At 63.3% G+C, this 55829-nt stretch carries 57 protein-coding genes (2 of these 57 only partly in view); 30 read left to right on the top strand and 27 right to left on the bottom strand.

Features of this window, described 5'->3' with window-relative positions; genetic code table 11:
- The 14 genes from COLINT_RS03275 to COLINT_RS03210 form a co-directional block, all read left to right on the top strand.
- Window positions 1-98: the final stretch of an HAD family hydrolase gene (locus tag COLINT_RS03275; RefSeq protein ID WP_006722927.1), read on the top strand. It extends 562 nt beyond the left edge of the window; 98 of the gene's 660 nt are visible here — the last part of the coding sequence; its start codon lies off the left edge, out of view; it ends in the stop codon at window positions 96-98.
- A 136-nt stretch (window positions 99-234) separates the two neighbouring features.
- A complete protein-coding gene (locus COLINT_RS03270) occupies window positions 235-1005 on the top strand; it encodes a GntR family transcriptional regulator (protein ID WP_039910301.1) in 771 nt (256 codons plus the stop codon).
- The gene (locus COLINT_RS03265; RefSeq protein WP_006722925.1) at window positions 990-1721 is read left to right on the top strand and encodes a GntR family transcriptional regulator; all 732 of its coding nucleotides are present in this window, start codon (window positions 990-992) and stop codon (window positions 1719-1721) included. Before COLINT_RS03270 ends, COLINT_RS03265 begins: the two co-directional genes overlap by 16 nt.
- 350 nt (window positions 1722-2071) lie before the next feature.
- Window positions 2072-3133: an SIS domain-containing protein gene (locus tag COLINT_RS03260; RefSeq protein WP_006722924.1), complete on the top strand. Its 1062-nt coding sequence runs from the start codon at window positions 2072-2074 to the stop codon at window positions 3131-3133.
- 104 nt (window positions 3134-3237) lie between these two features.
- The gene (locus tag COLINT_RS03255; protein ID WP_006722923.1) at window positions 3238-3714 is read left to right on the top strand and encodes a hypothetical protein; all 477 of its coding nucleotides are present in this window, start codon (window positions 3238-3240) and stop codon (window positions 3712-3714) included.
- Window positions 3707-4429 (top strand): GntR family transcriptional regulator, encoded by a 723-nt coding sequence (locus tag COLINT_RS03250; RefSeq protein WP_169302867.1) that lies wholly within the window; start codon window positions 3707-3709, stop codon window positions 4427-4429. Before COLINT_RS03255 ends, COLINT_RS03250 begins: the two co-directional genes overlap by 8 nt.
- Before the next feature lie 41 nt (window positions 4430-4470).
- The gene (locus COLINT_RS03245) at window positions 4471-5295 is read left to right on the top strand and encodes a GntR family transcriptional regulator (RefSeq protein WP_006722921.1); all 825 of its coding nucleotides are present in this window, start codon (window positions 4471-4473) and stop codon (window positions 5293-5295) included.
- Between the two features lie 220 nt (window positions 5296-5515).
- Window positions 5516-5986, top strand: a complete 471-nt coding sequence (locus COLINT_RS03240; protein ID WP_006722919.1) for a PTS sugar transporter subunit IIB — start codon at window positions 5516-5518, stop codon at window positions 5984-5986.
- A gap of 36 nt (window positions 5987-6022) precedes the next feature.
- Window positions 6023-6793: a PTS mannose/fructose/sorbose/N-acetylgalactosamine transporter subunit IIC gene (locus COLINT_RS03235; RefSeq protein WP_006722918.1), complete on the top strand. Its 771-nt coding sequence runs from the start codon at window positions 6023-6025 to the stop codon at window positions 6791-6793.
- A complete protein-coding gene (locus tag COLINT_RS03230; RefSeq protein WP_006722917.1) occupies window positions 6783-7631 on the top strand; it encodes a PTS system mannose/fructose/sorbose family transporter subunit IID in 849 nt (282 codons plus the stop codon). The genes COLINT_RS03235 and COLINT_RS03230 overlap by 11 nt, the downstream gene beginning before the upstream one ends.
- Before the next feature lie 252 nt (window positions 7632-7883).
- Entirely contained in the window at window positions 7884-8945 is a 1062-nt protein-coding gene (locus COLINT_RS03225) for an SIS domain-containing protein (protein ID WP_006722916.1), read from the top strand.
- A 38-nt stretch (window positions 8946-8983) separates the two neighbouring features.
- Window positions 8984-9403 (top strand): PTS sugar transporter subunit IIA, encoded by a 420-nt coding sequence (locus COLINT_RS03220; protein WP_006722915.1) that lies wholly within the window; start codon window positions 8984-8986, stop codon window positions 9401-9403.
- 227 nt (window positions 9404-9630) lie between these two features.
- Window positions 9631-10860, top strand: coding sequence for an MFS transporter (locus COLINT_RS03215; protein WP_006722913.1), 1230 nt, complete (start codon window positions 9631-9633; stop codon window positions 10858-10860).
- 13 nt (window positions 10861-10873) lie between these two features.
- Entirely contained in the window at window positions 10874-11563 is a 690-nt protein-coding gene (locus COLINT_RS03210; RefSeq protein ID WP_006722912.1) for an HAD family hydrolase, read from the top strand.
- A 189-nt stretch (window positions 11564-11752) separates the two neighbouring features.
- Here COLINT_RS03210 and COLINT_RS08710 read toward each other — a convergent pair whose 3' ends face one another.
- The 3 genes from COLINT_RS08710 to COLINT_RS03200 form a co-directional block, all read right to left on the bottom strand.
- Complete coding sequence (locus tag COLINT_RS08710; protein ID WP_211203985.1) at window positions 11753-11944, bottom strand: hypothetical protein; 192 nt, start codon at window positions 11942-11944, stop codon at window positions 11753-11755.
- Window positions 11945-12126: 182 nt separating this feature from the next.
- A complete protein-coding gene (locus COLINT_RS03205) occupies window positions 12127-12939 on the bottom strand; it encodes a TatD family hydrolase (protein ID WP_050750561.1) in 813 nt (270 codons plus the stop codon).
- Window positions 12940-13040: 101 nt separating this feature from the next.
- A complete protein-coding gene (locus COLINT_RS03200; protein ID WP_006722910.1) occupies window positions 13041-13859 on the bottom strand; it encodes a tRNA threonylcarbamoyladenosine dehydratase in 819 nt (272 codons plus the stop codon).
- A 311-nt stretch (window positions 13860-14170) separates the two neighbouring features.
- Here COLINT_RS03200 and ettA point away from each other — a divergent pair, with 311 nt between their 5' ends.
- Window positions 14171-15850 (top strand): energy-dependent translational throttle protein EttA, encoded by a 1680-nt coding sequence (ettA, locus tag COLINT_RS03195; RefSeq protein ID WP_039910299.1) that lies wholly within the window; start codon window positions 14171-14173, stop codon window positions 15848-15850.
- A gap of 124 nt (window positions 15851-15974) precedes the next feature.
- On the opposite strand, the gene COLINT_RS03190 is transcribed toward ettA, so the two are convergent.
- The 3 genes from COLINT_RS03190 to COLINT_RS03180 form a co-directional block, all read right to left on the bottom strand.
- Complete coding sequence (locus COLINT_RS03190) at window positions 15975-17114, bottom strand: hypothetical protein (protein WP_006722907.1); 1140 nt, start codon at window positions 17112-17114, stop codon at window positions 15975-15977.
- A 77-nt stretch (window positions 17115-17191) separates the two neighbouring features.
- Window positions 17192-18193, bottom strand: a complete 1002-nt coding sequence (locus COLINT_RS03185) for a hypothetical protein (RefSeq protein ID WP_050750536.1) — start codon at window positions 18191-18193, stop codon at window positions 17192-17194.
- A 198-nt stretch (window positions 18194-18391) separates the two neighbouring features.
- Entirely contained in the window at window positions 18392-19441 is a 1050-nt protein-coding gene (locus COLINT_RS03180; protein WP_233418327.1) for a glycosyltransferase, read from the bottom strand.
- A 103-nt stretch (window positions 19442-19544) separates the two neighbouring features.
- Here COLINT_RS03180 and COLINT_RS03175 point away from each other — a divergent pair, with 103 nt between their 5' ends.
- Window positions 19545-20495 carry a PfkB family carbohydrate kinase gene (locus COLINT_RS03175; RefSeq protein WP_006722904.1) on the top strand — a complete coding sequence of 317 codons (951 nt, stop codon included), beginning with the start codon at window positions 19545-19547 and terminating at the stop codon, window positions 20493-20495.
- Between the two features lie 169 nt (window positions 20496-20664).
- Here COLINT_RS03175 and COLINT_RS03170 read toward each other — a convergent pair whose 3' ends face one another.
- The 6 genes from COLINT_RS03170 to COLINT_RS03145 form a co-directional block, all read right to left on the bottom strand.
- A complete protein-coding gene (locus COLINT_RS03170) occupies window positions 20665-22056 on the bottom strand; it encodes an aminopeptidase (RefSeq protein WP_006722903.1) in 1392 nt (463 codons plus the stop codon).
- A gap of 139 nt (window positions 22057-22195) precedes the next feature.
- Window positions 22196-23233, bottom strand: a complete 1038-nt coding sequence (locus tag COLINT_RS03165) for a coiled-coil domain-containing protein (protein ID WP_211203984.1) — start codon at window positions 23231-23233, stop codon at window positions 22196-22198.
- Window positions 23234-23688: 455 nt separating this feature from the next.
- Complete coding sequence (locus COLINT_RS03160) at window positions 23689-24123, bottom strand: GtrA family protein (RefSeq protein ID WP_006722900.1); 435 nt, start codon at window positions 24121-24123, stop codon at window positions 23689-23691.
- 149 nt (window positions 24124-24272) lie between these two features.
- Window positions 24273-24668 (bottom strand): GtrA family protein, encoded by a 396-nt coding sequence (locus tag COLINT_RS03155; protein ID WP_006722899.1) that lies wholly within the window; start codon window positions 24666-24668, stop codon window positions 24273-24275.
- Between the two features lie 44 nt (window positions 24669-24712).
- The gene (locus COLINT_RS03150; RefSeq protein WP_006722898.1) at window positions 24713-25168 is read right to left on the bottom strand and encodes a YhcH/YjgK/YiaL family protein; all 456 of its coding nucleotides are present in this window, start codon (window positions 25166-25168) and stop codon (window positions 24713-24715) included.
- Between the two features lie 180 nt (window positions 25169-25348).
- Window positions 25349-26470 (bottom strand): beta/alpha barrel domain-containing protein, encoded by a 1122-nt coding sequence (locus COLINT_RS03145; RefSeq protein WP_039910298.1) that lies wholly within the window; start codon window positions 26468-26470, stop codon window positions 25349-25351.
- Between the two features lie 207 nt (window positions 26471-26677).
- On the opposite strand from COLINT_RS03145, the gene COLINT_RS08820 reads away from it, so the two are divergent.
- Entirely contained in the window at window positions 26678-26806 is a 129-nt protein-coding gene (locus tag COLINT_RS08820; RefSeq protein ID WP_267878531.1) for a hypothetical protein, read from the top strand.
- An 89-nt stretch (window positions 26807-26895) separates the two neighbouring features.
- Here the strand turns inward: COLINT_RS08820 and COLINT_RS03140 are convergent, their stop codons facing one another.
- The 5 genes from COLINT_RS03140 to COLINT_RS03120 all read right to left on the bottom strand — a co-directional run bounded on the left by COLINT_RS03140 (window position 26896) and on the right by COLINT_RS03120 (window position 32330).
- Window positions 26896-27867 carry an RsmB/NOP family class I SAM-dependent RNA methyltransferase gene (locus tag COLINT_RS03140; RefSeq protein ID WP_039910297.1) on the bottom strand — a complete coding sequence of 324 codons (972 nt, stop codon included), beginning with the start codon at window positions 27865-27867 and terminating at the stop codon, window positions 26896-26898.
- Between the two features lie 89 nt (window positions 27868-27956).
- Window positions 27957-28703, bottom strand: a complete 747-nt coding sequence (locus COLINT_RS03135; RefSeq protein WP_006722894.1) for an energy-coupling factor transporter transmembrane component T family protein — start codon at window positions 28701-28703, stop codon at window positions 27957-27959.
- Window positions 28696-30456, bottom strand: a complete 1761-nt coding sequence (locus COLINT_RS03130) for an ABC transporter ATP-binding protein (RefSeq protein WP_006722893.1) — start codon at window positions 30454-30456, stop codon at window positions 28696-28698. Before COLINT_RS03130 ends, COLINT_RS03135 begins: the two co-directional genes overlap by 8 nt.
- Window positions 30457-30515: 59 nt before the next feature.
- Window positions 30516-31091, bottom strand: a complete 576-nt coding sequence (locus tag COLINT_RS03125) for a hypothetical protein (RefSeq protein ID WP_006722892.1) — start codon at window positions 31089-31091, stop codon at window positions 30516-30518.
- 327 nt (window positions 31092-31418) lie between these two features.
- A complete protein-coding gene (locus COLINT_RS03120; protein ID WP_039910296.1) occupies window positions 31419-32330 on the bottom strand; it encodes a diacylglycerol/lipid kinase family protein in 912 nt (303 codons plus the stop codon).
- A 94-nt stretch (window positions 32331-32424) separates the two neighbouring features.
- On the opposite strand from COLINT_RS03120, the gene rnd reads away from it, so the two are divergent.
- Window positions 32425-33558, top strand: coding sequence for a ribonuclease D (gene rnd, locus COLINT_RS03115; protein ID WP_006722890.1), 1134 nt, complete (start codon window positions 32425-32427; stop codon window positions 33556-33558).
- Window positions 33559-33595: 37 nt separating this feature from the next.
- A complete protein-coding gene (locus COLINT_RS03110) occupies window positions 33596-34363 on the top strand; it encodes a Cof-type HAD-IIB family hydrolase (RefSeq protein ID WP_006722889.1) in 768 nt (255 codons plus the stop codon).
- Here the strand turns inward: COLINT_RS03110 and COLINT_RS03105 are convergent.
- From COLINT_RS03105 to COLINT_RS03085, 5 genes are all read right to left on the bottom strand, one after another.
- The gene (locus tag COLINT_RS03105; protein ID WP_006722888.1) at window positions 34360-34776 is read right to left on the bottom strand and encodes a Fur family transcriptional regulator; all 417 of its coding nucleotides are present in this window, start codon (window positions 34774-34776) and stop codon (window positions 34360-34362) included. The genes COLINT_RS03110 and COLINT_RS03105 overlap by 4 nt on opposite strands.
- Window positions 34777-34891: 115 nt before the next feature.
- Window positions 34892-35311, bottom strand: a complete 420-nt coding sequence (locus COLINT_RS03100; protein ID WP_006722887.1) for an acylphosphatase — start codon at window positions 35309-35311, stop codon at window positions 34892-34894.
- Between the two features lie 4 nt (window positions 35312-35315).
- Window positions 35316-36428, bottom strand: coding sequence for a Gfo/Idh/MocA family protein (locus COLINT_RS03095; protein ID WP_006722886.1), 1113 nt, complete (start codon window positions 36426-36428; stop codon window positions 35316-35318).
- A gap of 68 nt (window positions 36429-36496) precedes the next feature.
- Window positions 36497-36985 (bottom strand): ribonuclease HI, encoded by a 489-nt coding sequence (gene rnhA, locus COLINT_RS03090; RefSeq protein WP_006722885.1) that lies wholly within the window; start codon window positions 36983-36985, stop codon window positions 36497-36499.
- 64 nt (window positions 36986-37049) lie between these two features.
- Window positions 37050-37850: a serine hydrolase gene (locus tag COLINT_RS03085; RefSeq protein ID WP_006722884.1), complete on the bottom strand. Its 801-nt coding sequence runs from the start codon at window positions 37848-37850 to the stop codon at window positions 37050-37052.
- Between the two features lie 283 nt (window positions 37851-38133).
- Between COLINT_RS03085 and COLINT_RS03080 the strand changes: the two genes are divergently transcribed.
- The 4 genes from COLINT_RS03080 (at window position 38134) to COLINT_RS03065 (ending at window position 41499) form a co-directional block, all read left to right on the top strand.
- Complete coding sequence (locus tag COLINT_RS03080) at window positions 38134-39255, top strand: Gfo/Idh/MocA family protein (protein ID WP_006722883.1); 1122 nt, start codon at window positions 38134-38136, stop codon at window positions 39253-39255.
- The gene (locus COLINT_RS03075; RefSeq protein WP_006722882.1) at window positions 39242-39853 is read left to right on the top strand and encodes a pentapeptide repeat-containing protein; all 612 of its coding nucleotides are present in this window, start codon (window positions 39242-39244) and stop codon (window positions 39851-39853) included. Before COLINT_RS03080 ends, COLINT_RS03075 begins: the two co-directional genes overlap by 14 nt.
- 209 nt (window positions 39854-40062) lie before the next feature.
- Window positions 40063-40572, top strand: a complete 510-nt coding sequence (locus COLINT_RS03070; RefSeq protein WP_233418326.1) for a hypothetical protein — start codon at window positions 40063-40065, stop codon at window positions 40570-40572.
- 51 nt (window positions 40573-40623) lie between these two features.
- Window positions 40624-41499, top strand: a complete 876-nt coding sequence (locus COLINT_RS03065) for a deoxyribonuclease IV (RefSeq protein ID WP_039910542.1) — start codon at window positions 40624-40626, stop codon at window positions 41497-41499.
- Window positions 41500-41779: 280 nt separating this feature from the next.
- Here the strand turns inward: COLINT_RS03065 and COLINT_RS03060 are convergent, their stop codons facing one another.
- On the bottom strand, window positions 41780-43585 hold the full coding sequence (locus COLINT_RS03060; protein WP_006722879.1) for an ABC transporter ATP-binding protein: 1806 nt from the start codon (window positions 43583-43585) through the stop codon (window positions 41780-41782).
- Window positions 43586-43871: 286 nt separating this feature from the next.
- Between COLINT_RS03060 and COLINT_RS03055 the strand changes: the two genes are divergently transcribed.
- The 6 genes from COLINT_RS03055 to COLINT_RS03030 all read left to right on the top strand — a co-directional run bounded on the left by COLINT_RS03055 (window position 43872) and on the right by COLINT_RS03030 (window position 51512).
- Entirely contained in the window at window positions 43872-44810 is a 939-nt protein-coding gene (locus COLINT_RS03055; protein ID WP_006722877.1) for a helix-turn-helix domain-containing protein, read from the top strand.
- Window positions 44811-44924: 114 nt separating this feature from the next.
- Window positions 44925-46949 (top strand): voltage-gated chloride channel family protein, encoded by a 2025-nt coding sequence (locus COLINT_RS03050; protein ID WP_006722876.1) that lies wholly within the window; start codon window positions 44925-44927, stop codon window positions 46947-46949.
- Between the two features lie 434 nt (window positions 46950-47383).
- Complete coding sequence (locus tag COLINT_RS03045; protein WP_006722874.1) at window positions 47384-48214, top strand: ABC transporter substrate-binding protein; 831 nt, start codon at window positions 47384-47386, stop codon at window positions 48212-48214.
- A 142-nt stretch (window positions 48215-48356) separates the two neighbouring features.
- On the top strand, window positions 48357-49748 hold the full coding sequence (locus COLINT_RS03040) for an amino acid ABC transporter permease (RefSeq protein WP_006722873.1): 1392 nt from the start codon (window positions 48357-48359) through the stop codon (window positions 49746-49748).
- Between the two features lie 12 nt (window positions 49749-49760).
- Entirely contained in the window at window positions 49761-50597 is an 837-nt protein-coding gene (locus COLINT_RS03035; protein ID WP_006722872.1) for an amino acid ABC transporter ATP-binding protein, read from the top strand.
- Between the two features lie 87 nt (window positions 50598-50684).
- Entirely contained in the window at window positions 50685-51512 is an 828-nt protein-coding gene (locus COLINT_RS03030) for a YaaA family protein (RefSeq protein WP_006722871.1), read from the top strand.
- A gap of 112 nt (window positions 51513-51624) precedes the next feature.
- Here the strand turns inward: COLINT_RS03030 and COLINT_RS03025 are convergent, their stop codons facing one another.
- The 4 genes from COLINT_RS03025 to COLINT_RS03010 all read right to left on the bottom strand — a co-directional run bounded on the left by COLINT_RS03025 (window position 51625) and on the right by COLINT_RS03010 (window position 55533).
- Window positions 51625-52866 carry an iron-containing alcohol dehydrogenase gene (locus COLINT_RS03025; RefSeq protein ID WP_006722870.1) on the bottom strand — a complete coding sequence of 414 codons (1242 nt, stop codon included), beginning with the start codon at window positions 52864-52866 and terminating at the stop codon, window positions 51625-51627.
- Between the two features lie 39 nt (window positions 52867-52905).
- Window positions 52906-53544, bottom strand: coding sequence for a lactate utilization protein (locus tag COLINT_RS03020; protein WP_006722869.1), 639 nt, complete (start codon window positions 53542-53544; stop codon window positions 52906-52908).
- 113 nt (window positions 53545-53657) lie between these two features.
- Window positions 53658-54011, bottom strand: a complete 354-nt coding sequence (locus COLINT_RS03015; protein ID WP_050750559.1) for a YolD-like family protein — start codon at window positions 54009-54011, stop codon at window positions 53658-53660.
- 4 nt (window positions 54012-54015) lie between these two features.
- Window positions 54016-55533, bottom strand: a complete 1518-nt coding sequence (locus COLINT_RS03010; protein ID WP_006722867.1) for a Y-family DNA polymerase — start codon at window positions 55531-55533, stop codon at window positions 54016-54018.
- A 187-nt stretch (window positions 55534-55720) separates the two neighbouring features.
- Here COLINT_RS03010 and COLINT_RS03005 point away from each other — a divergent pair, with 187 nt between their 5' ends.
- Window positions 55721-55829, top strand: partial view of a phosphatase PAP2 family protein gene (locus tag COLINT_RS03005; RefSeq protein ID WP_169302866.1) — the 5' portion only. It continues 599 nt past the right edge of the window; only the first 109 of its 708 coding nucleotides appear in the window; the start codon lies at window positions 55721-55723; its stop codon lies off the right edge, out of view.

The raw sequence follows: 55829 nt of genomic DNA, 5'->3' as shown, positions 1-55829 counted from the left end.
GCCTTACGGTGGTTGCCAAGCGCGAGGAGCGCTTCGGCTTCTCTCAGGATGCAGCTGATGTGATTATCGACTCAATCCCCGATATCCTGGGGCTGTGACGCCTCGATCGGGGTGGACCGGGGCGAGGACCCCTCGGCTGAAACCGGGGCCCTTGGCCGGAACTCGGTCCTCCATTAACCTCTAGTATCGGTTGGTTTTCCGTGCGCATCGGCCGATGAGCGAAAGGCGGGCGGCGTGTCTGTTTCGAGTTCGGGGATACCCCCTAAGGATCGCGCCCAAGAGGGAATCTTGTGGCACATCAAAAGCGAGGGCCTCAAGGGCGGTGACCGCTTGATGCCCGAGCGCGAGCTCGCCGAGAGGCTCGGTGTGTCCCGTACCGCCTTGCGGGCCGCCATCACGCAGCTCGTCTCCACTCACGTGCTGGAGAGCAGACAGGGGTCGGGCACGTACGTGCTCCCTCCTAAGCCCATCAACATCTTTCAGGAGATTTACAACTTCTCCGATGCCGTCCGCCGAGCCGGTCGAGAGCCCGGATCGCATCTCGTGTACGCCCGTCTGATCGAGGCGGATGAGGACCTCGCCGAGCGAATCCAGCTTCCCGTGGGTGCGCGCCTGTTCGAGATGCGCCGCATCCGCTTCGCTGATGACGAGCCCGTCGCGATCGAGACCGCCTATGTCAATTACTCGATCTGCCCCGGTATTGAGACGCATGATTTCGAGACTGAGAGCCTCTACGACGTTCTCGGCGAGAGCTACGACGTCCATGTTGGCCATGGGCAGGAGCGCATCAGCATCGCCCGCGCCACCGCTGAGGAGGCCCTGCTCTTGCAGGTTGAGGAAGGTTCTCCTGTCTTTTTCGAGCGCGCTCTCGAACGTCAGGCGGACGGCGTGCCCGTCGAGTACCTAAAGGCAGTCATCCTTCCGAGCCGCTATCGCTTCGCCAGCAACGGCTGCGAGAACGGCTCCAGGCCCAAGGGGGTGAAGAGTTCATGGCTCACCTGGTAAAAGATTGCGCTTCCGGCGGCTCTGAGCCCCGTTACCTCGCGATCAGGTCGATCATCCGGAACCGCATCGTGGACGGCACGTACGCCGCTGGCACCGCGATCCCCTCCGAGCATGAGCTTTCGACGGAGTTCGACACGACGCGTCTGACGGTGCGCAACGCCATAGACGGGCTCGTCACCCAGGGGCTGATCAGACGCGTGCAGGGCAAGGGCGCCTATGTGTCCCGCGTCGGCCAGGGCCAGCACGCGCACGCTACGGGATTTCGCGCGTGGGTCAAGGCAGATGAGAGTGCGCCGTCCGTACGCCAGCTCTCCAAGACCAAGCGCGCCGCGGGGCCGTGGTACGCCGACCTCTTCGACATCGACGAGGACGACGAGCTCTATTCGATCCGCCGCCTGAACAGCATCGACGGCGTTCCCGTCTCACTCGAACAGACGCTCATCCCTGTGAAGTTTTTCCCGGGGATCGAGGACGTGGACGTCTCGGTGTTTAGCCTGTATGAGACGTACGCGATGTGCGGACGCAAGGTGGCGCTCGCGCAGGAAAAGCTCGATGTCGTCGCGCTGTCCATGCGCGATGCGGGCTTGCTGCAGGTCGAGCCCGGAAGCCTTGCGCTCTCCCTCGAGTGCCTGAGCTTCGATGAGCAGGGGCGTCCCGTCGAGCATGCCTACGCGCTCAACACGGGTCGCAGGAGCGGGTACACCTACGAGTATTGATCAATTGGGGGCAGGTACAAATTACGCAGCTTGTTCCAGGGGGTTTCGTGGGGCGTCGGCAATCGGACCGGCGCTCCGTTTTGACCTGTGTCCCGACTCCATATGGGTGTAAGTGAAGTATCGGCGCCATACGGCCTTCCATGTGGGCGGGAGTCTTCGCGGAATATTCGCAACTTATATTAGTTTCTATGAATTTAAAATCAATTACCGTCCAGAATCGACCGCTCAGCGGAAGGAAGGTCGCGCTCCTCATAATTGGTATCAAAAAGTGTATAACTGAGATAACGCAAGTGGTGTCAAAATGACGCGACTTGATAAGTGGATTCAGATCCAAGGCGAAGGGAGCATCCATGAAGGAGACCGAGAAGATCGAGATCATGAACTTCGACCAGGAGGGCTACCTCGAGGACGGCAAGGCCCTGTATGAGACGGGCAAGCTCATGACGGCCATGGCCGACCGCGTGGCCGACGAGGGCTATGACGCCGTGTTCCTGATGGGCGTCGGCGGCACCTGGGACGAGCTCATGCAGCTCGAGTACCTCATGAACAAGTTCGGTGACAAGGACCTCGAGGTCTACCTCATCCACGCCGCCGAGTGGAACGTGATGGGCCATAAGCGCATGACCGAGAAGTCTGTCGTGCTCACCGCCTCCGAGTCCGGCACCACCTCTGAGGTTCTCGAGGCCTGCAAGAAGATGAAGGAGATGGGCATCCGCGTCTTTGCCATGACCAAGCCCGGGGGCCTCATCGGCCAGGCAGTGGGCGCCGAGAACTGCGTCGCCATGGCCAGCGACCACGGCTCCGGTGGCTGCGAGAAGGGCTACTACCTCGCCGACTGCTTCGGCCTGCGCCTGCTCAACCGCCGCGGCTGCTTCCCCAAGTTCGACCTGTTCATCGAGCAGACCAAGGACATATGGAAGGACATGCTCGACATCCGCAAGCGCTTCGAGCCCAAGGCCGAGGAGCTCGCCCGCAAGTACGCGCTGGCTCCCTACACCATGTTCATCGGCTCCGGCGCGCTGTGGGGCGAGACCATCCTCTACTCCATGTGCATCCTCGAGGAGATGCAGTGGAAGCGCACCCGCTCTATCACCTCCCATGACTTCTTCCACGGCACGCTCGAGCTCCTCGAGCCCGGTGTCCCCGTGTTCCTGTTCAAGGGCGAGGACGAGTGCCGCGCGCTCGACAACCGCGTCGAGGCCTTCCTGCGCTCCGGTGTGACCGGTGACGAGGACTACGTCATCATCGACACCGCCGAGTACGCCATTCCCGGCCTGGACGACGACTTCCGCGTCATCGTCTCCCCGTGGATCCTCACGGTTCTCGCCACGGACCGCATGGCCCGTCACTACGAGACCGTCACCAAGCACAACCTGAAGTACCGTCGTTACTACCATCAGTTCGACTACTAGGGCGTGAGATGCGCCCAGGTGGGCGCGATGCGATAAGGCATAGGGGGGCGGCCGAGGCTACTCGGTCGCCTTTTTCAAATTTACGAGTATGAGATGAGCGACGTATGAGCGAGATCTCGAACAATGGCGGCATCAGGACCATCCTTCTTCCCTCGGCACCCTTTGGGATCCCCGAAGTGACCGCCAACGATGCCGACGGCACGTGGTCCCTTCGCAAACTCGGCAATCCCCAGCCGGATGTGTACGCCATGGCCGATGTGGCGGGATGCGCGGTTAAGGAGCTCGAGTGCGAGGGGACCGCTGGCCCCGCCGTCGGCGAGGCCCAGGGTATGGCCATGCTGGGGGAGGTCCTCAAGAACCCGGGCAAGGTCGCTCGAGCGAACAGGTACAAGAGCGGCGCATACTGCGCGGGCGTTTACCTCGAAGTGACCCTGCGCGACCCGGCGGCCGAGAAGTTGGTTATTCCCCTATGGGGCCGTGAGCTCAAACGCGGGTCGATGGCGTATCGGCAGGTGATGGAGAGCGCCGGGACGGTTAAGGCGGCATTCGACGAGATGATCGAAGGTGTTCGGCGTGGCTAAGCGCGTCGAGGTCTCGTCTTACGACAAGGCCGTCGAGGGAATCTTGAACCATATCGTCACCTGCGACATGCGGCCGGGGGATGCCTTCCCGCCCGAGCGGGAGCTTTGCGACGAGATCGGGGTGTCGCGCACGACGCTGCGCAGCGCTCTCACGCACCTTGCCTCGACCCATGTCGTCGAGAGGCGCCAGGGTTCGGGCAATTACCTGTGCCAGAGCCGTCCGACGGTTCAGCTGGATGACCTGTCCGGCTTTTCCGAGATCGTGCGATCGATCGGGGGTGAGCCCTCCTCCCACGTGCTGACCCGCGACATCATCCCCGCCGGCGCGCGCGTCGCAAGCCATCTGTACCTCCCGGAGGATGGGCCGGTCTTCCATCTCGCGCGCCTGCGCCTGATCGGGGGCACGCCGGCCATGCTCGAGACCTCGTATCTCTCCCTTGCGAGGTTCCCCGGCATCGACAGGTTCGATTTCGAGGACGTCTCGCTGTCGCGCGTGCTTGCGGACGAGTACGGCGCCGAGGCGGTTCACGTGACGCTTCGCGTGACCGTTGCCCGCGCGACCGAGCGGGAGGCGAGCCTGATGGGTATCGAGCCCGGTGACCTGATCTTCCTCGAGTTCGGCACGCGCATGGGGTCCGACACGAACCCCATCGAGTACTACCGTACCCGATATAGTCCCAGCCATTTCAGGATTTCGTGCAAGACGGTCATGTAAACCGGGTGCGGCGAGTTAGGGTTTCGAAGAGGAGGCGACGCATGAAGGGCGCACGTTACCACGTCCCCGACCGGGGCGCGATCGAGGGGGTCCCGGATGTGAGGGCCCGTATCGAAGATGTCGACACGGTCTGCCCCGACGCCGTGCATGAGGTCACGGATGAGGCTGATCTGCCCCTGTACCTCGATATTCGCCGCGATCTGCACATGCGCCTCGCCATGGGGGAGTACACCACTGGCGCGGCGATCCCCTCGGAGGCCAAGCTCGCGGAGCAATACGGCACGACCAAGGTCACGGTCCGCAACGCCCTCGACGGACTGGAAGAGGAGGGGCTCATCGTCCGCGTCCAAGGGAAGGGCACGTTCGCCACGCATGGGCTCGAGGGCTCCGTCACGCATAATCCGCGGGGCTTCCGCGACTCGCATCGCCATTATCAGCGCACGCCGAGTGTCCGCGTGCTGGAGGCGACGGTGCGCGAGGCGGGCGAGTTCTACGCTCGGTTCTTCGGCGTCGCCCCCGATAGCGACCTGTTCTACGTCCGTCGCCTCAACTGCATCGACGGCGTTCCCTTCACCATCGAGCGGACGCTCATACCCTGCGAGCTCTTTCCGGGCATCGAAAACGTCGACGTGTCGATATTCAGCCTGTACGCCCTGTACGAGCTGCGTGGGCATCCCGTGGCCTGGGCGGTCGAGGAGCTCGAGGCGCAGGAGCTCAAGGCGCGCGATGCGCGTCTGTTGCGCGTGGATGCCAACGATCCGGCACTTGGCCTGACATGTGTGAGCTACGACGCCGATGGGCTGCCGTTGGAGTTCGTCAGGTCCGTCTCGGTGGGGGAGAGCGCGAGCTATCTCGTGCGCAAATAGCCCATATGGGCATATGACAGGGTAAAACGTTGTTTCGGACCTCGTGTCGTCTGATTCGCGTCCGATATGCACCGCTCGGCGAGATATTCATACCACTTGGCCGATGCGCTCTGAACGAGGACGATTGGTATTAAAAACATGCTATCTTATTATTGTTTTTGGTATGAAAAACATCCAAAAACATATAGAACTCTGTTCACGTTGAATAAGGAGGAGGAGCATGATTCTGCTAACGCGCGTCGATCACCGACTGCTGCATGGGCAGGTCGCGACGTCTTGGGTCAACGGCCTGGGATCCGATTGCATCTTCTGCGTCGGTGACAAGGTCGCGAACGACCCGGTGTGGAAGACCACGCTCAAGATGGGCAAGCCGACCGGCTGCAAGCTGGTGATCAAGGACATGGCCCACGCCATCGAGGCCATAAACAGCGGTGTGACCGACAAGTACCGCATGATCATCTGCGTGCGTTCGATCGAGGACGCCAAGCTGCTCATCGATGGGTGCCCCCAGATCAAGAGCCTGAACCTCGGCAACACGCTCGAGTCCCCCACCACCAAGCAGATCTCCCGTCAGATCTTCCTCGAGCCCGAGGAGGCCGAGATGCTCAAGGAGCTCGGCGAGCGCGGTGTCGAGGTGGAGATTCGCGCCCTCGCCGACGACAAGAAGGAAAACGCCCTCGCGCTTCTCTAAGGAGCCCGTATTGTCTGCCCTGACAGGAGGTACGACATGCTTGTCCAATCATTGATCTGTGCCGCATTCTACGTATTCGTCAAGTTCTTCGATTGCCAGCTCGGCACGCTGTATGCCTTCCGCCCCATCGTGGTCTGCCCGCTGCTTGGTCTCATCCTCGGTGACCTGCAGACCGGTCTCGCCCTGGGCGCCAGCATCGAGGCCCTGTTCATGGGCTCCGTCTCCATCGGCGCCTATATTCCGCCGGATGCCACGTCCGCCGGTGTCCTGTGCACCGCCTACGTGATCCTGCTCGGCTTGGACACCGAGGTCGCCGTCGGCCTGGCCATGCCCATTGGCACGCTGGTCCTCGCCCTCAGCAACCTGTTCCAGCCCATCACCAACTGGCTGCTGTCCTTCGTCCCGAAGTTCGCCGCCGAGGGCAACGGCGCCAAGCTCACCGCCCTGCACTTCTTCATCGCCCTCTACGTGGCGCCCGTCTACTTCGCGGTCATCTTCTTCGCCGTCTACCTCGGTTCCGACGCCGTGGCCTGGATCACCAACACGGTTCCCGAGTTCGTGCTGAACGGTTTTGCCGCCGCTGCCAATATCCTGCCGGTCATGGGCTTCGCGATGCTGCTGCGCCTCATCTACCGCAAGGAGCTTCTGCCCTTCCTGTTCCTGGGCTTCCTGATGACCTCCTACATGGGCGTGCCGGTGCTCGGCGTCTCCCTGATCGCTATCATCATCGCTGTTCTTATGCTGGGTATCTTTGACAACAAGCCTGCCGCTGCGCAGATCGAGGGGGCTGACGACGATGACTTCTAATGAGAGCAAGAGCGTCTACAAGACCGGCGAGCACGCCATCACCAAAGACGACCTCGTCAAGTCCGCGCTGAACATCGGCGCCCTGGGCATGGAGTTCTCTTGGACCTACGTGAACCAGATGGGCCTCGCCTTCGGCCTCATGGTCAAGAAGATGCTCAAGAAGATCTGGCACGACGATCCGGCCGGTTACGCCGCTGCCCTCGAGCGTCACACCGCATTCTTCAACATCACGGTCGCCCTCGCCCCGTTCGTCGGCGGTATCGCGATGTCCATGGAGGAGCGCATCAAGGCCGGCGAGCTGCCGCCCGAGTCCGTCAACGACGTCAAGGCAGCCCTCATGGGCCCGCTGTCCGGCGTCGGCGACGCTATCTTCCTGACGACCATCCGCGTGGTCGCCGCCGGCATCGCCGTCTCCATGGCCGCCGAGGGCAACCCGCTCGGCCCGATCCTGTTCCTGTTGATCTTCAACGTTCCTCAGTACATCCTGCGTGTCTGGGGTATCGTGAAGGGCTATGAGCTGGGTGTCGGCCTACTCGACGCCGCCTCCGAGTCCGGCATCATGGACAAGCTCATCAAGGGCGCCGGCATCGTCGGTATGATGGTCGTCGGTTCCATGACCTGCTCGATGTTCTGGGCAACCCTCGCCGTGTCCTTCGGCTCCGGCGAAGAGGCCACCATGCTCCAGGACGTTCTCGACGGCATCATGCCCGGTATGCTCGGCCTGGGCTGCATGGGCATCTACTACTGGCTGCTCGGCAAGAAGATCCATCCGTCCTTCCTGATCCTGGGCACCATGCTCGTTGGCGTGATCGGCGTCTATCTGGGCATCCTCGCCTAACAACGCATCTGACGCTTTTGGTGGGCACAGGGCGGCGACCTCCGTGGTCGTCGCCCTTCTCATTCGTTAAGACATCGCGATCTCTGCTGGACCCGAGCCCTCGCGCCGTTCACGGCGCCAAACCTACCGCCGGCGGAAACACGAGGATGCCGCTCATAGTGGTATTAAATAACGATAAGATGTATTGCAGTAAGTGGTATTAAAAACTCTCAAGTTGATATGAGAGACCACCGATCCGAAAGGGGAGCGGCAATGCAGGAGACCGAGAAGATCGAGATCATGAACTTCGACCAGGAGGGCTATCTCGCCGACGGCAAGGCGGCCGTAGAGGCGGGCAAGAAGATGGCCCAGATCGCCGACCGCGTGGCCGACGAGGGCTACGACGCCGTGTTCCTGATGGGCGTCGGCGGCACCTGGGACGAGCTCATGCAGCTCGAGTACCTCATGAACAAGTTCGGCGACAAGGACCTGGAAGTGTATCTGGTCCACGCCGCCGAGTGGAACGTGATGGGCCACAAGCGCATGACCGAGCGCTCCGTCGTGCTCACCGCCTCCGAGTCCGGCACCACCCCCGAGGTCCTCGAGGCCGTGAAGAAGCTCAAGCAGATGGGCGTGCGCACCTTCGCCATGACCAAGCCCGAGGGCCCGATCGGCCAGGCCGTGGGCGCCGAGAACTGCATCCGCATGGCGTCCAACCACGGCGCGGGCGGCTGCGAGATGGGCTACTACCTCGCCGACTGCTTCGGCCTGCGCCTGCTCAACCGCCGCGGCTGCTTCCCCAAGTTCGACCTGTTCGTCGAGCAGACCGAGAACGTCTGGGCGGAGCTTCTGGACATGCGCAAGCGCTTCGAGCCCAAGGCCGAGGAGTTCGCCCGCAAGTACGGCCTGGCTCCCTACACCATGTTCATCGGCTCCGGCGCGCTGTGGGGCGAGACGATCCTGTTCTCCATGTGCATCCTCGAGGAGATGCAGTGGAAGCGCACCCGCTACATCACCAGCCACGACTTCTTCCACGGCACGCTCGAGCTCCTCGAGCCCGGCGTCCCGGTGGTGCTCTTCAAGGGCGAGGACGAGTGCCGCGCGCTCGACAACCGCGTCGAGGCCTTCCTGCGCTCCGGCAAGACGGGCGATGAGGACTACCTCATCGTCGACACCGCCGAGTACGCCATCCCCGGCCTGGACGACGACTTCCGCGTCATCGTCTCCCCGTGGATCCTGTCCTCCCTCGTCACCGACCGCATGGCGGCGTATTACGAGACCGTGACCAAGCACAACCTTAAGTACCGTCGCTATTATCACCAGTTCGATTACTAAGAAGTCTTTTTAGCCCCACGTGTAAGGAGCAGCTCATCATGAGGCAGTTCATCATCGCTTCCCACGCGCATTTCGCAGCCGGCATTAACGAGAGCGTCTCGCTGCTGTCCGGGGAGCGCGACAACGTCCGCACGCTTTCGATGTACGTCGACGGCAACAACGACCTTGCCGCCGCTGCGGCCAAGATGCTCGACGAGACCCCCGAGGGTGACGACCTGGTTGTGTGCACCGACCTGTTCGGCGGTAGCGTGAACAACGAGTTCACCTCCATCGTCCAGCGCCGTCCCAACACCTATCTGGTCACCAACATGAACCTCCCTCTGCTCATCCAGCTGCTCTTCGCCGAGGAGGGGCGCGACACCGCCGAGGTCATCCGCGAGATCTGCGCCGCAGACGACACTCGTGTCAAGTTCGTCAACGACCTGATCGAGGACACCGGGGACGACGAGGAGTTCTAGCATGGTGTCGGGCAGGCGTTGCAAGCGTCCCTGCTCGTTGGCTCCATGAAGCTCGAATCGGTCATGAGAAACGCGCAGGCGACGTTTTTGCTCGCTTGCGCGTTTTGTTTACCGCGGTCGCGCGGGGCGGGCCAATCGGGGACGGTCGATCGGGAATAGGCGCGAATCGATTTGCCCCGTTCCGCGCTCGCGTGCGGTCGCACGGATTTCATTTGGGATGTGGGAACATGGGCGGAACCACCCATGAGAAAAACAAGCTCAGCATCGCGGAGAAGCGCCTGATCGGCATCGAGTCTCTCCAGTGGTGCGCGAACAACGCCGTGTACTTCCTCGGACTGATCGGCGCGGCGACCTACGATCTTGCCGGCACCGCCTTCCTGGTGGCGGTGATCACGCTCGTCCGAAACCTCGCGACCTCGATCGGCAACGTGGCGGCGGGCTCGGTCATCGACTCGATCGGCCCGCGTAAGACGACGGTGGCGGTATGCGCCTTCTCCGCCGTCACAAGTCTCTTGATCGGCTTGGGGCCCATCACCGAGGCGTCTCTCATGATTGCCGCCGCCGCGCTCGGCGTATCGGGCGGCTTCATCAACACCTGTACCCATGCGTACCCGGGCTATCTCATCGCGACGCTCACGGGGCGCCAGCGCCTGAACGGCCTGATGGTGTTCTACAGCAATATCGCGTTCACGCTCGGTCCCATCTTCGGCGGCGCGTTGGTGTCGACGTTCTCCACGCAGTCGGTGTATCTGTTCATGGCGGCGACGATGGCGGCGGCGGGTGTCTTGGCCCTCGGTTGCCACGAGGTGCTGCAGCCCGAGCGGGAGGAGGATGCGAAGACGGGCATTCTTTCCGGCATGGCCGACGGCGCGCGCATGACGCTCCAAAACCACGATTTGAGGCTCATCTTCATCTCCGGCTTCCTCGGCTTCTTCGCCTTCGGCGCCTTCGATTCCCTCGAGTCGCTATTCTACCGCGACGTGCTCGAGGTTGATGTCGTGTGGCTCGGTTGGCTGTCCTCGGTGGTGGGGTTCACCTCCTCGATCGGCGCGTGGCTGCTTACCAAGTTGCCCGACCGCATGGCCAACCTCACGCTGCTTTTGGGTTCCCTGTTCGGCGTGGGCCTGGCGTCCATGATCTACGTGGGAACCGATATCCTCGCGGTAGCGATCGTCGGCCAGTCCATCAACGGCCTCGCGTGGGGTTTTTTGGAGCCCCTGCAGATGATTCTCGTGCAGGAGAAGGCCCCCATCGCATATCTGGGCCGCATCATGGGTTTCGTGCGTTTCGGCCTCATGAGCGCAGGTGTGCTGCCGCTGCTCGCAGCGCCCGCGCTTGCCGAGGCGTTCGGTGTGCAGGCGGTGCTCTTCGCGGCGTCGTGCATCATCGCGCTGGTAGGGGCCGTGTTTCTTTTTTGGTCAGGTCAAGCGTGCCCGCTCGCGGGCGGCGCAGTCTGAGTGATGGGGAGATATGGGAATGTGCAAGGATTGGAAGGGCGGCGGGGCGCCCGGGGCGTTCCCCTTCAAGGCCGTCATCTTTGATATGGATGGGGTGCTCGTCGACACCGAGGTGTACTACCTCGACTGTCGCGGGCAGTTCCTCGCGGAATCGGGCGTGGAGGTGTCCCATGAGGAGCTGCTCCAACTCGTGGGCGCCTCGGTGAAGCAGGATCGGGCGAACATGCTCAAATGGTTCACCCGCTCTGGGATATCCATCGACGCCGAGGGCATCGAGATGCTCGAGGGCGCCTGGTGGCAGGGGCGCGACATCGACTATGCCACGCTGCTGAACCCCGGCGTCAAGGAGACGCTCGTCGAATTGAAGCGCCGGGGCGTGCGCCTGGCACTCGCCTCATCTTCCTCGCATCGTAATATCGCGCAGGTGCTCTCGGATTGCGGCTTGGGTGGGTTTTTCGAGGTGATCACCAGCGGCGAGCAGTTCCACGAGAGCAAACCGAACCCCGAGATCTACCTGCACACGCTGGAGAGCCTGGGCTTGTCCGCGGGCGATTGCTGCTGCGTGGAGGATTCGATTCCCGGCATCGCGGCCGGCAGGGCCGCCGGCCTCACGGTCATCGCCAAACGCGAGGAGCGCTTCGGCTTCACCCAAGATGCCGCTAACGCGATCATCGATTCGATTTCCGACGTTCTGGATCTATAGGATTCTGGTTACGGGTGAATGTCGACCTGCCATTTTCAGGTGATTTGTCGTGCTGCTGCCGCGAACTGCCGATTTGCGGCCAGCTGGCCGCTGCCACGAACTGTTGATATGTGGACAGCTGGCCGCTGCTTATCTCTGAGACTTGTTGCTTTTCAAAGTATGGCTTGGAACGGCGTCCCGATAGATCGCTCAGTGGGTGTTCGATGCCCGGTTTTGCGCTATTGCATAAAACCGGGCGATTTTCGGCTGCGCTTGTATGAGTAAAAGCGTGTTTTGCTTTCTCTCCCATTCGGTTTCTCCGATGTGGTCAAAATACCCTGATTGTGCGGCGATAGGTTTAGGATGATTTGGCAAAACCGCAGGATTGGAGATGCTGTCCAATCCGCTAATGGCGACGGGCGATCGCGTCTCGGGATTTCAGATGATAAAACCGCAGGAAATGCGCTTGCAAACAATTATGCATGTCGTATTTTGTTGTTATTTCAGCGCACAATCAGAGTATTTTGACCAACATCGGAGATTTGTATGTTGCGCTGCCGTCAAGGGACAGGCCGCAGTTCGCTTCACTGGTTGTCGGACTGATGCGACGGACGGGGTTGTAGCCCGAAAAGCCCCGAACTCGTCTTTGCAATATGAGCGGAAAGCACGTGCTCGTCGGTGCCGCGTATGCGGGCGAGCTCGTGCAGCGCGCGCATGAGTGAGGATTCGATTTGGCCTGCAGAGTAGGGAGTGTCCAATGGATCGGGGACGTCGGTTTCCAGCAGGAGTCGATCAAGGGGGATTTGCCGTGCGTATTCGCGCCCTCGTTTGGTTGCGAGCATGCGCTCACTCACCGAGAAGAAACATCCGGCGTCGAGTGCCCGTGTAAGTTGGTCGCTTGTGCCCGAAAACCAATGGAATATGCAATGGGCGATCGCGGTGAGTCCGTGGCGTTCGAAGACGTCGAGCGCCTCGCCCGCTGACCGGACGGCGTGGATGGACAGCACGCGGCCCTCGACGGGGTGTCCGGCGCATGCGCGGGCGATGGCTTCAAGGGCATCCAGTTGTCTTTGGGCGTTTGCGGCGTAGCGGGGACCGAAATCGAGCCCCATCTCGCCAATGAAGCGGCTGGCGGCTGCGAGTTGCGCGGCCTGCTCGATCTCGATCTCGCCGCATCTCCCGTCTGTGATCCACCACGGATGGAGTCCCACGCCCACACGAATGTTGGGCATGGTGCCGAAGCGGGCTTGCGCGGCGAGCGTGTCGGTGGGGGAGACGGTAGTGCAGAACAGGGCTATGCCATCCGCCGCCGCCTCGCGCGCGACCTCATCTGCGTTGGTCATGCGGTCGAGATGGCAGTGCATGTCGAACAAGCGCCAACGGTGTTCGAGCCCCATCGTTTCGATGCCCATTTTCGAGGTGGTTTCGACGCTTGGGCTCACGGGCGGCGTCGCTTCCTCGCGCCCGCTTCGCCACGCGCCCGCGCCCATGTTTCCGTTCACGCGCGCCCGCCCCGCTTGCCCGCTAGCTGCCCTTTTTGCGCCGCATCGTGCATGGCGAGTGCGGCGGAGACATCGTCGCCCTCTCCCAGGCCGGAGATGTGGCGCAGGACCTCGCCTGCGATTATTTGGCCCATGATGGGCGGCATGAAGCTCGCGGTGCCCAGGTCGGTGCGTTCGGACCGAGCGGCCCCCGGGGCGGCGGCGATGCGCACGGGCTCTTCGCAGGAGTAGAGGACACGCAGATGGCGGATGCCGCGCTTGCGGCATTCCTTGCGCATGATGCGTGCAAGGGAGCAGTTGACCGTCTTGTGCACGTCGGCGATGCGCAGGCACTCGGGGTGGATCTTCTTGGCGCCACCCATGGAGCTGATGAGCTCAAAGTCGCGCTCTTGGGCTAGGGCGGCGAGGGCGAGCTTGGTGGAAACGGTGTCGATGGCATCGACCACGTAGTCGATGTGGCCACCCGCCTCCTCGAGACAGGCCTCGTACAGTTCTACGAGGTTCTCGGCGAGCACGAAGGCGTCGTGCGCGAAGACACGGCAGCTCGGGTTGATGTCGGCGATCATGGCGGCCATGACGTCGACCTTGCGTTTGCCCACGGTGCTCTCGAATGCGATGGCCTGACGATTGATGTTGGAGGGGGCGACCACGTCCTTGTCCACGATGACGAGCGTCCCGATGCCGCCGCGCGCGAGCGCCTCGATGCAGCTCGAGCCTACGCCGCCGCAGCCGAATACGAGCACACGGGCGTCTTCGAGACGGGAGAGCCGTTCGTCGCCGAGCATGACGCGCAGGCGGTCCTTCATCGTTTCCATGGGTGCTCCTCGTGAGTGATTGGGTGCGTTCTCGGCAGGTATTGTAGCAACCTGCCCGGCGTCGACCTGCCTGCGACGGCTTCTTTCGCCCGTCATTCGAGATGCAACCGAAGTCACGATTTTGGTATGTGGATCGTGACTTCGGTTGCATCTCGTTGGGAAGCGATGCAATTTTCGATGGAATTCGGCGCCGGTGGCGAATAGCCGAGCGGACGTGCGCCTCGACAATTCATCGAGAATTCCTGCAGCGGCTGGATTCATGCGACAATAGAAACGTTAGACCAGTTAGACCCCCAGAAATGGAGTCGTTAATGGCAGAGTTCATCTACCAGATGTATCAGGCGCGCAAGGCGCATGGCGACAAGGTCATCCTCGACGACGTGACCCTGTCTTTCTATCCCGGTGCCAAGATCGGCGTCGTGGGCCCCAACGGCATGGGCAAGTCCACGCTGCTCAAGATCATGGCCGGCCTCGAGGAGGTCTCCAACGGCGATGCCCGTCTCACCCCTGGTTACACGGTGGGCATCCTGCAGCAGGAGCCGCCGCTGGATGAGGACAAGACCGTCATCGAGAACGTCCGCCTCGCTTTTGCCGACATGATCGCCAAGGTCGAGCGCTTCAACCAGATCTCGGTGGAGATGTGCGACCCCGATTGCGATATGGACGCCCTCATGGCCGAGATGGGCCGCCTGCAGGACGAGATCGACGCCGCCGATGGCTGGGATATCGACTCCAAGCTCGGCCAGGCCATGGATGCCCTTCAGCTGCCCGATTCCGATATGCCGGTGAACGTGCTCTCCGGCGGTGAGCGCCGCCGCGTGGCCCTGTGCAAGCTGCTGCTCGAGGCCCCCGACCTGCTGTTGCTCGACGAGCCCACCAACCACCTGGACGCCGAGTCCATCTTGTGGCTTGAGCACTTCCTCAAGAACTACCCCGGCGCCGTGCTCGCCGTCACGCATGACCGCTACTTCCTCGATCATGTGGCCGAGTGGATCTGCGAGGTCGACCGCGGTCACCTCTACCCCTATAAGGGCAACTACTCCACCTATCTCGAGACCAAGGCCGCTCGCGCCGCCGCTCAGGGTCAGCGCGAGGAGCGCCTGGCCAAGCGCATCGCCGCCGAGCTCGACTGGGTGCGTTCCTCCCCGAAGGCACGCCAGGCCAAGAACAAGGCGCGTCTGGCCCGTTACGAGGAGATGGAGGCCGAGGCTCGCGCCAGCCAGAAGGTCGACTATACCGATATCCGCATCCCCGTGGGTCCGCGCTTGGGCTCCAAGGTCCTGGTGGCCGAGCACCTGCACAAGGAGTTCGACGGCCGCGTCCTCATCGACGACCTCTCCTTCACCCTGCCGCGCAACGGCATCGTGGGCGTGATCGGCCCCAACGGCGTGGGTAAAACCACCCTGTTCAAGACCATTGTGGGCCTGGAGCCGCTCACCAGCGGCAACCTGGAGATCGGTGAGACCGTCAAGATTTCCTACGTGGACCAGATGCGCGGCGGCATCGACCCCGACAAGACCCTGTGGGAGGTCGTGTCCGACGGTCTGGACATCATGCAGGTCGCCGAGAACGAGGTCCCGAGCCGCGCCTACGTGGCGAGCTTCGGCTTTAAGGGTCAGGACCAGCAGAAGCGCGCCGGCGTGCTGTCCGGCGGCGAGCGCAACCGCCTGAACCTCGCGCTCACCCTGAAGCAGGGCGGCAACCTGCTGCTGCTCGACGAGCCCACCAACGACCTTGACGTCGAGACCCTCTCCGCGCTCGAGTCCGCGCTGCTGGAGTTCCCCGGCTGCTCCGTGGTCATTTCCCACGACCGCATGTTCCTCGACCGCGTGGCCACTCACATCCTGGCGTGGGAGGGCACCGACGAGAACCCCGGCAACTGGTATTGGTTCGAGGGCAACTTCGAGCAGTATCAGGAGAACCGCGTCGCTCGCCTGGGCGAGGACGCCGCCAAGCCGCATCGCGTCCACCGCAAGCTCACGCGCGATTAGTCAAAGCGCTGTCGCACACTGGGTTCCCGCATGAGAAGCGCCCCGCATCCGATGTCAGTCCGGATGCGGGGCGCTTTTGCGTGGATGGGCGGGGCTCGATGAGGACGCCTGGGATAAGACGCGTCTATTCGACTGCGGACAGCTCCCATTGGAGGCCAGTGCCCCCGCGCTTCTTGAGGGTGACGCGGATCGGCTCGATTGAGTCGGCGTGCTGGATGCGCAGGGGGAAGGTCGCGCGTGCCCGCGTGCCGGAGATAAGTTCGAGGGTGCGGGCGCGTGCGTAGTCCTCGGCGAGGAGCGTGAAGACGTCCGTGCCGTAGGGGAGCAGCTCGCACAGGTCGGCGATGAGTTCGCTGGCGAGGTAGACCTCGGTTGAGAAGTCGGTGGGATACGTGGCGAGAACTGCGGGTGACAGGGACGCGGGCGCCACGGAGAGGGACGTCGGGTTCGTGGCGAGCTGCGATGGGGCACATGTGGGCTCCAGAGGCGCCTGATCGGGCTTGGGCGAGATGGGGTGGGACTCGAGCTTCGTCTCGCGATCAATGCCGCTGTACGGGTCGTAGGTGACCGTGAGAGAGACGGCGGGGGAGGGCTGGGGGCCTCCCTCAACGCAGGCGCATGCATCGTCGGGCTCCGTGAGGGATGCCTTTTCATGTATGCCGGTCGTTTCGACAACCTCGACAGTCTCGACAGCCTCGACGGCCTCAGCAGTCTCGGTTGCCGGAGCGTCTTCTGGGATGTTCACAGCATCTGCGTTCGTGTTCTCAGAAGTGGCCTCTGTTTCCTCGGCGCGGGTCTGCGCGGCTGCGGCAGGGAGGGCGGGTGACTCGACTGCCTCAGTTTTTGCAATCGGCTCCGGCTCCGGTGCGGGCTCGGGCCGCTTCACGCGCTTGGGCCTCACTGGCTTGAGAGCCTTGTCGGCCTTCTTGCGTTTCCAGGGCTTGTTCGACGGGCCACCCGCGTCCTTGGCTTTGCCGGTTTCGAGCGCCGCGAGGGCCTCGTCCCAGGCGGGCTGGGCCATAACGGTGGCGTAGATGCGACCGCCCTTGAAGACGGTCAGCTTGACGAACTCCTCAAGCGCTTCGAGCAGGGCGCGGGTCGATTCGAATCCGAGATCGTCGGAGGTCATGCGGTCGCGCGCGAGCGCTTCCTCGACGGCGGGCATGAAGGTCTGCTTGCCGCATCCCAGCTCTCGTGAAAGCAGCTGGTAGAGGTAGATGCGGTTGTTGGGGGTGAGCTGTGGTGCTTGGACTTTGGTTGCCATGGGTGTCTCTTTCGTAGTTGTTCGCTACCCATGGTACCATCCCGCGCGGATGGCTCGTCTGCCAACGACGAGCATGCCTAGCGGGTTTGATGAATCGCGGGCGCGGAGGTGTCGCCTGTGTCCTCCCCGGCGGCGTCGGTCTCATCCGGGGCGGATTCGCCCGAGCCGGCGTCTGATCCATTTTGCTGGGTAGTGCCGCCCTCGCTGGGTGCTCCATCCGTCGTGCCGCCCGTGGTGCCCTCGGCGCCCGTTCCCGCGGCTCCGTCGGGGGCTGCGCCATTTTCGGGTTTTGCGGGTTCAGCGCTGGGAGTATCGGGATTTGCCTGCGTCGTCGGGTTCTCGGCGGGGTCGTCGACGGCCATATCCGTTTTCGGCGCGGGCTGGACGTCGGCCGGACGGATTCCGAAGACGCTCGGCGCTTTGGTGCCCAGGCCCTGGCCGGAGGTCGTCAGCATGATGATGCCGGCGCTTGCCGCCACCGCAACGATGGCGATGAGTGCGGAGACGACGGCCACCTTGCGCTTTGAGGCGCTGCGCTCGGCTGCCGCCCGCGCCTGGAGCTTGGTGGGGGCGATGCGGATCCGCGGCGCCCCCGCGGTGGCCTCGTCTGTCGCAGACGGGCCTTCGGTGCTCGCGTAGCCCCTCAATGCATCCTGTTCGTATGCGTGGCTCATCTGCTTGGCCTTGAGCTTGCGCGCGCTCGCGTCGAGGGCATTGCGATAGAGCTGGGAGCAAATCACCGTGACCATGGAGCTCACCGCCGCGCCGATGACCGATCCCGCGATGCCGATGCGCGAGGCGAGGAGCATGGAAGTCGCAGCGGCCGCTGATGCCGCGATGGCCTGGGCCACGGAGATGCCGTCGAACAGCCCCTTTTTGATGGGGATGGGTTGCGTACCGCCGATATGCGTATCGGGAGAGTCGCCGCTCCCGTACGGAGAGTAGGGGCTGTCTGCGTGGCTTCCGGGATATGCGGACTCGGGGTATGCGGGGCCGGAAACGAGTCGGCCCTCATAGCCCGCGCCGTCACGCCCCCCGTACGTGCGCTTCTCATTGTCCATGCGGATGTCGTCTGCCATATGCGCCCTCATTCGATATCGTGATCGCTCACGTGATTGTGATACCCGAAGCCGCGGGATTCCACCCTCTGGCGGTCGGGAACGCAAAGTCCCAACAGACGCGTGGGTCTTGTGGAGTCCAAAAAAAGATGCGCCCGGGCCGCGTGGGCTTTCGGGCGCATATAGTGCTTATGGGTGTGTGCGATGGCGGCGCGCCTGCTATTTGAGCGGGGGCATGGGCTTCCAAGTCTTGTCGCGATAGATCTTGCGCGCGTCGCGCATGCCGCGGAAAAGCGCGCTCATGCCAGTCTTGAACTTGCGGTCGACCGCGATGAGACGGATGACCTCCTTGGCGAAGGTCGCGGCGGTGCCCAGGCCGAACAGGAATCGGTTGTAGTCGCCGTGCAGGCGGAAGTACTGCATCATGTAGCCGCGATTGCGCATGATGTGGTAGCGGTTCATGTCCGATGTTCCGTTAAGCTGGCGGACGCCGGCGATGTCCCAATTGGGGATATCGCGGCTGCGCTGCAGGATGATGTCGGACACGACGATCGACTCGGTGACCTTGGAGGCCAGGTAGCCGTAGACCGTGTCGTCCCAGTAGATGAAGAAGCGCGGATCGGGGAAGCCGATTTCGTCGACCACGCTGCGGGCGAACAGGCCGCCCTCGAAGCACATGGTGTTCATTGCGCGGAAGCCCGACTCGTCGAACGCCGCCGGCGCGATGGGGTTGGGGATGCCCAGCGGGACAATGAAGTGATACTGCCAGTAGAACGGGCCGCCGTCGTAGTCGTAGCGGGAGCCCTGCACGACGCGATGCGTGTGCGTCCAGGGCTCGAGGCGCTCGATTGCCTCGGGCACCACCATGACGTCGTCGTCCATGACCCAGAACCACTGGGCGCCCAGCTCGTATGCGCGCTTGACGCCGGCGGAGAAACCGCCCGCGCCGCCCAGGTTGTCGCTTTGCGGGGCGTACACAACGCGCGCCGTGCCGCCCTCGGTATCCGCGGCGTCGCCCTCCACGCCCCACAGCTCGTCTGTGCGGCGGTCGAGGTCCTCGACCATCTGGCGGGTTTGGTCGGAATTCTCGTTATCGACGATGACGATGCGCCACGGGGCGCGCGTCAGCCCGCAAAAGGAGTCGAAGAGCTTGGCGAGCAGCTCCTGACGTTTGAAGGTCACGACCACGATTGCCAGCTTGTCGATGCGGTTCGGGGCCGTTGAGGAGCCGTTCGATATGGTGTTGCCGGTTTGCGGTTGCTCGGTCACGTGCTCGCCTTTCTGCGGGGCGGATGGGGCGATCAAACCCTTCGTTCAAACTGATATTGGCTATTATAGGCCCTGAACCAGTTCGTATCGAGGAGGGCCCGCCGTGGGAAAGCTGCTGTTCGTTGGAGTGACATGCGCCGATGTGGTGATTAATGTCGATAAGCTGCCGCAAACGGCGCAGGACGTTGTCGTGTATGGACAGAAGATGACGCTCGGCGGGTGCGCATTCAACGCATTCTCCATCGCTCATGCGCTTGGTGAGCCCGCGATGTTGTTCAGCCCCGTGGGTACGGGCGCGTTCGGCGACTTCGTGCGGCGCGGCTTGCGGTCCGAGGGCGTCGAGGTCCTGGTTGAGAACGATGCGATGGAGAACGGTTGCTGCTACTGCTTCGTCGAGCCCGGCGGCGAGCGCACGTTCGTGGCGTACCACGGCGCCGACTATCACTACGAGCCCACTTGGTTCGATGCGATCGATATGGACGAAGTCGACGCGGTGTACGTGTGCGGACTCGAGGTCGAAGGCCCCACGGGGCCGGTGGTCGTTGAGTTTTTGGAGCGCGCGTGCCAGGATAAGGTGATCTTTTTCACGCCGGGCCCAAGACCCGATGCCGTGCCCCTCGATTTGCTCGAGCGCGTATGCGCGCTTCATCCCATCTTGCACATGAACGGAGATGAGGCGATGGTGCTCGCAGGCCGTTTGTGTGACGGGGAATCCGTTGACGATGCGAAGACGGAAGGGGGCCGCGCGGATATCGAGCGCGCCGCCGTGGCCCTTGCGCGCTATGTCGGCAACGCCGCGCTCGCCACGCTGGGCGGAGACGGTTGCCTGTATTGCGACGGTGGCCGTTCGGACGTCGTCGCCGGTTCGCCTGCTCGTGTGGTGGATACCATCGGCGCCGGGGATTCGCACATCGGTGCGCTTATGGTCGGTTTGCACCGGGGCGAGACGCCCGAGTCCGCGATTGCCCGTGCGAACCGCGTGGCCGCCGCTATCGTGGGCATTTCCGGCGCGCATGCCGACCCCGAGGTGATTCGCGCCGCTGCGGGGGACTAGGCGCGGACGGTCCGCTTCCGCAGGGGACGAAATGCCCGCACGGCCGTGCCGGCGGGGTGACCCTCGCGTATCGATGGGCATGAGAACAGCCGCAGGCCGATGGAGACCTGCGGCTGTTTTCGTTTCGGTGCTTGTGCGCGTTCCGAACGCGCTGCGCGGCGCTTGGGCGCTACGGGCGCTCGATGAAGGCCTTGTAGCCCTTGTAGGCCTCGTAGATGTCGGCCTTGTTGGCAACCTCCCACAGCGCGTGCATGGAGATGACGGCTACGCCGGAGTCGATGACGTCCATGCCGTACTCGGCGAGGATGTAGGCGATGGTGCCGCCACCGCCCGCGCCGATGCGGCCGAGCTCGCAGGTCTGGTAATCCACGCCGGCCTCGTCCATGATGTCGCGGATCTGGGCGAAGTACTCGGCGTCGGCGTCGTTGGAGCCGCCCTTACCGCGGGAGCCCGTGTACTTGTTGAAGCACAGGCCGTGGCTCATGATAGCGGCGTTCTTCTTCTCGAAGTGGTCGGCGTAGAGATGGTCGAAACCGGCCGAGACGTCGGAGCTGAGCATGCGGGAGTTGGCGAGCGCGCGGCGCAGGGCGAGCGGGGAGTCCTCGCCGGCGAGCGCCATGATCTCGGCGATGGTGTTCTCAAAGAAGCGGCTGGTCATGCCGGAGGCGCCCACGGAGCCGATCTCCTCCTTGTCGACGAGCAGAGTCACGCTCGTGGTCTCGACCTCGGGCGTGTCGAGCTGGGCGCGCAGGGACGGGTAGGCGCAGACGCGGTCGTCCTGGCCGTGGCCCAAGATCATGGAGCGGTCGAGGCCCATGTCGCGGGCGGGGCCGGCGGGTACGACCTCGATCTCGGCGGAGAGGAAGTCCTCCTCCTCGACGTCGTACTTTTCCTTGATGAGGTCGAGGAACATCTGCTTGACGGGCTCCTTGACCTCCTCGTCGCCTTCGATGACGACGGGGCGACCGGCAACGATGACATCGAGGTTCTCATGGTCGACCGCCTTGCCGGCGGGCTTCTCCATCTGATCGCTCGCGAGGTGGATCAGCAGGTCGGAGATGCAGAAGACCGGATCGGCCGGGTCCTCGCCCACGGCGATGTCCACGGTGGTGCCATCCTTCTTGCAGATCACGCCGTGCAGCGCCAGCGGGGTGGCGACCCAGTGGTAGGCCTTCACACCGCCGTAGTAGTGGGTGTCGAGGTAAGCCATGTCGCCGGCCTCGTACAGCGGATTCTGCTTGAGGTCGAGGCGCGGGGAGTCGATGTGGGCGCCCAGAATGTTCATGCCCTGCTCCATCGGGCGGCGGCCCAGGTTGACGAGCATGAGGGTCTTGTTGTGGCTGGCGGCGTAGACCTTGTCGCCGGCCTTGAGCGTGCGGCCCTCGGCAAGGGCGGTCTCGAGGCTCACATAACCAGCTTCCTCGGCGAGCTTGATGCTGGACTTCACGCACTCGCGCTCGGTCTTGTTCTCGCTGATATAGCGGCGGTAATCTTCGCAGAGCTGGTCGAGCTCGGCCAGGGTGGCGTCGTCGTATTTCTTCCAGGCGTTCGGTCGCTCCATGATGGGACTCCTATCGTTTTGGAACGGGTTTTTAGCACGTTCTTCATCGTACCCCGTTTGCGGGCGAATCAGCACGCGGGAGGGTGTATAAGCAGATATTAAAAAAGGAGCCCGATCGGGCTCCTTTTCATTTGCGGCTCTAAATTCGGTTCATCTCGCTCAGCGTGTTGTTGTACCAGTTGAACCAGTTGGGCGGGCAGTACTTCTTGGCGCCGGCGACGCTGATGGTGTAGCCGTATCCACGGGCGAGGCCGGAGACATGCGCGTCGATGGCCTCCTCCCAGCTGCCCCAGCTTGCATTGCCCCAGCCCCAGGCGTTGTGGGGGCGGAAGCAATGACGGCCCTTGGAGCTCTCCGTGTTGGAGATGGCGGGGGAGAAGCGAGGGTCTACTCCGTACTTCCAGGCGGCATTGGCGAACGTGGCGCCCTGGCCCTCGAGCGGGGAGCCGGCGAGGTACGCGTCGATGCGCGGGGCCCATTCGGCCACAAAGGACGCTTGGTCGACGTCCCAGTTCACGACACCGTTGTTGGGCGTGGCGACTGCGCCGCCGCCCATGTTCTGAGACGCCTGCTGAAGCGCGGCGAGCTCGGCCTCGGCCTCAGCGTCGGCCTGAGCTTGCGCGGCCTCGCGAAGCTTCTGGGCCTGGGTGAGGGCCTCGGCGGCGGAGTCGCGCTCCGCCTCGGCCTGGACCTTGGCGCTCTTGAGCTCGGTCTTCTTGGCTTCGAGCTCGGTTTGGAGCTCGCTCAGCTCGGTGAGGGCACCGACGTTGGCATCCTTGACCTGATCAAGATACTTCATACCGGAGATGAGCTCATCCATGCTCTTGGTGTTCAGTACGAAGCTCATGAGGGTATTGGAGCCCTTGTGGTGCTTGTAGAGCTCGCGCATGGCGCGGCTGGCGCGCTCCTGCGCGGCGGGGAGCTTGGCCTCGAGCTCGGCGATGCGCGCCTCGTTCTCGGCAACCTGCTCCTGCAGGGAGTCGAGGTTCCTCGTCGCCTCATCGAATGCGGCGGCGGTCTCCTCTACTTTTTTCTGGGTCTCGGTGAGCGTGGCTGCGGTTTCGGTGGTGATTGCTCGTGCCGGGACGGGGAAGAGCACGCTCGCGAACAGCGCTGCCGTCACGCCGGCGCCCGCGATGATGCGGCGGGTGCGGCTGGTGCGCCACGTGGTGTGCATGCTTGGAGTTGCGTCCATGTACATCCTCGTCTGTTGCTTACCTTAGGACAGCAAGCATCATAGCATCGGCTTCGAGTTCAACTTGAACGTTAGACATTCTTTAAGGTTCAAGTTGAAGGTTTAAGCTTCAGCTACCTGCGGAGACGATGAAATGTGAAGCAGTTTTGTAGTTTCAAGTTCACCTTTAAGGTGAGGGTTTAACCGAGGACCAACTGACCAAGAACACCTCATCTACCTGGTAAGACGTACAGATGTCAACGAAATTGGGCCGCTTGGCGCTCCGTCACGACTTTCAACTTTGAGTTGAAGCTTGAAGGTCTGATGGCCACGAACCGAGGTGCCGCCAGAGTCTCGACATCTTCGGGTACACATATGAAAAAGGGCCGCGATTCGACCCTTTTCGCTGCGTTTCTATCAAGTTCTAGCCAATCGACGAGCATGGATCCCGAGGCTTCTCACGCGTGGCCGGCGTCCAGGAACTTACGGCGGCTGAAGTAGTTGTACCAGGTGACGAAAAACGTGGAGATGAGCTTCATGGACATGGTGCCGACGTTCAGCAGGCCGACGCCGATGAACATGTACAGGTCGTTCAGGCCCAGGCCGATGGCGGAGAGCACCGAGAAGATGACGAACTCGCGGCGGCGGCTCATGTCCTCTTTGTGCACGAAGACGTACTTCATGGACAGGATGTAGTTGAACACGATGGAGATGATGAAGGAGATCGTGGTCGCCATGAGGTAGTTCATATTAAGCGACTGCAGCAGATAGACGAGAAATGCGTACTCGACCGCCAGGGAGGCGAGTCCCACGGCGGCGAATTTCAAAAACTGACGAGTATTGGGATGTGCGAGTGCGCTGCGCAAACCATCACTTCCGCTCACGAGGGCCATGATGGCCGTCCTGCTTCAATGCAGGCAACTATACGTCTTGGGTAAACGAATTGTAAGGTCAAGCACAAGAAGCATATGAATCCGCCCGCCGACATGACGTGTCGGCGGGCGGCATTTCAACTCCGGCGAACGGACAACTGGCGTGTGAGCTATTGGTTGCCCGTGCCGTCGAGGAAGATTTTGCGCGTCACGAAGTTGTAAATCATTACAAGTGCCGTGGCGGCAATTTTTGCAACGTTGGCCTCGACTGACAGCCCCTTGTTGAGGGTCAGGACTATGCCATCGTTCAGGATGAGGCCGATGACCGAGAGCACAACGAAGATGATGAACTCGCGGCCCCGGCTCATCCCGTCCTTGTGTTCGAAGACGAACTTCATGCTCGCTGCATAGTTGAAGATGAGCGAGACGACGAATCCCGCCGTATTGGCGAAAAGGATATCGAGGTGGGCTCCGTAATGAAGCAGGTTCATGATTCCGAAGTCAATGAGGGTGGCAACAATGCCGACAACGCCAAACTTCGCAAGTTGTGAGAGGAGCGTTTTCATGTTTCGATTCGAATCTAGTTGATGGGTCGTTTTGGCGTGTGGTGTTAGGCGCGGACCTTCACGACGATCTTGCGGACATGGCACGGCTCGCCCAGGGCGCAACCGGGTTTGTGGGCGTCCTCGGGCGCGAAGATGGCGAGCTCGCCTGCGCGCAGCACGATGGAGGTAACAGGTTCGGGGGTCTTGAGCAGGCAGTAATCGTCCGCCTCGTCGTAGGCCTGAACAGTTTCGAGGCCCTCGCAGTCGGCGAACTGCAGGAGCTCTTCGCCGCTTGCCACGAACTGGACGTCGAAGTAGTCGCGATGCGCTTCGAGCTCCTTCTCGCAAGCGGGGACCGTATCGTACTCGAGCACGTTCGCATAGACGTCGTCGCCTTGAATCTCATTGCGGCCGAGCGGTAGAGACATGAGATCGGAGGAGGTGAGGAAGTCGTAGGCAGCGCGGAAGCGTTCTGCCAGGTAATCGTGAGATGCGGAGTTGACGAGTTTGGTGACGAGCATGGCTGGTCCTTTCGTGAGATTATCCGGGCGTGCGCCCATGGTGCGGAGTATAGCATCTGGGCATGAAAAAGGCCCCGACCTGCCGACCATGCGGGTCGAGCTGGCCGGGGCCTTGTGCGATCGGGATATCGGACGGGCTCTGGTGGGGCCTGCCCAAGAGATCGGGGTGCCGGGCAAGCGTCAGTGGCGCCTACCCTTGAAGAAGAGCTGGGGGAAGGGACGCTGGCGCTTGGGGCCGCCGGTGGTTGCCTTGGCGATCAGCTCGTCGGGGATGGGCACGTCGGCGCGCGCGCTTTCAAGGGGATTGACATCTGCTGCGGCGACCGGGTCCATGATCGGCACCTCGGGTTTGACTTCGGCCTCGCGATAGCGGCGCATCATGTCGGCCTGGAGCTGCTGCGCCGAGGGCGGCGTCCAGATGACGGCGTTGGCGCCCGCCTGGACGGTCTCGCGAACGGACAGCGAGCTGCGACCGCCAGATGCGATGAGCGGGAGATTCGGGTAGATCTCGCGCAGCTCGCGCAGAACGGCAGGGGTGTCCTTGCCGGCGGCGACGTTCAGGATCTTGGCGCCGGCCTTCACCTTGGCATGCGCGACCGCATCGCAGCGCACCACCGTGGCGATGACGGGGATATCGATGACGGCGCAGATCTGCTCGATCATCTCGGGCGGAGCGGGGGAGTTGACGACAACGCCCGCGGCACCCTGCATCTCGGATACGGCCGCCAACTGCACGGAGCGCTTGCCGGTTGTGGTGCCGCCGCCAACGCCCACGAAGACGGGGGCCTCGGAGGCGGTGAGCAGGGCCTGCGTGATGGCGGGCTGCGCGGTGAAGGGATACACGGCGAAGATCGCATCGGCGTTGGAGTTGCGAATGACGGCGACGTCGGTGGTGTAGAGCAGCGACTTGATGCGACGCCCGAACAGCGTGAAGCCGCCGCACTCCTCAAGCTCATCGGGGACGCGGAGCGGGGCCTTGCGCAGACGGCCCTCGATGGGCGAGGGCTCCATGGGCAGCAGGCCGCCCGGCGTCACGGCGAGCTCGGGTTCGGCGAATTCGTCGGCAAGCTCGACTTCGGAGAAATCGATGGTCGCCTCGATCGACTCGGGGACCTCGGCGCTCACCGAGATGGGATCGGTATCGGTGTCGCCGGGTTCGAGCTCGGCATGGTCGACGTTGCGCTCGATGGCCGGTATGGGGTTGGACGTGGCGGCGGAGCCGGTGCCCATTTGCGGTTCAACGGCATCGGGCCGCGGGTCGGGTACAGAGGCGCGCCCGGCGTCGGGAGTGGTGTTGGTCATGATGCCCCCTTGAGGGAAGGACGAATGTCGATTCATTGTACCCGCCCGTATGCTTTAGAGGGCCAAGGGGCGTCACTCACGTGGTCTCCATGCCTTTGTGGTTCCTGCGCCATGGCGGCTATCGGGGTCGAATCTGGTATGCTGGGGCGGCGAGAGCAATTTGAGAGTGCGCATTCGCGCGCGAGAAGGGATGGTGCCGCCGTGGAGATGTTCGACATTTTGGCCCCGGTGCTCATGATCGCCGGCGCCATCGCCGTGGTGGCCCTGGTATACCTGCTGTTCGCCACCCTTAAGGACCGCAACGCCCGCAAGGGCGATGAGGAGCGCGAGCGATAGCCGTCGATCGGACGCTTGCATCCGTGTGAACGCCGGGACCCCCGCGCCATTGACGCGGGGGTCCCGTTTCATGTTTGTCCAACGTGGCCTTATCGTCTGGTGCGAGGGGCCTGTTTTTGTATGACGGCGACGTAGAACCCCTCGTACAGCCTGGTCGGGGCGAGAGTCAGTGTTCCCTCGAGCGAGTTCGGGAGATTCATAATCGGCCATGCGAGCTCGCCCTCGTCGGCGTGCGCGATCGTGATGATGCGCTCTTCCGGATCGGACTGCCCGTCGTCGACGTTGCCCGCAAGGACCGGTACGACCTTGCAGTCACGATGGCGCTTGAGGGCCGCACGCACCTGCTCGTCGTTTTCCTCGGGGAGAACCGAACAGGTGGAGTAGGCGAGGGTGCCGCCGGGTTTCAAGACCGTGAGCGCTCGGTCCAGCAGTGCGCGCTGGGACCTGACCACCTTGTCGAGCAGTTGGGGCGTCATGCGCTTTTCCGCTCGTTCGTCACCCGTGCGATATGTGCCGGTTCCCGTGCAGGGCGCGTCGAGCAGGATCTGATCGAAGCTGAAGAACTCGTCGAGGCGACGCGCGTCCGTGCGCATGATGTTCACGTTTTGAGCGCCGAGCTTGTCGAGGTTGTACGCGAGTTTTTCGGCGCGCGGTGCGCTCATCTCGCAGGCGGTGAGGTGTGCGCCGTTGGTCGTGAGGGCGGCGATCTGGGATGTTTTGCCGCCAGGGGCCGAACACATGTCGAGGATGTCGGCGCCCGTGAGCGGATCGAGGATGAGGGGCGGGAGCATGGAGGAGAGGCTCTGCAGGTACACGAGACCGTCGCGGTAGATGTCGAGGCCCCACACCTCGCGCTCTCGTGCGCCATCGAGTACGAAGGCGTCTTCGTACCAGGGCACGCGGGCATAACCGATGCCGGCAGCGTCGAGCGCCGCGGAGACCTGGTCGGAAGTTGCCTTGAGCGTGTTGGCGCGCAGGGTCACGGGGCGTGCACGCGCGGCATCGAAGCCGTCGGCGAGAAGCTCGCGCGTGCGCTCGTCGAGACGGTCGGTCAGCTGCATGGTTCCTCCTGGCAAAATCGGGTCGTCGCCCATCGCGGGCGGGTTCATTCGTCGTGCATCGCTATCTTAGCGCCTCGGTGCAGGTGCGCCTACAGGGTGAACCCGATCGCCACGAGTGCGAGGCAGCAGCCAAGGACGGCGATGTCTGTGGCGGTCATCGGATAGCGGCGATAGGAGCTGGCGCGCGTGCGCAGGTAAAACCCGCGCTGCTCGGCCGCGAGCGCCGTCGCGTCGGTCTTTTGCACCGAGGTTACGAGCAGCGGGATGCACACGGGAATCATGAGGGCGAGTTTCTTGAACGGGTTGCCGGTGTCAAAGTGCACGCCGCGCGCGGTTTGAGCCTCCATGATGGCGTTCATCTCGCGCGTGAACACCGGGACGAATCGAAGGGCCGTGGTGAACGTGAACGCGTAGCGATAGGGGACGTGGAGGACCTCCACGCAGGCATTGGCCAGGTCCGTGAGTCTCGTCACGCTGAGCATGAGCACGAGCGGCAAGGCGACGCCGACCAGGCGAAGGCATGCGCGCAGCCCGCCGATCACGCCATCGACGGTCGCGAATACGACGATATGCTCGCCCGTGGGAGTGAACGCGACCTGTAGGGTGAACATGACGACCACGATGGGCAGGAGCACTTTGAGCAGGCCCGTCAGGCGTCTTGCCACGCCGGCGTAGGCGCCGATTGCCAGGGTGAGTGCGAGCAGGGCCGTGAGGGCGAAGGGGCTTTGCGTGAGAAAGGTCGCGGTGATGATCGCCGCTGCGATCGCGAGCTTCGTCACGGGGTTGAGACGGTGCAGCAGGCTCTTCCCGGGAGTGTAATCGATGACATCAAGCATGGGCCTTCAGCTCCTTGACGAGGGCGACGAGGTCGGCGACTTCGGTTATGTGGGCGAACGAGGAGTGGAAACGGGCTGCCAGGCGCTTGCCGAGCGCGGGCACGCACGGCGCTGCGATGCGCGCATGGGCGAGCAGCGCGTCGTTTGCGAATACCTCGCGGGAGGGGCCGACTTCGATCAGCCTGCCCTCCGTCATGACGGCGAGGGTGTCGGCGAAATCGCTCACGACTTCCATGTCGTGGCAGACCATGACGACGGCGGCGCCGTCGAGTGCGCGCTGGCGGACCGTCTCCATGACGGTCATGCATTCGCGGTAGTCAAGCCCGCTCGTGGGCTCATCAAGGATGATGAGCTCGGGTTCGAGGGCCACGACGCTTGCGAGCGCGACCATCTGGCGTTGGCCGCGGGAGAGGTTGAAGGGGGAGGCGTTTTCGGGCAGGCCGAAGGTGGCGGCGACGCGACGTGCCCTTTCCCGTGCGGCATCGGCGGGTGCGCCTTGGAGCTCGAGGCCGAAGGAGATTTCCTCGACGACGGTATTGCGGCATAGCTGGCGGTCCGGATTTTGGAAGAGGGTCGCGGCGTGCGATGCGAGCGCGCTCACCGGTGTCGTGCGGGTGTCGAGCCCGGCGATGCGCACCACGCCGGCGCTTGGCTTGATCAGGCCGTTCAGCAATTTGGTAAAGGTCGTTTTGCCGGCGCCGTTCTGGCCGACGACGGCGAGAATCTCGCCGGCGCGCACGGTGAGGTCGATTCCCTCGATGCCCGCCTGTCCCGTTCCGTAGGAATACGCTGCTCCGGCGACGTCGACGATGATCGGACGCTCATCGGTCGTGTTGCGCGCATTCGGTCCATCGCCCAGGGCGCAGGGCACGATGGGCGAACTCTTGGATAGCCCGGGGGCGAGGATGCCCGCGACGAGGGATTCGGCGCCGTCGAGCGTGAGTGCGGGGGAGTCGTTTGGCGCGAGCCCGGCTTCGGCGAGGCTGTTGGAGATGCGGACGGTTCTCGGGGTGTCGACGCCGATGGCTCGCAGGGTCTCCCCGTGGGAGAAAACGTCGGTCGGCGTACCGTCGAGTGCGATGCGGCCCTGATCGATCACGACGACGCGGTCGCAATACTCGGCGAGCAGCGCGACCGTCTGCTCGATGAGGATGACGGTCATCCCCGTCAGCTCCTTGGCGCGTCGGAGTACCTCGAACACATCGCGCGCGCTCGCGGGATCGAGCGCGGAGGTGGGTTCGTCCATGACGATGACGCGGGGCGTCATGGCGAGGATGGCGGCGATGGCGACCTTTTGCTTTTGTCCGCCGGAAAGCGTCGCGATTTCGCGATGGCGCAGGTCGGCGATGCCCACGGCGTCGAGGGCCGATGCGATGCGCCCCTCGATCTCGCGGTGGTCGATGCCGAAGTTCTCAAGGCCGAACAACAGCTCGTCCTCCACGACGGAGGCCACCATCTGAGCGTCGATGTCTTGGAGGACCGAGCCGGCGACCTTGGCTATATCGGTGAGGGACGCCTCGCAGGTGTCGAGTCCCGCCACGAGTGTGGAGCCAAACAGGCGGCCCCGATAATGGTGGGGGATGGCGCCGGTGATGGCGCTCGCCAGCGTCGACTTTCCGGCACCCGAGGGGCCGATCAGGCCGACGAAGGTGCCCTCTTCGACGGAGAGGTCGATGTCTTTGAGGGCGTAGGCGCCGTCAGCGGCGGTGCCGTAGGAGAACGAGACGCACTCCATTTCGATGATCGCGCTCATAGGGCTCCTTTCTCGGTGCTCGGCATCTGGAGATGCCGAGTGGGACGGATGCGGCTGCGTCACTCGTTCAGACCGAGCGATTGTTTGACGGGCTGATAGAGCGCACCGACGAGAATCGCGTTGAAGACCGCCGTGACCGTTACGACCGGAGTCATCACGGCGGCCAGCTCGCCGGCGAAGCCCATGAGCGCCATCTTGACCACCATGAAGATCATTCCGGAGAGGAATGTGGTGATGAAGGTGCCGACCACGGGCACCAGGTTGCGCGCGGGCGTGCGTGCGCCGACGTTCACGATCGACGCCATGGCGACGGCGGCGATGCCTTCGGCGACGAAGTCGATGCCGGGGGAGCTGGTGGTGATTTGGATGACCGCGGCCGAGATGAGTCCGATCACGAGGGCCTGCGGGATGGTGGGGCGAATGACCAGGATCGCGAGGCAGAAGGCGGAGACGATGAATTCGGGGGCGATGGCTCCGCCGGAGACCGCGGAGATGGCCTTGCCTGCCGTGAAGTTGAGGATGAAGCCGGCGGCGAGCAGGACGGCAAGCAAGACGAGGCTTTGGATGTCGAGGCCGCGTCGCTCGTCGATGGCGAGGGTGCGGGGTCGGCCACTGGGTTGGAACGGGGTGGTCATGGGAGGTTCCTTTCGCGAACTGGGGCGCTTGCGTTCAGGGGGGCAAAGGCGGTGGACGGGGCCTCGGCATGAAAAAAGGCCCCCGGTCAAACCGGAGGCCTCGTGTTACCTGGATGGTATATGGGTATGAGGACTCACCGTCGACCGGCCGAAGACGCGTCATGCCACCACCAGTTGTTGAGGGAGACGAACGTGATCTGCTTCATGATGATGGCTCCTTTCGCGCTATCGGAGGTCGAAACGTTGGTTAGGGACTATAGCACAGTGCAGTGCGGGTGCAACGGGGCGGGCGATACGTTTCGGTGCCGTTACGCGCGCCGCGATACGCTAGAGCTTGGCGAAGTCGTCGACGATGAGGTCGAGGCAGGCGGGAAGGACGCGGGCGCCGAACTCGCCGGTGTTGTTGTGTATGAGCTCCCCGTCGAATTCCATGCCGAGGGAGGGCGTGCAGGTGATGCGCGCCTCCTTGGCTTGGAAGAGGGTGAACTGCGGCCGACCCAGGCCCTTGCCTGCGGGATCGAGGACGCCGGCAAGCAGGGTGGGGAGCAGCTCGACGGTTTTGGCGGGCTGGATCACGGCGATATCGATGAACCCGTCGTCCATGCGGCAATCGGGGAACAGGTTGATATCGTTTTGGATGAGTGAGGTGTTGCCCACCATGCAGCCGATGCCGTCGAGCTCGTCGACCTCCCCGTCGTGCTCGATGGTGAAGTGCGCGACGGTGGGGGCGGGGTTGGCGAGCGCCGAGAGGAAGTAGGCGATTTCGCCCATGTCTCCCTTGGCGGGCTCGGCCTTGTGCATGATGTCGGCATCGAAGCCGGTGCCCGCGATGATGATGAAACCGTGGCGCTGGACGCTGCCGTCTTCCGCCTTCCAGAACAGCTCTCCCATGTCGGCCGTCTTGGTACGGCCCTCGCGGCAGGCCTTGGCCAGCGCGGCGGGTTCGGGCGCGTTGCCGATGTTGTTGAAGAACAGGTTCGCGGTTCCGGAGGGAAAGACGAGCGTGGGGACGTGGCTATCGCGGATATGGTCGAGCACGTTGGACACGGTGCCGTCCCCACCGGAGACCACGACGCGGTCGAACGCGCTTACGTCCTCCGCGGCCTGATGAGGCTCCATGCCATCGCCGATGAAGCGCAGGCATACCTCATCGCCGGCCTCGGACAGAGCGCGCGCGAAGTCGAAAATCTCGTCTGAGCGGGGGCCGGAGGCGGGGTTGTGGATGATGAGGCAACGCATGGCGAGTTCCCTGTTCATGAAAAGGCGGGTATAGTTACAAGATGACGTAATCCTACCCGTGTCGCACGCGGGTTTTCCCGTACCGGGGAGACGAATGTACATCTCCACAAATGAGGACCTGACCGCCTTCTGCAATCGCGCCCGTGCTTTTTCGGCCATCGCCATCGACACGGAGTTCCTGCGGGAGAAGACCTATCACGCCAAGCTGTGCTTGGTGCAGGTCGCCACGCCGGACGAGTGCGTGGTCATCGACCCCCTCGCGATCGACGATCTGGGGCCGCTCGCCGAGCTCATGACCGACGTCGACACGCTCAAGGTATTCCATGCCTGCTCGCAAGATATGGAGGTGCTCTGCCACGCGCTCGGCTCCGTGCCTGCGCCGATCTTCGATACGCAGGTGGCGGCGGGGTTCCTCGGTGAGCGTGCGCAGTGCTCCTACCACAACCTCGTGAGCACGTTCTGCGGCGTCTCCCTGCCCAAGACCGAATCGTTGACGGACTGGTCGCGGCGTCCGCTGAGCCCCAAGCAGATCGAGTACGCCCTTGACGATGTGCGCTATCTCATCGATGCGTATCGCGTCATCGAGTCCAAGCTGCATTCGCTCGGTCGCACGGCCTGGGTGCGCGACGAGATTCGCCCCCTTGCCGACCCCGCCCATTATCGCAGCGATCCCCGCGCCGCGTTCAAGCGCGTGAAGCGCGTGAATGCCTGCACGCGCCGTCAGCTCGCTGTTGCCCGTGAGCTCGCTTCTTGGCGCGAGCAGCGGGCGGAGACGCGCGATATCCCGCGCAAGTGGGTCATGTCCGACGAAGTCCTGCTGGCGCTGTGCAAACGCGCGCCGCAGACCGTCGAGGACTTCCGCGCGGTGCGCGGGACCGAGCAGCTGAGTGCCCGCGATGTCGAGGTCGCTCTCGACGCAATCGCTCGCGGTCGCCGCTGCCCGCAGGAGAACCTGCCCTCGATCGGTCGCGCCCATCGCGCGCCGGCGCCCGAGCTCGAGAGCGTCATCGACCTCATGTACGCGCTGATCCGCCTCGTTTCCGAGCGCTCCGGCGTCGCAACTTCTCTGATTGTCTCGCGTGACGGCCTGCTCGACTACATCGAGCATCCCGAGCGCAGCCCCCTGCGCGAAGGTTGGCGCTTCGAGTTGGTCGGTACCCTCATGGACGACCTGCTTCAGGGCAATATCGGCCTCACCGTCAAAGACGGGGCCCTCGAGATCTTGTAATGGCGCCCGTGCGCCCCGAACCGCATGGGAGGATCTGATGATCAAGGCGGCGTTTTTCGATATCGACGGCACGCTTGTCGGCTTCAAGACGCATCGTGTGCCCGAGAGCGCATGGCGCGCCATCGAGCTCATGCGTGCGAAGGGCATCAAGGTGTGCATCGCCAGCGGTCGTTCGCTCATGGAGATGCACGAGGAGCTCAAAACGGGCTTCGACGCATATGTGACCATGAACGGCCAACTGTGCTTCGACGATGAAGGGGTGTTTCGCGATGCCCACATCGACGACCGCGATGTGCGCGTGATAGTCGAACAGGCCCGCGAAGGGCTCTATGACCTGTATGTGATGCAGGGGAGCCGCTCGTTTGTGAACAATCTCGGCGACCGCGTGATCGAGCTCGGTCGCCAGGTGGGGCTCGATTATTCGCTCGGCGACCTCGATTGGGCCTACGAGCTTCCGGTCTACCAGTTCAACGTGTTCGGCGGGCCCGATGTCGAGCAGGTGTTCCTTTCCAAAACCGAGCATGTCGTGGCAACGCGCTGGAACGACCTGTTCTGCGATGTGGTCCCTGCGAAGGGCGGTAAGGACTACGGCGTGCGCGCCGCTCTCGAGCGCTTCGGCATCGCGCCCGAGGAGGCCATCGCATTCGGCGACGGCGAGAACGACCTCGGCATGTTCGAGGTCGTGGGCACGAGCATCGCCATGGGAAACGCGTGGGATGGCGTGAAGGAGCGTGCCAGCTTCGTCACCACCGACGTGGACGACGATGGCATTTGGAACGCCTGCAGAAAGCTGGGGCTCGTCTAGCTTTGGGCTGCGCGCTGGCAGGCCGGGCAGGTGCCTTCGAAAATCAAACTGTGACAGACTTGCGCATAGGATGATTCTTCGGCTGCCCGTGCGTCGAGCGCCTGGTCGTGGGGCAGGGCGATGTCCGCCACGGCGCCGCATGCTCGGCACACGACATGGGCGTGGCCGTCGCAGCGCCAATCGAAGCGGGTGGTGCCCGGGGTCTTCACCGTGGTGATGACGCCCGCCTCGGTGAGGAGGTTGAGGTTGCGGTAGACGGTCCCTCGGCTCACACGCTCGTCGGTCTCGCGGACTTGCAGGTAGATGTCCTCCGCCGTGGGGTGGTCGCAGCGCGAACGCACGGCATCGAGCACGAGTTGGCGCTGACGCGTGTTGCGGCGTGTGACGGGCTGGTCGGGTGCCGATGTGCTCATGGTTTCTCCGTTCGTTACTAACTAAGTAACATTTGAGCAGAAGGTGAGCAGCATGGCAAGGAGCGCACGCCAATTTCCGTAAATGATTCCTTATGAGGGTCGTTTCAGCGCACGGTCAGAAGCGGACCTCGAAGTCGTTCTCCCCCTCGACGCGGGGAAGTTCGTCGAAGGATTCGAGCCAGATGCGGTTTCCGAAGCGCCTGTAGTACGCATGCAGGCGCTCGAGGTGCGCGGCAATCGACTTGGCGGCGCCCTGGATCTCCATATCGACCGTTCCATCGGGCAGGTTGCGCACCCATCCGGTGAGGTTGCGATCACGGGCGAGCTCCTGGTTGGTCCAGCGGAACCCGACCCCTTGGACCGAACCGCTGAACAGTAGGGCGAGTCGGACGGCTCCTTCTGTCGTGGAGAGTTTGGAGATGAGCTCGGCCTCGCAGGGGCTTATGCGTCCCGATCGTTCGACATCTTCTTCCGGAATGCCGGATTCCCGCTCGAACTGACGGGCGTACTCCATCATGCGTTCGAAAATGCCCATGGTGCTAGCTCTCGCACGCGGCCGTGGTCTCGCGGTCGGCGGGGAAGCTCACGCCCGTCTGGCGACGCGCCTCGTCCATGATGTCGAGGGAGGCGAGGGTCACGTCGCGGAAGTGGGCGACATTGCCGAAAGTGCCGCAGGGGACTTGGGTGCAGTCGCCGCCTATGCGTATCTCTTCAACAGACTGAACGAAGTCCGCGAGCTCATGTTGCATGGTGTTTTCGAACGTGGGGAGGTCGATGTCGCGGCCGACGGTCTGGGCCGAGGAGTAGCCGACGGAATCCGCCTGCCGCGCGGCATGGGAGCGCAACTCGACGCGTATGGCGGAAGGTGCGGAGATCCCGTGCACGATGAGGGTGCCGAGCTCGCCCTCGATCTGGCTGTCGGAGAGGTCGTTCGTGGTCTTGGAATGTGCGAGGACGGCGGTCATGCCGGGGTAGGAGGCGAGGATGACGCCCGATCCGTCGATTGGACCGTGCGTGAGTTCTCGGGTGTCCTCGTCGAGCAGCGCGGCGGAGGCGAGTACGCGTTCGGGCGCGCCGAACAGCTCGACGAGGGGCTCGACGCAGTAGACGCCGATGTCCATGAGGGAGCCTGACGCCATGGCACAGTCGAAGATGTTGGTATGGCGTCCCGCCAAAATCTCATCGTGGCGGGAGGAGTACTTGCCGAAGCGAAGGGTGGCGCGGCGGATGGCGCCGATTTGGGGCAGGGCCTCCTTGATGGCGTGGAAGGCGGGGTCGTGCAAGGGACGCATCGCCTCGAGCGCGACGACGCCCGTCTCGCGAGCCGCCTCGAATACCTCGACGGCCTCTCGTCGGTTGGCGCAGAAGGGCTTCTCGACAAGGACGTGCTTGCCACCCGCGATGCAGGCGAGCGCCTGGTCGTGATGGAGCGCGTTGGGGCTGCCGATGTAGACCGCGTCGACCCCATCGCTTGCGGCGAGCTCATCGAGCGAGGTGAAGGGGGTCGTCCCCCCATGCTCGGATGTGAAGGCCGCGGCTCTCTCGCGATCGCGCGAGAGGGTGCCGACAAAGACGGCGCCCTCCACGTTCGCCAGGGCGTCGAGCATGGACGCGGTGATGCCGCTCGTTCCGATGGTCGCGATGCGAATCATATCGCTGCCTCTCAATCTGTCCCCGATTTGTCGGGGACGTCCTTCTCGTCAAGTGGTGTGCCGGCCGGTCAGTCGGACTCGCCCTCGATGAACCCGGTGTCGCACGCGCGGCCCTCGCCATCCGCCGCCGCCGTGGCGAGCTGGTCGCAGCGCTCGTTGAACTCGTGTCCGGCGTGGCCCTTCACCCAGTGAAAGGTCACGTCGTGGGGTTCCTTGGCGGCGAGCAGTCGCTTCCAAAGGTCGACGTTCTTGACGGGCTTCTTCTGCGAGGTCTTCCACCCTCGGCGGATCCAGCCCTCGACCCAGTGCTGGTTGAATGCGTTGCAGACGTACTGGGAGTCCGAGTGGACCTCGACCTCGCAGGGGCGGTTGAGCGCCTCGAGTGCCGAGATGACCCCTAACAGCTCCATGCGGTTGTTGGTGGTGCGGTCGTAACCGCGGGAGAGCTCAAGCGTGTGCAGCTTGCCCGAGGGGGCGGTGTACCTGAGGACTGCTCCGTAGCCACCCGGTCCCGGGTTGCCACGAGATGAGCCGTCGGTGTAGACGATGACCTTCACATGGTTCCTTTCGATTTGGCTGGGGCCATTATAGGGTTGACGTTCTGTCTGCGGGGCGCACGGCCTACGCCTCGGACAGCCTTGCGTTGGCGAGGGAGACGAGCGGCCTCATGACGCTCTCGATGCTCTTGAAGTCTGAACCGCGATTGGTCGCGACGGCGATGGCGTAGCTTCCCTGCGGCGTATTGACCACGCCTCCGTCGAACGTGACGTTGTAACGCGCCTCGCCCGAAAACCATCCCGCCTTCGACCATGTGGAGGCTTGGTCGATGCCCGCGATATCGTCGACGCGTGAGTTGAGCGTGTCGCCGAGCATGTCGCGCAGCCATTGGGCACAAGGGTCGTCGGTCGCAAGCCAATCGGCGCAGACGCGCCAGATGTTCGCGAGATCGCGAACGCTGTAATCGCAGTACCAATGCGTAAGATCGCACGGTGCTCCCGCCTGGGCGGAGAGTTCGCCAAAGAACGATTGACCGTACAGACGCTCGCGAAGCGTCCGATAGGCCTCGTTGTCCGAGTTGACGATGGTCGAGGTGATGAGGCCGCCGTAGTTCGTCCGTGCCGCGTCGCCTTGGGCGCGTACGAGGCTGATGCAGAACGGTGCCTTGATGGTGCTCGCGCTGTAGTATGCCCGATCGGCGTTGTGCTCGATGGTCTGGCCGTTTTCGAGGTTGAGAACGATGTAGCTGATATCGGCTCCCGCTTCCTCGACGGCCGCCACGGCAGCGTCGAGCTCGGACTTCGCCTGCCCGTCGGCTTGCTCGAGCGTTGTGGTCTCGGGGTCGGGGGCATCTTCGGCCTCGGTGTCTTGCACGATGACCATTGTCGAATGATCGGCGGTGCCCGAGACCTGTGACCCGATCATGGGGGTCGATGCTGCGCACCCGCCAAGTGCGATGATAACGAGGGACAGGGCCGCCGCTGGGAAAAGGGTCGATGACGGGGCGATGGGCGAGTCGCGACGTATGGGGGAATGCCGGCGGGATGGCGTTGTGTCCGCGCGCGATGCATCTGTCATGGTTGCCCCTTTCGCATGGTCTTCGAGCCGCATGCGGCTGCAATCCCATGGTACGCCTTTCCCGTCTGGGCGTTTGCGGCGGGACGAGCGCGTATCATGTCGGGTTGAACGTGAGGATGGGAGGTCCGATATGGCTGGATTGCGCTGGGGAATCATGGGCGCCGGCGGCATCGCGCGTCGGTTTGCGCGGTCTTTGGGGCATGTCGAGGGGGCGTCGCTCGTGGCGCTGAGCGGCCGCAGTGCCGTGCGCCTCGATAGCTTCGCCGCCGAGTTTCCAGTCGATGCACGTCGACGCTACGTCAGCGCGGAAGATGGCGGCGAACGCGCCCATCAGATGCTCGTGGACGATCCTGACGTCGATGCGGTCTACCTCTCCCTGCCTCATGGGATGCACGAACGATGGGCCTGTCGGCTGCTGAGGGCGGGCAAGGCGGTCCTGTGTGAGAAACCGGCGGTGCTCTCCGCCGAAGAGGCCGGTCGGGTCGTTTCTGCCGCGCGTGAGTCGGGCTCCCTGTTTGTGGAGGCGATGAAGCCCCGCTTCATGCCCGTTAGGGCCCGCGTGCGAGAACTGCTCGCGTCCGGCGAACTCGGCGAGATCCGCGGCATTGAAGTCGTGCATCGATTGGATTACGGCGACCTCGAGGGCGGTTACCTGCTCGACCCTGTTCAAGGGGGAACGCTGTACGACCTTGGGTGCTATGGCGTCGCATGGGCGGAGGACCTCTTGGGCGGCGCGATACAGGTCGACGACGTGCGGACGCGGTGGATGGTGGCCTCGGACGGCTCCGCGGTCGACATCGCCGACGAGGCGGACCTGCGCATCGGAGGCGTGCCCGTGCATTTCGATTTCGCCGGGGACGCGGGGGAGTACCGCGTCGAGTGCCGCGTGACGTGCGAGCGCGGCGAGGTTTCCATCCCGATGCTCCATCGCCCGACGGGCTTCACGGTGCACCGCTTCGACGGGCCCGATTCCTCGCGTACCGCAGGGGAGTGCATCGAAGCGCCCCTGGCGGTCGATGATTTTTACGATGAGATCTCCCATACGTGCGAGCTCATCCGCCGGGGCGAGAGCGAGAGCCCGATTATGCCGCTGTCGTCGACGGTTCGCACTGCCCGCATCATCGATGCGGCGCGGGCGGCGTGGCACGAGCCACGCGAACGCGTCGGGGGAGGGGGGGGTAGCGATGGCGGCGAGGATGGGCTCGGACTGCGCTCGCGTTGGGGAGACAGCTCATCGCGTGGGAAGCGATGAACTGCTCGCGGTGTTCGCCGAGGGGGACGGCTATATCTCGCACGTGCTGGTCGAGGACGTGGAGCTCGCGTATGAATGCGCGAACGCGGCGACCTTTGAGCACGCGGTCTTTCGCGATTGCCTTTTCGAGCAGGTTGACCTGAGTGAATGCACGTTTCGCGACGTCGTGCTCGAGAACTGCCGGTTCATCGGTTGCGTGATGGACAAGGCGTGGCTCAACCGTGTGGACCTGCGCGATTGCTCCGCACCGGGCTTGAGCCTGCTCCAGGCGAGGATCGCCTGGGTTTGCGCCGTCTCCACAGACCTCTCGTACGCGAACCTGTCTGAGACGTCGATCGACCACTTCTCGCTCGATGGGTGCAGGCTGCGTGAAGCGGCGTTGCAGCGGGCGAAGCTCAAGAACGTGCGCTGGGATGCGTGCGATCTCACGAGGATCGATGTGTTCGGCACCCCACTTGCCGGCATCGATGTGTCTGACTGCACGTTCTCGGCGCCTGTCCTGTCGAGCGATTACCGAGAGCTGCGCGGCCTCGTGGTCGGTGCAGATCAGGCGCTCGATCTCGTTCAGTTGCTCGGGGTGCGTCTTGCCGAGGGGTAGCCTGTTTCATGGTGACGCCCGGCCGCGTTGGGTCGATGCCGTCGCTCGTCCTGAAGAATCCCGTCCACCCTATGAGCGGGGCAAAATCTCGGACGAGCGGCATGGGCTTCGGTTTTACATGAGCGGCTGGTGTGTTGATTGAGGAGAATCGGTCCGCGAGGATGCAATCGAGGACAATCGGGAGGCTGTTCGACGTCGAAAGGACACCCATGAAATTCGATGCCCGCATCACCCGTCGCTCCCTGATCGCCGCTGCGGCGACGCTTCTGCTCGCCGGTTGCGGCGCCGGAGGCCCCGCAGGCTCTGCGCCTTCCGGTTCCGCCGGCGCAGGCTCAGCCCACTCGGATCCTGTCGCCGCCGTTGCTTGGGAGGCTGCGCTCGACCCCGAAGCCCCCTTCATGAACGTCGCGGGCCAGGATGGCGCGGCAATGCCCGGTGAGTGCTGGATGCAGCATGAGGATGGCACGGTGCAGGTCCAGGTCGCCGGTTCGTCGATTCCGGAGCCCGCGGTCGAGAGCGTCGAATTTGCCGACGGCGTGCTCACGCTGACTATGGCCCAGCCCGATGAGGACACGCCGGCGACGATGGACTTTGTCTTGCATCAGTTTATGGTCAGCGGGACCGACGCCCCCAAGGTCGCGGCTGTCGTGCTCGTGCGCGGCGAGGAGACCGTCGAGCTTCCCGCCGGTGAGCTTGCCGAGCTCGAGGCCGTAGAGTAGCAAGGTGTTTCGACTGCGCGCCGCGCGCGGCCCATGTATTTCGGAGGTCCCATGCTGACCATCGGTTGTCATCTGTCCACTACCAAGGGCTATGCCGCTATGGGCGAGACCGCTCGCTCCATTGGCGCAAATACCTTTGCGTTCTTCACACGCAATCCGCGCGGCGGGAACGCCAAGCCGCTCGATCTCGATGACGTGGCGGGTCTGCGGCGAATCTTGGACGAAGATGGGTTTGGACGCCTAGTGGCGCATGCACCCTATACGTACAACCCCTGTTCCGCCAAGGAACGGGCGCGCGAGTTCGCGCTCGAGGCCATGGCCGAGGACCTGCAGCGCATGGAGGCGCTGCCCGGGCAACTCTACAATTTCCATCCTGGCGCACATGTGGGTCAGGGGGTCGATGCCGGCATCGAGCTCATTGTCGATGCCTTGTGCCAGGTGATGTTTGAGGGTCAGCGCACGTGCGTGCTGCTCGAGACGATGGCCGGCAAGGGCACCGAGGTGGGCCGCACTTTCGAGGAGCTGGCACGCATCATCGAGGGTGTGGCTTCACGCCGTCCCGAGCTTGCCGGCACCGATATGCTCGGTGTGTGCCTGGACACCTGCCACATCTCCGACGGTGGGTACGACATCGTGGATGACCTGGATGGCGTTATGGCCGAATTCGACCGCGTTGTGGGTCTCGAGCGCTTGCAGGCGGTCCATATCAACGACTCCAAGAACCCGCGTGGCTCGCATAAGGACCGCCATGAGGTGATCGGCGGGGGATACCTGGGCAATCCCGAGCTCGGTGGCGGCGAGCACGTTTTGCGCGCCATCGTGACGCATCCCGCCCTGTGCGAACTGCCCTTTATTTTGGAAACCCCGCATGACGACCTCGCGGGTTATGCGGGTGAGATCGCCTACCTGCGCGGGCTCGCGGGGTAACGCGAGTCGCGCTTGCGCTGAGAAGTTGAGGTTTTTCGTATCGTTTTTAAAGAGGATGAAGTAGTGCAGGTGTTTGGTCCAACAAAACTGCAGGTCGCAGTTGGTCTCCGATCGCGTGTATCTGACTAATCTCAAAATGAGTACGAAAAAGCTCTCTTCCTCGGGCGAGGGGGTTCGTCGCAGCTTGGTGAGTGACATTCCAGCAGGATATGCCTCATTGCGACTTCGCGCCCCCCCGTTTTTCAGCCCGGCTTGCCCTGCCACAGCTTCTTCGTCCGGCTTATTCCCCGTCCAAAAACGCGCCGGTTTGGCGGTTCCAGAGGGCGGCGTATTCTCCTTCGGCCTCGGCAAGCTCGGTGTGCGTGCCATCCTCGACAATCTCGCCGTCGGCGAGCACGACTATGCGGTCGAGCGCTGCCACGGTGGACAGGCGGTGCGCCACGACGATGGACGTGCGTCCGCGCATGAGGTTCTCGAGTGCATCCTGCACCAGCGCCTCGCTCTCGGAGTCCAATGCGCTTGTGGCCTCGTCGAGCACCAGGATCGGTGCGTCGGTGAGGATGGCGCGGGCGATGGCCACGCGCTGACGCTGGCCGCCGGAGAGTTTCACGCCGCGCTCACCCACGAGCGTATCAAGGCCGCTGGGCAGGCGATCGATGAACTCGAGCGCGTTGGCAAGCTCGGCGGCACGGCGGATCTCCTCCTCGGAGGCGCCGGGGCGGCCATAGGCTATGTTCTCGCGGATGGAACGGTGGAACAACAGCGCTTCCTGCGGAACGTAGGCGATCTGCCGGCGCAGGCTCTGCTGGGTGCAGGTGGAGATGTCCTGGCCGTCCACGCGCACATGCCCGTCCTGCACGTCGGAAAGGCGCAGCAGCAGCTTGGTGAGGGTGGTTTTACCCGAACCCGAGCGACCAACGAGGCCCACGCGCTGACCGGCCGGGATATGCAGGTTGAGGTCGGTGAAGACGCGGTCGCCCTCGGCGGCGTCGGCGTAGGCGAAGCCGAGGTGGTCGAAATCGATCGAACCCTCGGTCACCACGAGGTCCGGGGCGCCGGGCGCATCCTCCACAAGTCGGGGTTCGTCAAGGATGCGGGCCATTTCGCTCGCGTCGCCGATGGCGCGGTTCATGCGTTGCATCATCGAGTTGATGTAGTTGAAGCGCATGGAGAGCTGATAGGTGTAGGAGAACATCATGACGAGCATGCCGCCCGAGATGCCGAACCAGGCGTTGCCGCCCGCCACGAAAATAGACACGATGAGCATGATCACGGTGATGATGCCGCTCGTGGTGAAGCCGCGCTGCATGGTGGCGCGCATGGAGCGGCTCTCCGCCCGCATGGCGGCGAGGTCCGCTTCGTCGAAAAGCTCCTTCTCGAAGTCCTCGCGTCCGCAGGTCTTGACGGCCAGGATGTTCGTTACCGCGTCGGACAGCACGCCGGAGAGGCGGTTCTGCGCCTTGGCGGTGGCGGCGGAGAGCGGCAGGATGCGCTGGTACATGCGCGTGGCCACGATCACGTATATCACGAGCATCACGGCGAGTGCCGCGGCATAGGCGGGTACGGCCGGCGCGAGCGCGATGAACGTGCAGGCGGTGCTTGCGATGGTGGGGATGAGCGAGTAGACCACGACGTCGACCATCTGGGTGTAGCCGCTCATGAACTTGCTCGTCTGGCTCACCAATGCGCCGCCGAAACGGCTCGTGTGGAATGTCATCGACTGGTTGGAGAGCGTGTCGAAGCACAGGCGCGCGAGATGGTAGTTGCCGTTGATCTGCAACTTGTAGACGGCGTAGTCCTGCAACTTGGAACAGATCTGGCCGACGAGGTTCACCAGCAGCAGCGCCAGGATGTAGGGGCCGAAGACCTCCCACACCTTATCGGCGGGCACGGGCGCCGCCTGCACGCGGTCCACGATGAGGCCCATCACCCAGGTGTTCACGAAGATGAGCAGTGCCACGTAGGCGACGGAGGTGAACACAGCGAGGAATGCCGCGCCGGGTACCATGCGCGTGACCTCCCAAAAGCGGCGCAGCGTGCGTTTCACGGCTGGTTTCTCGAGCTTTTGGACGTTTCTCTGTGACATGGTGTGTCTCCTTATGCGTCGTCCTCTGTCCTAGGTTATCCCTTGAAGTGCCCTTCAGGTCAAGCGCGGATTGAACTCGGCCGCATCGCCCAGTCATGTGAAAAGACGCGCAGATCGTACTGTTTCTGCGGGTAGATGAGTCGCAACCAGCGGTTGACGGCTCAGGGGCAAAACGCAACCCCAACGCCCTTGCGCAACGGGCATCGTTCGCAGAAGCTGAAGTCGGCGAGGGGTCCGGACGCCTCGGCGAGCATATACGATTGACCACGATGAAAGGGAGCGCATCATGAGTTTCCGTGACAACCTGCTATATCTGCGTGATTCGCGTAACATGACCCAGGAACATCTCGCCATGCTGCTCGGCGTGACCCGTCAAGCGGTGAGCAAGTGGGAGGCTGGTGCCTCCACCCCTGACATGGACAAGCTGGTCCGCTTGTGCGAGATCTTCGAAGTCGACCTCGATGAGCTGATTCGCGGTGACGTGACGGTTAGGACTGTCAATCAGACGCTTGCCATCCCCGACGACGCGCCTGTGTCCGATGTGACCGGATACGATCCGCACATGAGGTCTCGGGCCCTGTTCATTGCGGGCGCTGCCGCCTTTTTGGTGTTCGGTGTGGGGAGCGTTGCGATGCTCGCGCGCGGCGGCGTCGGCCTTTTGCTGCTCGGTGGAGGTTGGGGGCCGGTTCTCAATCCTTATCCTTTCTATTTTCTGCTTACGGGTGCCGCGGGTGCACTCGCGTGCCTTGCGGTGGCCCACATCAGGCACGTCGCGTTTTGTCGCGCCCATCCGTTCGTGAGCAACTTCTACACCGATGACGATCACGAGCGTGCCTGTCGTCTGAGCGGGTTTTCGCGTATCGCGGCCTGTGCGCTCGTATGCTTCGGCGCCGTGATCGCGGTCATTCAGAGCGCACCGCTGCAACATGTGTCGGGAGGCCTGAGTTCGTTGGTGGTCTGCTGCGCGGCAGCGGCACTTGTTGCGATGTACGGTCGCCTCATGGCCCGCCGCATTGATATCGAGGCATATAACGAACGTGCCGAATTTCTGCATGGGAGATGTGACGTGCGCGTTCGATTTGCCCTATTGGTAGGGGCGGTGACGGTTGTCGCAGCGCTCGGTAGCCTCTTCTTCGTCCTCTCCGCATGGAGCCAGATTCTCATCTGGGGCGCCATCGCCATCGCGGTTGGATGGGTGTTCTTAACGGTGTTTCGCGAGTCCTAGGGGTGCCTTGCGGTGGCGCGGGCGGGGTTTCGCCCTCGCTCGCGTTGCCCGCCGCCGAACTGGGTATCATCCCTCCATATTGCACGCCGACCGCCCGGAAGGATTGATACCTCGATGAACCACGACGAGATTTTGGAGATGCTGAGGCGTTCCGGAGTGGAGGTGCCCGGCGGCTCCGAACGCAGTGCGGAGGAGCCCATCGATGTGGAAGTCGAGGTGGAGGACATCCCGGCGAGAGAGTCGAAGGACCCTGCGGGCGGCGAAGCGCCCAAGTCCGCCCGCGAGCGCAAGAAGGCCGCTCGCGCCAAGGAGAAGGCCGCGCGTGGGGAACATGTTCACAAAGGGCGCCCCGTCCCCCCGTTCATGGAGAAGCTCGCCCACTGGAGCCGTACGGCGCTCATCGTGGCGCTGATCGCACTCGGCATCGCCGCGCTCGTCTCGTATTGGTGGTTCCATCCGGCGCTCAACATCCACAGCCCGCGCGTGTGGAGCTGGATCATCCTCGTCGCAATATTCGCCGTGGTCGCCCTCAAGGTCGTGGCCCTGCGCTCCGCGCGCCATGCCACGCTGTTCAACCGGCTCGCGTACGTGCCGCTTGCGGTGATTCTTGCGTTCTTCGTCGGCCTCATCATGGGTGAGCCGTTCATCCCCGGCAACGCCGAGCGTTACGCCAACGTGCTCAAGACCACTGACGGCGATTTCGCCAAGGATATCGAGGAAGTTGACTATTCGGATGTCCCCGTGATCGATCGCGCTTCCGCGCAGTTGCTCGGCTCCCGCGCCATGGGTTCGATCCCCGAGTTCGTGAGCCAGTTCGAGATCAGTCCCGCCTACAGCCAGATCAACTATCAGGGTCGCCCGGTGCGTGTGAGCCCGCTCACCTATGCCGATCTTTTCAAGTGGCTGAGTCATCGCGGCACGGGTATCCCCGCGTACGTGCTCGTGGACATGGTCACGCAGGAGGCCGAGGTTGTGCGTCTGAAGGACCCGATCCGCTATTCCGAGAGCGAGCCGCTCGCGCGCAACATCGACCGCTACGTGCAGCTTAAGTACCCCACCTACATGTTCGATCAGAAGAGTTTCGAGCTCGACGAGAAGGGAACGCCCTGGTGGGTCTTTCCCGTGCAGAAGCGCACCATCGGCCTGTTCGAGGGCACCACGATCCAGCGCGTTGTTCTGGTGAACGCTTGCACCGGCGAGACTGAGGATTACGCGATTGAAGACTGCCCCACATGGGTCGACCGCGCCTATCCGAGCGACCTCATCATCCAGCAGTACAACTGGAGCGGCGCGTACAGGGGCGGTTGGCTCAACTCCTGGCTTGGCCAGCAGGGCGTGGTCCGCACCACGCTCGGCACCGACGGTGAGCTCGGCTACAACTACCTTGCCCAGGACGATGATATCTACCTGTACACGGGTGTGAGCTCCGTGACTGCCGACAGCTCGAATGTTGGCTTCATCCTGGTCAATCAGCGCACGGGAGAGTCGCATTACTATCCGGTGGCGGGCGCCACCGAGGATTCGGCCCAGGCGTCTGCCGAGGGTCAGGTGCAGAACCTCAAGTACGAAGCGACCTACCCGCTTCTGCTCAATGTCGCCGGGCAGCCGACCTATTTCATGGCGTTGAAAGACAATGCCGGCCTGGTCAAGATGTACGCCATGATCAACGTGGAGCATTACCAGAGCGTCGCCACGGGTTCCACGGTTGCGTCGACTCAGGAGAGCTACCTGCAGATGCTCGCCACATCCGGTGCGCTTTCCGGAGATGAGGCGGCGGCGAGCGGTGCGGAGGTCGAGGTCTCCGGCACCATCGCCTCCATTGCCCAGGCGGTCATCGACGGAAATTCGCACTTTTACGTCACGCTCGAGGGCGACTCGGCGATTTACGACTTCGCCTTGCCCGATATGTTGGAAATCGTCCGTCACAAGGTCGGGGATTCCATCACGTTCAATTGCGCCAAGGCGGTCGATGGATCGGATGGCGCCGCGGTTCGTTCCGTGACGAAGTTCGGCGCATCGCGCGCCTCTAAGAACGCAGATTCCGATGAGGGCGGTAGCGCACCAACGAGGACAGGGGGCGCTGCGGACGGCGACTCGCCCGCAGCTGCGGGCAATGCCGAGGGCGGTACCGCCTCGTAGGCGTTGGGGTGCCCACGGACGCGGTAACCGCGAGGAGTTCCCACACGCCCTCTGTGTCCGTTTTGCGGGGCCACTGCGCATCGACGGCGGTTTGGCCTCCTGGCGTCGGCGGGACTCGACGATCGTCGCCGCGTGCGGAAGCCTGAATATAGTCACAGAAATGCCAGCCTTCATCGGGCTGGCATTTTTTGTAGGGCTTTAGCCTGTACGGCGCGTCGATTTGGGCCGCGCGGCCGCGATGTGGCGGGATGAGCGGCTATGGCGCTGTTTCACTGATGTGCATAACTACACATCAAAGATGCGAGCAAATGAGCATAGCGGTAACGAAGGTGAAACAAACTGTATTAAACATACCAAAACATGCGAAAGTGTGTATACTCGTTCGCCAAGCAAAGCTTGCTTGAAATCAACGCCTCAGGGGAAAGGACACTCTCATGAAGAAGAAACTATTCGGCGCGACCGCCGCAACCCTCGCAATCGCCGGTGCGCTCGCGCTCGTCGGCTGCGGCGGTTCCCAGGACCCCGCGGCGGGCAGCGCCGCTGGCAAGGCAGGGGACGACGCGGCTTACACGTTGGTCGAGGACGGCACGTTCACCATCGGCACATCCGCCGAGTACGAGCCCTTCGAATATATGGAGGACGGCGAGTACAAGGGCTTCGACCTCGAGCTCGCCGAGCTCATCGCCGATGACCTGGACCTGGACTTCGAGATTGTCAACATGGATTTCGACGGCCTGTGCGCCGCCGTCGCGTCGGGCACCAAGATGGATGCCGCGTTCGGCGCCATCACCATCACGCCCAAGCGCGAGAAGCAGGTCGATTTCACGGATTCGTATTACATGGATGACCAGGCGATCGTCACCATGAAGGACAACGCCGATATCACGGGAGACAATTACGCCGATGCCCTCAATGTCGAAGGGGTGAAGATCGCCGTTCAGTCCGGTTCCACGGCCGAGGTGTTCGTCAACGAGAACTTCCCCGAGGCGACCGCGGTGCCGTTCAAGAACGCCACCGATTGCTTTGCCGCCCTGCAGTCCAACCAGGCCGTCGCTCTGGTGACCAACCGTTCCGTGGCCGCTCAGCTCACCGCTTCGAGCTTCGATAACGAGCAGGTCATCAAGCTGATCTCCACCGGCGAGGAATACGCCATCGCCGTGAGCAAGGACAATCCCGGCCTCAAGGACGCGATCAACGAGACGCTCGCCAAGTTCTCCGAGGATGGAACCATCGATGCCCTGATGGAGAAGTACAGCATCAAGTAGCCGCTTCGCATCGTGACGGCCCGCCCTCCCGTGCGCGAACGCGGGAGGGACTTTGCGGCGAGGTGCGATGCCGGTCGCGTGTCCGTTGGCGGCACGGCACTTTACGGCAGAGTGTCCCGCATGATTGAAAGAGGAAAGAGCCATGGATACCGGGATTTCTTTGACGAGGGGAACATCGGGCACGCCTCCTTGCGCGGCGCTCCGCATCGCGGCGCGCCTGTGCGTCGCGATGTGCCTCGTCTGGGTGGCGTTCGGGGTGACATGCGGCACGGGCGCCGTCCCTGCCCACGCACTCGAGGTCGAGAAGCTTACCTGCCAGCCCAACGGAGACGCGGGCAGTGAGGTCCTCGGCGGGACCGAGACGCGCATCACCTGGGAGGTCCAGGCGGATGCGGATGAGGAGCTCACGGGGCTCTCGCTCACCGTCCCCGAGGGTACGTCCTTCACAACCGAAGACCTCCGCCTCACCATGCTTTCAGGCGAGGACCTCATGGAGCGCGCGTTCATCGAACCCAAGATCAAGGTCGAGGGCGAGACGCTTGAGCTCGTGTTCCCCGAGGCGGCGCCGGCGGGGCGGTTCTTCCGAGTCGAGCTCTACGGTGTCGTCTTCCCCGCTACAGGCGGCGCGATGCAATGCGCGGGCTCCTATACGCTTGCGGATGGGCACGAGCATGACGTCGATGGCATTCCCGCGGTCGAGATCGAGGGTGTGACGCCGTTCGACCAGTTCAAGGCCTTCCTCGAGGAGCAGCCCTGGGTCGAGGTATGGAACTCCAACACGTTCTTGCGTCTGTTCTTCAACCCCGTGCTCATCGTAAGCAGTCTGCCCATCATCTTCGGCGGCTTTTTGATGTCGGTCGCCATCGTACTCGTTGCGTTCCCGCTGGCGATCCCGTTCGGCTTCCTGTTCGCGCTCATGCGCATCTCGAAGTCGCGCATCTTGCGCGCACTTGCGGCCGTGTACGTGAACCTCATCCGCGGCACACCGGCGTTCCTGCAGATCTACATCGCGTTCTTCGGCCTGCCGCTCGCCGGAGTCAACATCGATAACTACACGCTCGGCGTCATCGTCATGGCGATGAACTCCGCCGCCTATCTGTGCGAGATCTTCCGTGCGGGCATCCAGTCCATCCCCAAGGGTCAGTCGGAGGCCGCTCGTTCGCTGGGGATGAGCGCGGCCCAGACCATGGTCTCGATTATCATCCCGCAGACGTTCCGCAACGTGATTCCCACGCTCACCAGCGAGTTCATCTTGCTCTATAAGGACACGTCCCTACTCGCGGCGGTTGGTGTCATGGAGATCGTCATGTACGCGAAGACCATCGTGGCCACGACCGGGTCCATCACGCCCTATGTGGTCGCCGCTCTGTTCTACCTCGTGGTGACATTGCCGCTCGCTCGCGTGGTGAGCCTGCTCGAGTTGCGCCTCACCGGTGCCACGGCGGGCACCAATGCGGGCCCCCTCGGCAAGAAACCCGCCAAGAGCGCGGGGACCATGGTGCCCACGCCTGCCGACCATATCGCCAACCTGTAGGGAGTGCTTGAGATGACTGATGTGACGAAGCGCGACGCCGCGGTCGAGGGCGTACCCGTTGACGGGCGCGCGGATGCGGGCACCGGTGCCGGTGTTCAAGCGGCGCCCTCTGCTGGCGATGCCCCCGTGGTGCAGATTCGGGGACTGCACAAGGCGTACGGCGGCAACGAGGTCCTGCGCGGAATCGACCTGGACGTGCATCGCGGCGAGGTCGTCGTGGTGCTGGGGCCGTCGGGTTCCGGCAAGTCGACGATGCTGAGGTGCGTTAACCTGCTCGAGACGCCCACCGCGGGCTCGATCGTGGTCGAGGGTGTAGACATTACCGGGAAGGGCGTGGACATCAACAAGGTCCGCTCAACCTTGGGCATGGTGTTTCAGCAGTTCAACCTGTTCCCGCATCTCTCGGCGAAAAAGAACGTGATGATCGCGCAGCAAAAGGTGCTCAAGCGCAGCCGTGAGGAGGCCGAGCGCATCGCGGTCGAGGAGCTGGGGAAGGTCGGCCTTGCCGATCGCGTGGATTTTATGCCTTCTCAGCTTTCCGGCGGTCAGCAGCAGCGCGTCGCCATAGCGCGCGCCCTGGCCATGAACCCGCACGTCATGCTTTTCGACGAGGCGACGAGTGCGCTTGACCCCGAGCTCGTGCGCGACGTGTTGGGCGTCATGCGCGACTTGGCTCGCGAGGGGATGACCATGATCGTCGTCACGCACGAGATGCAGTTCGCCCGTGACGTCGCCGATCGCGTGGTGTTCATGGACGGGGGCGTTATCGTGGAGCAAGGGACTCCCGAGCAGGTGTTCGACCATCCGCAATCGGAACGAACCAAGGATTTCCTCGGCCATATCTCGTAGGCGAACATCGATTCCGTGCATGTGCCCCGAGCGCCCGGGTACCTTTGACATAATGGGTCGGGTACTCGAGCGCTCGGAGGCTTTTTCATGTTGCAGGTCATCATCTCTCCCGCAAAGCAGATGCAGGTGGCTCGTGATGGGTTTGCCCCACGTGGCATCCCGCCGCTTTCGGAGAAGACCGCCCACGTCATGGATGCCCTGCGCACAATCGAGCGTGAGCAGGGGGGCGAGGGGTTGCAAGCACTGTGGGGCGTCAACGACAGGTTGTTGGCCGAGAACATGGACCGCCTGCATAGCTATCGAGACATTGTCGACGCGAATCTCCTTGGGGATGCGGAACTGTCTCGCCTTGTCTCTCCCGCGATCTTCTCTTATGTGGGCATTCAATTCCGCAGCATGGCGCCGGACGTGCTCGACGCCGCCGCGCTCGAGTGGTTGCAGGGGCATCTGTGGGTGCTTTCCGCGCTCTATGGCTGCGTTCGACCGTTCGATGCTGTTCAGCCGTATCGCTTGGAGATGGGTGCCAAATTGTCCGTGGATGGGGAGAAGAATCTCTATGCGTTTTGGGGCGATTCGATCGCACGGGCCGTGTGTGCCGAGTTGGACGCACGGCCGGACGATGTGGTCGAAATTGTGAATCTGGCCAGCGTGGAGTATTCCAAGGCGGTGCTTCCGCATCGACCTGACGGAGCACGTGAGGTCACGTGCATCTTCGGTGAGGGTTTGCGCAACGGCAGGCCAATCCAGCGTTCGACCGCGAGCAAGATCGCGCGCGGCAGCATGGTTCGTTGGATGGCGGAGCGTGGAGTGCATCGCGCTGAGGAGCTTAAACACTTCGACGTTGGCTATACATTCGACCCCGATCTATCCCAGGGAGATGCGAAAGGGCAGACCCTTGTCTTCATGAGGGGATAGGCACGTCAGCTGGTTTGTCATCGGAATGTGTGAGAAGGCGCCTCGCGGCTCCCGGTATGAGGGGCTGCGAGGCGCCTTTCGGATGGGGCGCTGTCGTGCAAGCGGGTCCGGGCTACAAGGCGCTCTCGTAGATTTCCCGGGCGTCTTCCAGGGTGAGCTTGCGGAATGTGCCAAAGCTCTCTCCGCGGTTCACGCGCAGACCGCAGATCATCTGGTCGATGTCATCTTCTGCGATACCGAGCTCGCCGAGCGTGGAGGGCATACCCATGGACATGAAGAAGTCCTGCAGTTCGTCGATGGTCGCTTCGACGGCGTCATGTACAGCGCGCTCGGGCGTGATCTCCTCGTCGATGTCGGACAGGTCGTCCACCTCGGGGTCGATGGGTTCGATGCCGAACACCTCGGCGCCGAAGGTGAGGAAGCGCTCGGGATGGCTCTTCCACACATGGCGCATCCACGCGGGGAAGATGACGGCAAGGCCCGCGCCGTGCGTGATGCGCGGATCGACGGCCGAGACTTCATGTTCCATGCCGTGACAGGACCAGTCGCCGTCGCGCATGCCGGGGATGCCCAGACCGCAGCCTGCCAGGCCGTTATGTGCGAGTGTGCCGATCCACATGAGCTCGGCTCGCGCATCGTAGCTCTCGGGTTCGTCCATCACGATGCGGGCCGCATCGATGGCTGCGCGGATGAGGCCGCAGGCGATGTTGTCGGTCGCGCCCACCTCTGGCTCTCCGGAGAAAAAGCGCTCCATGATGTGGGCGATCATGTCGGTCACCCCCGCCGCCGTCTGATACGGCGGGAGGGTGAAGGTGAGTTCGGGATCCAGGAAGGCAATCTTGGGGCGGATGAGCTCGCTGTTGCAGCCGCTCTTGAGCCCCTCGGCGTCATTGCTGATGACGCAGGAGTTGGAGGCCTCGGAGCCGGAGGCGGGGATGGTCACCACGGTCGCGATCGGCAGGCAGTGCTCGACGGTTGCCTTTTTGGACCAGAAGTCCCAGGCATCGCCGGTATAGCCCGTGGCGATTGCGATCCCCTTGGCGCAGTCCATTGCCGAGCCGCCGCCGACTGGCAAGACTATGTCGACCTGCTCGCGCTCGGCGAGCGCCGCGCCCTCGCGCACGAGGGCGATCTCGGGATTGGGGCGCACGCCGCCCAGTTCTACATGGGACACGCCGGCGGCGTCGAGTGAGGCCTTTACGCGGTCGAGCGTGCCCGTGCGGACCACGGAGCCCTGGCCGTATACGATCAGGGCGCGGCGATATCCGGCTTCCGCCAGCTCGGCGCCGACCGTATCGGTGACGCCGCGGCCGAATACGAACTTGGTGGGGGAGCAGAAGGTGAAATTGTTCATGGATGTCCTTTCCTGTCGGGCTCTCCGACGCGCAGGTTCTTAAAAGCCGAGGTCCTCTCCGACGAGGATGACGTGGATGCGCCCATCGTGGCGCGAGTGGCGGGTGATGACCTCCTGGCAGCACATGCATTTCTCGGCGTGGCAGTTCGAGCAGACGCCGGCGAGTTCGCACGGGGTGCCGGTGTGTAGGCGCGCGGCGTTGAGCGGGCATGTGACGGTGCGGATGCGTTTGAGCCCGCTTTCGACATCCGCCACGACTTTGTTCATGCCGGCGATGACGCAGACATGCTTGGGACCATGGAGCAACAGAGCGAGGCGGTTGGCGTTGCCGTCGATGTTGACGAGTTCGCCGTCGAGTGTGATGGCGTTGGTGCCCATGAAGAACCAGTCTGCGCCGACCTGTTCGCGCCACATGGCATCTTGCTCCTCAGGCGTGGTGGCCTGCGAGCGGTCGATCATGCGGTGACCGTCGGCCTCCAGGGCCGCTTTGATGCCGCTTTCGGAAAACGAGACGCTTCCGCCCCAGGTGACGCTTTGGCCCGGTTCTACGAGGTCGCGTGCGAGCTCGACCGCCTCTGCGGCGGTATGGCGGTAGTGGCCGGTCATGTTGCGAATCGCGAGTTTCTTGATGATGTGCTCCGCGGTGGTGCGGCGTGCGGTCCTCTTCACATCTTCCATGCTGCCTCCTCGGCTTGGTGTGCGGTGCGGGTTGTGGGGGGGGGTAGCTTGGCAGCTCCATCTCCCGTAAGCCCGATCTGTTCCATTGTGGCACGACTCCGGTGCCGGTGGTGCTAGCGTTTGATGGTCAAGATGTCATCGAAGCCGATGACGGTCTTTACGATCTGTATTCGCCGAAACGCAAAGTCGATGCGGGCGACGATGCCCGACACGGTGCGGTAGGTGTCCCAGTCGTAATAGGTCACGCGCACCAGATCGCCTTTTTTCACCTGCATGATCGTGCGGGAAAGGGCCAGGGCCTCCTCCTCGGTGAGCTCGTGGCGGGGCTCGGTGATGCGCTCCTGCTGCCGCGCGAGCTCGTAGTAGCCGGTGAGGGCGGCGAAGGGCATGAACTGGGCCGCTCTGCTCGCCCTCGGTTTGCCGTTTGCCGTCAGCGGACCCGCGCCCGCGGCCTCTTGTGCATTCATGTGATCACGCATGGTGTCCTCCCACCTGTTCGTTGCGCTCGCGCCCCGTCGCCTCGGGGCGCAGGCTCCGCCCCATGACGAGTGCGTTTTTTCCATACCGTCCCTTCACGTCGATGATGGCGCGCTGCAGTTCCCGTTCCCGGGCCTCTGCCTCGACGTCGGTGAAGAGGTCGATGGTGGCCAACTCCTCGGGGAGCAGGTCGCCAAAGCCGATGTTCAGCCGCTTGATGGGGCGGCGGGGGTCGACCGACTCGGCGAACAGGCGCTCGAAGTATTCTTGAAGCTTGCGGCGCGAGTTCGTTCGCTCCTGCAGCTTGCGTTGCTTACCCGCGTGCGCGTATGCGCCTCTCCCGCCGGCCGGTCTCGTTCCATGTTCCCCGGTGAATGCCCCCGCGCGCCGCGCGCCCTCGGCGTAGAGGTCGCGTTCGCGATCGCCGTTCCGCGTGGGTTCGACGCGGTTCTCGCCTGGCCGCGGTGTGATGCGAGGGATGTCCTCCGCGGTGGTGCTGCGCCGATGGCCGCAGCCGTCCACGTACGACGCGCTGCCGCTTACGTCGAGTCTTCGAAGCTCGCGGACCTCGCTGCCATAGCCCACATGCAGTGAGATCGAACTGGCTACCACGCCCCGTTCGACGAGCTCGAGCACCGAGGCTTCCACCATCTCGCGGAGCACGGTGAGCGCTTCGTCGTAGCTGTAGTTGCGGGAGAGCACCTGCCCGTTCACCATGGAGGTCGCCTGTGGGCGGTACGCCTGGATTTCGGCGATGGTGCAGGGTTCGATGCCGTGCGCATGGTCTATGAGGTATTCGGCATTCACGCCGAACTCACGGTAGAGGATGCGGGAGTCGAGCGCGGCGACGCCCATGAGGTCGTAGACGCGGTACTTCGCAAGGCGCTCGGCGGTGCCCGGACCGATTCCCCATATATCCGTGATGGGGCGATGGCGCCAGATATCTTGCCTGAAGCGCTCCTCGTCCAGTTCGCCGATGCCGTCATCCTCATGCTTGGCCGTGATGTCGAGTGCGACTTTCGCCAGGAAGAGATTGGGCCCGATGCCCGCGGTCGCTGTGATGCCGGTGCGGGCGAGCACGGCGCCGCGCAGTTCATCGGCGAACTCGCGCGCTGTGAGGCCGTAGAGTGACAGATAGGATGTCGCGTCGATGAAGCACTCGTCGATCGAGTAGACGTGGACGTCCAGGGGGCTCACATATTCAAGGTAGATGCCGTAGATGCGCGCCGAGATCTCCATGTAGTGGCGCATACGGGGCGGGGCTGCGATGTAGTCGATGTTTTGGGGAATCTCGAAGAGACGGCAGCGGTTGCGTATGCCGAGCTTTTTCATGGCCGGGCTGATCGCCAGGCAGATGGTGGTGCGGCCACGTGAGGTGTCGGCCACGACGAGGTTTTGCGTGAACGGATCGAGCCCGCGCGCGGCGCATTCGACGGAGGCGTAGAACGTCTTTAGGTCTATGCAGATGTAGGTGCGTTCACGGCCGAGTGCTCCCGCTGCCGGCTTTCCCATCGGATCCTCCCATCGAACATGTGTTCCGAACTTCTGTTCGATGATATGGTCCCGTGCGGACAGAGTCAAACGCGTCGCGTGCCTGTGGGTTTGGCGAAGGTTCGCTGCTCGTGCGCGGGCGCGGGTACAATCCCGCCATGGAATTGGCACAACATGTTCGATGGACGCGCTGCCCGGCGGAGGTTTTATGACTGAGGAGAAGCAATCGACTGGTTTGGGAGATGGCATCGCATGCATGGGCGATATCGCGCAGCGGCTGTGCGAGAACAGGCGGTTCGTCATCGTGTCGGTGTGCC

It is taken from the genome of Collinsella intestinalis DSM 13280 (assembly GCF_000156175.1).
In the GTDB taxonomy this organism is placed as follows: domain Bacteria; phylum Actinomycetota; class Coriobacteriia; order Coriobacteriales; family Coriobacteriaceae; genus Collinsella; species Collinsella intestinalis.
This window is presented reverse-complemented; position numbering and strand designations above follow the sequence as displayed.

Excerpts from the sequence above, each read along its gene's own strand:
- COLINT_RS03080 (WP_006722883.1), top strand. The coding sequence starts at position 38,134 with ATGGCTGGATTGCGCTGGGGAATCATGGGCGCCGGCGGCATCGCGCGT.
- COLINT_RS03010 (WP_006722867.1), bottom strand. The coding sequence starts at position 55,533 with ATGGGAAAGCCGGCAGCGGGAGCACTCGGCCGTGAACGCACCTACATC.
- COLINT_RS03170 (WP_006722903.1), bottom strand. The coding sequence starts at position 22,056 with ATGGAGCGACCGAACGCCTGGAAGAAATACGACGACGCCACCCTGGCC.
- COLINT_RS03020 (WP_006722869.1), bottom strand. The coding sequence starts at position 53,544 with ATGGAAGATGTGAAGAGGACCGCACGCCGCACCACCGCGGAGCACATC.
- COLINT_RS03125 (WP_006722892.1), bottom strand. The coding sequence starts at position 31,091 with ATGACCACCCCGTTCCAACCCAGTGGCCGACCCCGCACCCTCGCCATC.
- COLINT_RS03030 (WP_006722871.1), top strand. The coding sequence starts at position 50,685 with ATGTTGCAGGTCATCATCTCTCCCGCAAAGCAGATGCAGGTGGCTCGT.
- COLINT_RS03035 (WP_006722872.1), top strand. The coding sequence starts at position 49,761 with ATGACTGATGTGACGAAGCGCGACGCCGCGGTCGAGGGCGTACCCGTT.
- rnd (WP_006722890.1), top strand. The coding sequence starts at position 32,425 with ATGTACATCTCCACAAATGAGGACCTGACCGCCTTCTGCAATCGCGCC.
- COLINT_RS03260 (WP_006722924.1), top strand. The coding sequence starts at position 2,072 with ATGAAGGAGACCGAGAAGATCGAGATCATGAACTTCGACCAGGAGGGC.
- COLINT_RS03240 (WP_006722919.1), top strand. The coding sequence starts at position 5,516 with ATGATTCTGCTAACGCGCGTCGATCACCGACTGCTGCATGGGCAGGTC.
- COLINT_RS03105 (WP_006722888.1), bottom strand. The coding sequence starts at position 34,776 with ATGAGCACATCGGCACCCGACCAGCCCGTCACACGCCGCAACACGCGT.
- COLINT_RS03225 (WP_006722916.1), top strand. The coding sequence starts at position 7,884 with ATGCAGGAGACCGAGAAGATCGAGATCATGAACTTCGACCAGGAGGGC.
- COLINT_RS03065 (WP_039910542.1), top strand. The coding sequence starts at position 40,624 with ATGCTGACCATCGGTTGTCATCTGTCCACTACCAAGGGCTATGCCGCT.
- COLINT_RS03060 (WP_006722879.1), bottom strand. The coding sequence starts at position 43,585 with ATGTCACAGAGAAACGTCCAAAAGCTCGAGAAACCAGCCGTGAAACGC.
- COLINT_RS03100 (WP_006722887.1), bottom strand. The coding sequence starts at position 35,311 with ATGGGCATTTTCGAACGCATGATGGAGTACGCCCGTCAGTTCGAGCGG.
- COLINT_RS03165 (WP_211203984.1), bottom strand. The coding sequence starts at position 23,233 with ATGCACACCACGTGGCGCACCAGCCGCACCCGCCGCATCATCGCGGGC.
- COLINT_RS03025 (WP_006722870.1), bottom strand. The coding sequence starts at position 52,866 with ATGAACAATTTCACCTTCTGCTCCCCCACCAAGTTCGTATTCGGCCGC.
- COLINT_RS03265 (WP_006722925.1), top strand. The coding sequence starts at position 990 with ATGGCTCACCTGGTAAAAGATTGCGCTTCCGGCGGCTCTGAGCCCCGT.
- COLINT_RS03045 (WP_006722874.1), top strand. The coding sequence starts at position 47,384 with ATGAAGAAGAAACTATTCGGCGCGACCGCCGCAACCCTCGCAATCGCC.
- COLINT_RS03085 (WP_006722884.1), bottom strand. The coding sequence starts at position 37,850 with ATGATCGGGTCACAGGTCTCGGGCACCGCCGATCATTCGACAATGGTC.
- COLINT_RS03155 (WP_006722899.1), bottom strand. The coding sequence starts at position 24,668 with ATGAAAACGCTCCTCTCACAACTTGCGAAGTTTGGCGTTGTCGGCATT.
- COLINT_RS03070 (WP_233418326.1), top strand. The coding sequence starts at position 40,063 with ATGAAATTCGATGCCCGCATCACCCGTCGCTCCCTGATCGCCGCTGCG.
- COLINT_RS03245 (WP_006722921.1), top strand. The coding sequence starts at position 4,471 with ATGAAGGGCGCACGTTACCACGTCCCCGACCGGGGCGCGATCGAGGGG.
- COLINT_RS03255 (WP_006722923.1), top strand. The coding sequence starts at position 3,238 with ATGAGCGAGATCTCGAACAATGGCGGCATCAGGACCATCCTTCTTCCC.
- COLINT_RS03160 (WP_006722900.1), bottom strand. The coding sequence starts at position 24,123 with ATGGCCCTCGTGAGCGGAAGTGATGGTTTGCGCAGCGCACTCGCACAT.
- COLINT_RS03135 (WP_006722894.1), bottom strand. The coding sequence starts at position 28,703 with ATGCTTGATGTCATCGATTACACTCCCGGGAAGAGCCTGCTGCACCGT.
- COLINT_RS08820 (WP_267878531.1), top strand. The coding sequence starts at position 26,678 with ATGTTCGACATTTTGGCCCCGGTGCTCATGATCGCCGGCGCCATCGCC.
- COLINT_RS03110 (WP_006722889.1), top strand. The coding sequence starts at position 33,596 with ATGATCAAGGCGGCGTTTTTCGATATCGACGGCACGCTTGTCGGCTTC.
- COLINT_RS03150 (WP_006722898.1), bottom strand. The coding sequence starts at position 25,168 with ATGCTCGTCACCAAACTCGTCAACTCCGCATCTCACGATTACCTGGCA.
- COLINT_RS03015 (WP_050750559.1), bottom strand. The coding sequence starts at position 54,011 with ATGAATGCACAAGAGGCCGCGGGCGCGGGTCCGCTGACGGCAAACGGC.
- COLINT_RS03220 (WP_006722915.1), top strand. The coding sequence starts at position 8,984 with ATGAGGCAGTTCATCATCGCTTCCCACGCGCATTTCGCAGCCGGCATT.
- COLINT_RS03235 (WP_006722918.1), top strand. The coding sequence starts at position 6,023 with ATGCTTGTCCAATCATTGATCTGTGCCGCATTCTACGTATTCGTCAAG.
- COLINT_RS03050 (WP_006722876.1), top strand. The coding sequence starts at position 44,925 with ATGAACCACGACGAGATTTTGGAGATGCTGAGGCGTTCCGGAGTGGAG.
- COLINT_RS03185 (WP_050750536.1), bottom strand. The coding sequence starts at position 18,193 with ATGGCAGACGACATCCGCATGGACAATGAGAAGCGCACGTACGGGGGG.
- COLINT_RS03190 (WP_006722907.1), bottom strand. The coding sequence starts at position 17,114 with ATGGCAACCAAAGTCCAAGCACCACAGCTCACCCCCAACAACCGCATC.
- COLINT_RS03140 (WP_039910297.1), bottom strand. The coding sequence starts at position 27,867 with ATGCAGCTGACCGACCGTCTCGACGAGCGCACGCGCGAGCTTCTCGCC.
- COLINT_RS03210 (WP_006722912.1), top strand. The coding sequence starts at position 10,874 with ATGGGAATGTGCAAGGATTGGAAGGGCGGCGGGGCGCCCGGGGCGTTC.
- COLINT_RS03120 (WP_039910296.1), bottom strand. The coding sequence starts at position 32,330 with ATGCGTTGCCTCATCATCCACAACCCCGCCTCCGGCCCCCGCTCAGAC.
- COLINT_RS03215 (WP_006722913.1), top strand. The coding sequence starts at position 9,631 with ATGGGCGGAACCACCCATGAGAAAAACAAGCTCAGCATCGCGGAGAAG.
- ettA (WP_039910299.1), top strand. The coding sequence starts at position 14,171 with ATGGCAGAGTTCATCTACCAGATGTATCAGGCGCGCAAGGCGCATGGC.
- COLINT_RS03205 (WP_050750561.1), bottom strand. The coding sequence starts at position 12,939 with ATGGGGCTCGAACACCGTTGGCGCTTGTTCGACATGCACTGCCATCTC.
- COLINT_RS03200 (WP_006722910.1), bottom strand. The coding sequence starts at position 13,859 with ATGGAAACGATGAAGGACCGCCTGCGCGTCATGCTCGGCGACGAACGG.
- COLINT_RS03145 (WP_039910298.1), bottom strand. The coding sequence starts at position 26,470 with ATGACCAACACCACTCCCGACGCCGGGCGCGCCTCTGTACCCGACCCG.
- COLINT_RS03055 (WP_006722877.1), top strand. The coding sequence starts at position 43,872 with ATGAGTTTCCGTGACAACCTGCTATATCTGCGTGATTCGCGTAACATG.
- COLINT_RS03230 (WP_006722917.1), top strand. The coding sequence starts at position 6,783 with ATGACTTCTAATGAGAGCAAGAGCGTCTACAAGACCGGCGAGCACGCC.
- COLINT_RS03130 (WP_006722893.1), bottom strand. The coding sequence starts at position 30,456 with ATGAGCGCGATCATCGAAATGGAGTGCGTCTCGTTCTCCTACGGCACC.
- COLINT_RS03095 (WP_006722886.1), bottom strand. The coding sequence starts at position 36,428 with ATGATTCGCATCGCGACCATCGGAACGAGCGGCATCACCGCGTCCATG.
- COLINT_RS03040 (WP_006722873.1), top strand. The coding sequence starts at position 48,357 with ATGGATACCGGGATTTCTTTGACGAGGGGAACATCGGGCACGCCTCCT.